This is a genomic window from Clostridioides sp. ES-S-0190-01, from assembly GCF_020658275.1.
Lineage (GTDB): Bacteria > Bacillota > Clostridia > Peptostreptococcales > Peptostreptococcaceae > Clostridioides.
This window is the reverse complement of record NZ_JACVWA010000024.1, coordinates 1-57,671: the sequence shown is the minus strand read 5'-3', so window position 1 is coordinate 57,671 and position 57,671 is coordinate 1. Positions and strand designations below refer to the sequence as shown.

Annotated in this window: 59 protein-coding genes; 28 read left to right on the top strand and 31 right to left on the bottom strand. The window is 26.5% G+C overall.

From position 1 onward, the window contains the following. Nucleotides 1–33: 33 nt before the first annotated feature. The 23 genes from nrdD to IC214_RS09415 all read left to right on the top strand — a co-directional run bounded on the left by nrdD (nucleotide 34) and on the right by IC214_RS09415 (nucleotide 18,878). Entirely contained in the window at nucleotides 34–2,154 is a 2,121-nt protein-coding gene (nrdD, locus tag IC214_RS09520; RefSeq protein ID WP_227866555.1) for an anaerobic ribonucleoside-triphosphate reductase, read from the top strand. Between the two features lie 15 nt (nucleotides 2,155–2,169). Beyond that, nucleotides 2,170–2,667 (top strand): anaerobic ribonucleoside-triphosphate reductase activating protein, encoded by a 498-nt coding sequence (gene nrdG, locus IC214_RS09515; protein WP_227825332.1) that lies wholly within the window; start codon nucleotides 2,170–2,172, stop codon nucleotides 2,665–2,667. A 34-nt stretch (nucleotides 2,668–2,701) separates the two neighbouring features. Further along, nucleotides 2,702–2,833 (top strand): hypothetical protein, encoded by a 132-nt coding sequence (locus tag IC214_RS20860; protein ID WP_021383042.1) that lies wholly within the window; start codon nucleotides 2,702–2,704, stop codon nucleotides 2,831–2,833. A 56-nt stretch (nucleotides 2,834–2,889) separates the two neighbouring features. After that, a complete protein-coding gene (locus tag IC214_RS09510) occupies nucleotides 2,890–5,961 on the top strand; it encodes a PHP domain-containing protein (protein WP_227825331.1) in 3,072 nt (1,023 codons plus the stop codon). A 102-nt stretch (nucleotides 5,962–6,063) separates the two neighbouring features. Beyond that, the gene (locus IC214_RS09505) at nucleotides 6,064–6,315 is read left to right on the top strand and encodes a hypothetical protein (RefSeq protein ID WP_227825330.1); all 252 of its coding nucleotides are present in this window, start codon (nucleotides 6,064–6,066) and stop codon (nucleotides 6,313–6,315) included. Beyond that, a complete protein-coding gene (locus IC214_RS09500) occupies nucleotides 6,315–6,623 on the top strand; it encodes a hypothetical protein (protein WP_227825329.1) in 309 nt (102 codons plus the stop codon). The genes IC214_RS09505 and IC214_RS09500 overlap by 1 nt, the downstream gene beginning before the upstream one ends. 79 nt (nucleotides 6,624–6,702) lie before the next feature. Further along, nucleotides 6,703–7,266 (top strand): hypothetical protein, encoded by a 564-nt coding sequence (locus IC214_RS09495; RefSeq protein WP_227866554.1) that lies wholly within the window; start codon nucleotides 6,703–6,705, stop codon nucleotides 7,264–7,266. Between the two features lie 11 nt (nucleotides 7,267–7,277). Beyond that, nucleotides 7,278–7,946 carry a hypothetical protein gene (locus tag IC214_RS09490; RefSeq protein WP_227825327.1) on the top strand — a complete coding sequence of 223 codons (669 nt, stop codon included), beginning with the start codon at nucleotides 7,278–7,280 and terminating at the stop codon, nucleotides 7,944–7,946. 46 nt (nucleotides 7,947–7,992) lie between these two features. Further along, nucleotides 7,993–8,886 carry a hypothetical protein gene (locus IC214_RS09485; RefSeq protein WP_227825326.1) on the top strand — a complete coding sequence of 298 codons (894 nt, stop codon included), beginning with the start codon at nucleotides 7,993–7,995 and terminating at the stop codon, nucleotides 8,884–8,886. Between the two features lie 58 nt (nucleotides 8,887–8,944). Next, entirely contained in the window at nucleotides 8,945–9,502 is a 558-nt protein-coding gene (locus IC214_RS09480) for an ERF family protein (protein ID WP_227866553.1), read from the top strand. 61 nt (nucleotides 9,503–9,563) lie between these two features. Beyond that, nucleotides 9,564–10,097, top strand: coding sequence for a hypothetical protein (locus IC214_RS09475; protein WP_227825324.1), 534 nt, complete (start codon nucleotides 9,564–9,566; stop codon nucleotides 10,095–10,097). Beyond that, on the top strand, nucleotides 10,097–11,671 hold the full coding sequence (locus tag IC214_RS09470; RefSeq protein ID WP_227825323.1) for a DnaB-like helicase C-terminal domain-containing protein: 1,575 nt from the start codon (nucleotides 10,097–10,099) through the stop codon (nucleotides 11,669–11,671). Before IC214_RS09475 ends, IC214_RS09470 begins: the two co-directional genes overlap by 1 nt. A gap of 9 nt (nucleotides 11,672–11,680) precedes the next feature. Next, nucleotides 11,681–12,742 carry a CHC2 zinc finger domain-containing protein gene (locus tag IC214_RS09465; RefSeq protein WP_227866552.1) on the top strand — a complete coding sequence of 354 codons (1,062 nt, stop codon included), beginning with the start codon at nucleotides 11,681–11,683 and terminating at the stop codon, nucleotides 12,740–12,742. Between the two features lie 33 nt (nucleotides 12,743–12,775). Then, the gene (locus IC214_RS09460; protein ID WP_227825321.1) at nucleotides 12,776–13,021 is read left to right on the top strand and encodes a hypothetical protein; all 246 of its coding nucleotides are present in this window, start codon (nucleotides 12,776–12,778) and stop codon (nucleotides 13,019–13,021) included. A gap of 136 nt (nucleotides 13,022–13,157) precedes the next feature. Further along, nucleotides 13,158–13,349: a hypothetical protein gene (locus IC214_RS09455; RefSeq protein ID WP_227866551.1), complete on the top strand. Its 192-nt coding sequence runs from the start codon at nucleotides 13,158–13,160 to the stop codon at nucleotides 13,347–13,349. Next, complete coding sequence (locus IC214_RS09450) at nucleotides 13,350–14,192, top strand: PD-(D/E)XK nuclease family protein (protein WP_227825319.1); 843 nt, start codon at nucleotides 13,350–13,352, stop codon at nucleotides 14,190–14,192. A gap of 33 nt (nucleotides 14,193–14,225) precedes the next feature. Beyond that, on the top strand, nucleotides 14,226–14,540 hold the full coding sequence (locus tag IC214_RS09445; RefSeq protein ID WP_021383081.1) for a hypothetical protein: 315 nt from the start codon (nucleotides 14,226–14,228) through the stop codon (nucleotides 14,538–14,540). A gap of 2 nt (nucleotides 14,541–14,542) precedes the next feature. Continuing rightward, nucleotides 14,543–15,124, top strand: a complete 582-nt coding sequence (locus IC214_RS09440; protein ID WP_227825318.1) for a guanylate kinase — start codon at nucleotides 14,543–14,545, stop codon at nucleotides 15,122–15,124. Further along, nucleotides 15,115–15,606 (top strand): crossover junction endodeoxyribonuclease RuvC, encoded by a 492-nt coding sequence (locus tag IC214_RS09435; protein ID WP_227866550.1) that lies wholly within the window; start codon nucleotides 15,115–15,117, stop codon nucleotides 15,604–15,606. The genes IC214_RS09440 and IC214_RS09435 overlap by 10 nt, the downstream gene beginning before the upstream one ends. 15 nt (nucleotides 15,607–15,621) lie before the next feature. Beyond that, nucleotides 15,622–16,155: a deoxyuridine 5'-triphosphate nucleotidohydrolase gene (locus IC214_RS09430; protein WP_227866549.1), complete on the top strand. Its 534-nt coding sequence runs from the start codon at nucleotides 15,622–15,624 to the stop codon at nucleotides 16,153–16,155. Nucleotides 16,156–16,311: 156 nt separating this feature from the next. Next, complete coding sequence (locus IC214_RS09425) at nucleotides 16,312–16,485, top strand: hypothetical protein (RefSeq protein ID WP_021369998.1); 174 nt, start codon at nucleotides 16,312–16,314, stop codon at nucleotides 16,483–16,485. A 95-nt stretch (nucleotides 16,486–16,580) separates the two neighbouring features. Next, nucleotides 16,581–17,996, top strand: a complete 1,416-nt coding sequence (locus IC214_RS09420; RefSeq protein WP_285894658.1) for a cell wall-binding repeat-containing protein — start codon at nucleotides 16,581–16,583, stop codon at nucleotides 17,994–17,996. A 132-nt stretch (nucleotides 17,997–18,128) separates the two neighbouring features. Continuing rightward, the gene (locus IC214_RS09415; RefSeq protein WP_227866548.1) at nucleotides 18,129–18,878 is read left to right on the top strand and encodes an NERD domain-containing protein; all 750 of its coding nucleotides are present in this window, start codon (nucleotides 18,129–18,131) and stop codon (nucleotides 18,876–18,878) included. 60 nt (nucleotides 18,879–18,938) lie between these two features. On the opposite strand, the gene IC214_RS09410 is transcribed toward IC214_RS09415, so the two are convergent. Both IC214_RS09410 and IC214_RS09405 read right to left on the bottom strand, forming a co-directional pair. Continuing rightward, nucleotides 18,939–19,496: a hypothetical protein gene (locus IC214_RS09410; protein WP_227866547.1), complete on the bottom strand. Its 558-nt coding sequence runs from the start codon at nucleotides 19,494–19,496 to the stop codon at nucleotides 18,939–18,941. 6 nt (nucleotides 19,497–19,502) lie between these two features. Next, complete coding sequence (locus IC214_RS09405; protein WP_227825314.1) at nucleotides 19,503–20,513, bottom strand: hypothetical protein; 1,011 nt, start codon at nucleotides 20,511–20,513, stop codon at nucleotides 19,503–19,505. Nucleotides 20,514–21,088: 575 nt separating this feature from the next. Between IC214_RS09405 and IC214_RS09400 the strand changes: the two genes are divergently transcribed. Further along, nucleotides 21,089–22,201: a tyrosine-type recombinase/integrase gene (locus IC214_RS09400; protein ID WP_227825313.1), complete on the top strand. Its 1,113-nt coding sequence runs from the start codon at nucleotides 21,089–21,091 to the stop codon at nucleotides 22,199–22,201. Between the two features lie 238 nt (nucleotides 22,202–22,439). Beyond that, nucleotides 22,440–22,586 (top strand): hypothetical protein, encoded by a 147-nt coding sequence (locus tag IC214_RS09395; protein ID WP_227825312.1) that lies wholly within the window; start codon nucleotides 22,440–22,442, stop codon nucleotides 22,584–22,586. A gap of 188 nt (nucleotides 22,587–22,774) precedes the next feature. Here the strand turns inward: IC214_RS09395 and IC214_RS09390 are convergent, their stop codons facing one another. Next, on the bottom strand, nucleotides 22,775–23,146 hold the full coding sequence (locus IC214_RS09390) for a hypothetical protein (protein WP_227825311.1): 372 nt from the start codon (nucleotides 23,144–23,146) through the stop codon (nucleotides 22,775–22,777). 325 nt (nucleotides 23,147–23,471) lie between these two features. Here IC214_RS09390 and IC214_RS09385 point away from each other — a divergent pair, with 325 nt between their 5' ends. Both IC214_RS09385 and IC214_RS09380 read left to right on the top strand, forming a co-directional pair. Then, nucleotides 23,472–23,894 (top strand): hypothetical protein, encoded by a 423-nt coding sequence (locus IC214_RS09385; RefSeq protein WP_227825310.1) that lies wholly within the window; start codon nucleotides 23,472–23,474, stop codon nucleotides 23,892–23,894. 350 nt (nucleotides 23,895–24,244) lie between these two features. Further along, nucleotides 24,245–24,385, top strand: coding sequence for a hypothetical protein (locus IC214_RS09380; RefSeq protein WP_021383152.1), 141 nt, complete (start codon nucleotides 24,245–24,247; stop codon nucleotides 24,383–24,385). A 104-nt stretch (nucleotides 24,386–24,489) separates the two neighbouring features. On the opposite strand, the gene IC214_RS09375 is transcribed toward IC214_RS09380, so the two are convergent. From IC214_RS09375 to IC214_RS09245, 27 genes are all read right to left on the bottom strand, one after another. Further along, nucleotides 24,490–24,705: a hypothetical protein gene (locus IC214_RS09375; protein ID WP_227825309.1), complete on the bottom strand. Its 216-nt coding sequence runs from the start codon at nucleotides 24,703–24,705 to the stop codon at nucleotides 24,490–24,492. A gap of 262 nt (nucleotides 24,706–24,967) precedes the next feature. Beyond that, on the bottom strand, nucleotides 24,968–25,129 hold the full coding sequence (locus tag IC214_RS09370) for a hypothetical protein (RefSeq protein ID WP_227866546.1): 162 nt from the start codon (nucleotides 25,127–25,129) through the stop codon (nucleotides 24,968–24,970). A gap of 256 nt (nucleotides 25,130–25,385) precedes the next feature. Beyond that, on the bottom strand, nucleotides 25,386–26,033 hold the full coding sequence (locus IC214_RS09365) for a hypothetical protein (protein ID WP_227866545.1): 648 nt from the start codon (nucleotides 26,031–26,033) through the stop codon (nucleotides 25,386–25,388). 353 nt (nucleotides 26,034–26,386) lie between these two features. Next, nucleotides 26,387–26,608 carry a hypothetical protein gene (locus IC214_RS09360; RefSeq protein ID WP_227866544.1) on the bottom strand — a complete coding sequence of 74 codons (222 nt, stop codon included), beginning with the start codon at nucleotides 26,606–26,608 and terminating at the stop codon, nucleotides 26,387–26,389. Between the two features lie 727 nt (nucleotides 26,609–27,335). Next, a complete protein-coding gene (locus IC214_RS09355) occupies nucleotides 27,336–28,271 on the bottom strand; it encodes a site-specific integrase (protein WP_227866543.1) in 936 nt (311 codons plus the stop codon). Nucleotides 28,272–28,303: 32 nt separating this feature from the next. Further along, the gene (locus IC214_RS09350; protein ID WP_227832034.1) at nucleotides 28,304–28,615 is read right to left on the bottom strand and encodes a hypothetical protein; all 312 of its coding nucleotides are present in this window, start codon (nucleotides 28,613–28,615) and stop codon (nucleotides 28,304–28,306) included. Next, nucleotides 28,616–28,867, bottom strand: coding sequence for a phage holin family protein (locus IC214_RS09345; protein WP_227866542.1), 252 nt, complete (start codon nucleotides 28,865–28,867; stop codon nucleotides 28,616–28,618). Between the two features lie 11 nt (nucleotides 28,868–28,878). Further along, complete coding sequence (locus tag IC214_RS09340) at nucleotides 28,879–29,496, bottom strand: glucosaminidase domain-containing protein (RefSeq protein WP_227866541.1); 618 nt, start codon at nucleotides 29,494–29,496, stop codon at nucleotides 28,879–28,881. An 11-nt stretch (nucleotides 29,497–29,507) separates the two neighbouring features. Then, nucleotides 29,508–30,329 (bottom strand): N-acetylmuramoyl-L-alanine amidase, encoded by an 822-nt coding sequence (locus IC214_RS09335; protein WP_227866540.1) that lies wholly within the window; start codon nucleotides 30,327–30,329, stop codon nucleotides 29,508–29,510. A gap of 68 nt (nucleotides 30,330–30,397) precedes the next feature. Further along, on the bottom strand, nucleotides 30,398–30,574 hold the full coding sequence (locus IC214_RS09330) for a hypothetical protein (RefSeq protein ID WP_227866539.1): 177 nt from the start codon (nucleotides 30,572–30,574) through the stop codon (nucleotides 30,398–30,400). A gap of 13 nt (nucleotides 30,575–30,587) precedes the next feature. Beyond that, nucleotides 30,588–30,917, bottom strand: coding sequence for a hypothetical protein (locus tag IC214_RS09325; RefSeq protein ID WP_227866538.1), 330 nt, complete (start codon nucleotides 30,915–30,917; stop codon nucleotides 30,588–30,590). A gap of 17 nt (nucleotides 30,918–30,934) precedes the next feature. Further along, on the bottom strand, nucleotides 30,935–32,887 hold the full coding sequence (locus IC214_RS09320; protein WP_227866537.1) for a hypothetical protein: 1,953 nt from the start codon (nucleotides 32,885–32,887) through the stop codon (nucleotides 30,935–30,937). A gap of 51 nt (nucleotides 32,888–32,938) precedes the next feature. Further along, nucleotides 32,939–35,146, bottom strand: a complete 2,208-nt coding sequence (locus IC214_RS09315) for a hypothetical protein (RefSeq protein WP_227866536.1) — start codon at nucleotides 35,144–35,146, stop codon at nucleotides 32,939–32,941. Between the two features lie 72 nt (nucleotides 35,147–35,218). After that, nucleotides 35,219–35,356 (bottom strand): XkdX family protein, encoded by a 138-nt coding sequence (locus IC214_RS09310; protein WP_227866535.1) that lies wholly within the window; start codon nucleotides 35,354–35,356, stop codon nucleotides 35,219–35,221. Then, the gene (locus IC214_RS09305) at nucleotides 35,356–35,688 is read right to left on the bottom strand and encodes a hypothetical protein (protein WP_227866534.1); all 333 of its coding nucleotides are present in this window, start codon (nucleotides 35,686–35,688) and stop codon (nucleotides 35,356–35,358) included. The genes IC214_RS09310 and IC214_RS09305 overlap by 1 nt, the downstream gene beginning before the upstream one ends. 17 nt (nucleotides 35,689–35,705) lie before the next feature. Then, entirely contained in the window at nucleotides 35,706–37,892 is a 2,187-nt protein-coding gene (locus IC214_RS09300) for a hypothetical protein (RefSeq protein WP_227866533.1), read from the bottom strand. 468 nt (nucleotides 37,893–38,360) lie between these two features. Further along, nucleotides 38,361–40,136 carry a hypothetical protein gene (locus tag IC214_RS09295; RefSeq protein WP_227866532.1) on the bottom strand — a complete coding sequence of 592 codons (1,776 nt, stop codon included), beginning with the start codon at nucleotides 40,134–40,136 and terminating at the stop codon, nucleotides 38,361–38,363. A 79-nt stretch (nucleotides 40,137–40,215) separates the two neighbouring features. Beyond that, nucleotides 40,216–40,554 (bottom strand): CD1375 family protein, encoded by a 339-nt coding sequence (locus tag IC214_RS09290; RefSeq protein ID WP_227866531.1) that lies wholly within the window; start codon nucleotides 40,552–40,554, stop codon nucleotides 40,216–40,218. A gap of 19 nt (nucleotides 40,555–40,573) precedes the next feature. Beyond that, nucleotides 40,574–45,754: a chromosome condensation regulator gene (locus tag IC214_RS09285; protein WP_227866530.1), complete on the bottom strand. Its 5,181-nt coding sequence runs from the start codon at nucleotides 45,752–45,754 to the stop codon at nucleotides 40,574–40,576. Between the two features lie 13 nt (nucleotides 45,755–45,767). Then, nucleotides 45,768–46,904, bottom strand: a complete 1,137-nt coding sequence (locus tag IC214_RS21170; RefSeq protein WP_413926657.1) for a hypothetical protein — start codon at nucleotides 46,902–46,904, stop codon at nucleotides 45,768–45,770. Beyond that, the gene (locus IC214_RS09275) at nucleotides 46,897–47,061 is read right to left on the bottom strand and encodes a hypothetical protein (protein ID WP_021383122.1); all 165 of its coding nucleotides are present in this window, start codon (nucleotides 47,059–47,061) and stop codon (nucleotides 46,897–46,899) included. Before IC214_RS09275 ends, IC214_RS21170 begins: the two co-directional genes overlap by 8 nt. Before the next feature lie 19 nt (nucleotides 47,062–47,080). Further along, on the bottom strand, nucleotides 47,081–47,392 hold the full coding sequence (locus tag IC214_RS09270; RefSeq protein ID WP_227866529.1) for a hypothetical protein: 312 nt from the start codon (nucleotides 47,390–47,392) through the stop codon (nucleotides 47,081–47,083). Nucleotides 47,393–47,420: 28 nt separating this feature from the next. Then, on the bottom strand, nucleotides 47,421–51,734 hold the full coding sequence (locus IC214_RS09265; RefSeq protein WP_227866528.1) for a BppU family phage baseplate upper protein: 4,314 nt from the start codon (nucleotides 51,732–51,734) through the stop codon (nucleotides 47,421–47,423). A gap of 11 nt (nucleotides 51,735–51,745) precedes the next feature. Then, a complete protein-coding gene (locus IC214_RS09260) occupies nucleotides 51,746–51,913 on the bottom strand; it encodes a hypothetical protein (protein WP_227866527.1) in 168 nt (55 codons plus the stop codon). Between the two features lie 13 nt (nucleotides 51,914–51,926). After that, nucleotides 51,927–52,232 carry a hypothetical protein gene (locus tag IC214_RS09255; protein ID WP_227866526.1) on the bottom strand — a complete coding sequence of 102 codons (306 nt, stop codon included), beginning with the start codon at nucleotides 52,230–52,232 and terminating at the stop codon, nucleotides 51,927–51,929. Beyond that, nucleotides 52,213–54,150, bottom strand: a complete 1,938-nt coding sequence (locus tag IC214_RS09250; RefSeq protein ID WP_227866525.1) for a tail fiber domain-containing protein — start codon at nucleotides 54,148–54,150, stop codon at nucleotides 52,213–52,215. The genes IC214_RS09255 and IC214_RS09250 overlap by 20 nt, the downstream gene beginning before the upstream one ends. After that, nucleotides 54,150–55,823, bottom strand: coding sequence for a phage tail protein (locus IC214_RS09245; protein ID WP_227866524.1), 1,674 nt, complete (start codon nucleotides 55,821–55,823; stop codon nucleotides 54,150–54,152). The genes IC214_RS09250 and IC214_RS09245 overlap by 1 nt, the downstream gene beginning before the upstream one ends. An 879-nt stretch (nucleotides 55,824–56,702) precedes the next feature. On the opposite strand from IC214_RS09245, the gene IC214_RS09240 reads away from it, so the two are divergent. Beyond that, complete coding sequence (locus IC214_RS09240) at nucleotides 56,703–56,864, top strand: hypothetical protein (protein WP_018112694.1); 162 nt, start codon at nucleotides 56,703–56,705, stop codon at nucleotides 56,862–56,864. 189 nt (nucleotides 56,865–57,053) lie between these two features. Here IC214_RS09240 and IC214_RS09235 read toward each other — a convergent pair. Further along, nucleotides 57,054–57,671: hypothetical protein (locus IC214_RS09235; RefSeq protein WP_227866523.1), on the bottom strand; the 618-nt coding region annotated here is incomplete at its 5' end.

Genomic DNA, 57,671 nt, shown 5'->3' with positions numbered 1-57,671 from the left:
GTTGAAAATAAATATTAGAAAGAGAGTGATTTAATGGAAATAATTAAAAGGGATGGGAGCAAGGTACCTTTTGATAATACAAAGATACAGATTGCGATAGAAAAGGCAATGAAAAATGGAAGTGGAATTTACATAGAGGATATCTCAAAATTAATAGCAAATGATGCTGAATTTGAATTTAATAATAAGAAAAATATTCCTACGATTCATCAAATAGAAGATTTTGTATATGATAGACTTATACATTATGGTCAAAAAGATACAGCTAAAGCATATGAAGGTTATAGAGCTGTTCAATCGTTCAAAAAACAGATTAATACAACAGATGAAAGCATATTAGGTTTAATAAGCAAGACGAATGAGGATATTTTAAGAGAAAATTCAAATAAAAATTCAATAATCGCATCAACTCAAAGAGATTTAATTGCTGGAGAGGTTTCTAAAGATATAACTAGAAGAAAATTGATACCACCTCATATAGTTCAAGCTCATGATGAAGGAGTTATACACTGGCATGACATGGATTATACATTACAATCAATATTTAATTGTTGCTTAATAAATATTCAAGATATGTTAGATAATGGAACAGTAATAAATGAAAAATTAGTAGAATCTCCAAAGTCATTTAGTACTGCTTGTACTGTAACTACTCAAATAATGGCTCAAGTGGCTAGTAATCAATATGGTGGGCAGAGTATCACAGTAAAGCATTTAGCACCCTATCTAAGAAAAACATATGATAAATACTATAAGAAATATTTAGATAAATATAAAGACGAAAATTTAGCTAAAGAATTGGCTGATGATAGAAAATTAGATGATTTAAAAGCAGGAGTTCAAACGATTAGATATCAGCTTTCAACTTTGATGACAACGAATGGCCAAGCACCATTTGCAACAATTTATCTTGAAGTAGAAAGTGGAAATGAATACGAAGAAGAGATGGCTCTTATTTGTGAGGAAATGATAAAACAAAGATTAGAAGGAATGAAAAATTACAAAGGACAAGAAATAGGGGAGGCTTTCCCTAAACTAGTTTATCTTCTTGATGAGGATAATTGTTTAGAAGGTGGCAAATATGACTACATCACAAAATTAGCTGCTGAATGCACAACCAAAAGGTTAGTGCCAGACTATCAATCAGCTAAAATTATGCGTACTAATTATGAAGGAAATATATTCCCACCTATGGGTTGTAGAAGTCATCTTAGCACATATAAAGATAAAAATGAAAATTATAAATGGTATGGAAGATTCAATCAAGGTGTAATATCTTTAAATTTACCTCAAATTGCAATAGTAGCTGATAAGAATATGGATTTATTTTGGAAGATATTAGACCAAAGATTAGAATTGTGCAAAGAAGCTCTTTTAACTAGACATAACATGCTAAAAGGAACACTCTCAGATGTATCACCTATACATTGGCAACACGGAGCTATAGCTAGACTTGAAAAAGGAGAGAAGATAGATAGACTTTTAGAAAATGGATACTCAACTTTAAGCCTTGGATATGTAGGAATATATGAAATGGTTCAAGCTATGCTAGGTATAAGTCATACAGAAGAAGAAGGAGAAAAATTTGCATTAGATGTTATGAAATACATGAAAAATAAATGTGAGGAATGGAAAGAGGAAACTAAATTAGGATTTGGTTTATATGGGTCTCCCGCAGAAAATTTAGTATATAGATTTTGTAGGATAGATAAACAAAAGTTTGGTGAGATAAAAAATGTAACAGATAAATTATATTATACAAATAGTTATCATGTTCATGTTTGTGAAGAAATAGATGCTTTTAGTAAATTAAAATTTGAATCTCAGTTTCATAGTATAAGTTCAGGGGGATGTATTTCATATGTGGAAGTTCCTGATATGAGCAGAAATCTTGAAGCAGTTGAACAAATCATAAATTACATATATCATAATATTCAATATGCAGAGATAAATACAAAGCCAGACATATGTTATAAGTGTGGATACACTGGAGAAATAAAACTAGATGAAAATTTAACTTGGTATTGTCCATCATGTGGAAATAGAGATGAGACTGAAATGCAGGTTATGAGAAGGACTTGTGGTTATATAGGAACTAACTTTTGGAATAAAGGTCGTACTCAAGAAATAGGAGACAGAGTACTTCATTTATAAGAAAGGGTTATGAATATGAAATATGCTGAAATAAGAAAGTTTGATGTATCAAATGCACCAGGAGTAAGAACAACACTCTTTGTATCTGGATGTACCCATAATTGTAAGGGATGTTTTAATAAAGATTTACAAGATTTTAATTACGGAGATGTATGGTCTAATAAAGTGGAAGATAAGATTATTTCATATCTAAAAAATGATAATATAGTAGGTTTAAATATATTAGGTGGAGAACCATTGCAACAAATAAAGGATAATGATTTAATTGATTTTTTAAAAAGAGTTAAAATAGAGACGAATAAAAATATCTGGCTTTGGTCAGGTTACTTGTTTGAAGAAATATTAAGAGATCTATCAAGAAAAATATTTTTAGATTATATTGATGTTTTAATAGATGGTAAATTTGACATTTCAAAAAGAGACATTTCATTAAAATATAGAGGCTCATCAAATCAAAGAGTTATAGAGGTTCAAAAATCATTAAAAGAAAATCAGATAGTATTATATAAGTAAGAGGGATATCTTTCCCTCTTTGGAGGTGATTGATTTGACTAAAAAAGAATTCACAAATAAATTTCTAAAGGAGCAATTCAAAAAAAAGAAATTTTTAGATTATGAATTTGAAAATTTCAAAATGAATAGAAGATTTAGTGAATGGAAAAAGAATAAAAAACATTAAAATATTTAAGTGGAGATAGAATTTGTTAAAAGAGACTTTGAGGTAGAGGTGATTAATTGAGATATAATAATTATCATAGCCATAAAATATACTCAAATATTAGAACCCTAGATGTAATTACCAAGCCACAACAATATATAGATAGGACAATAGAGCTTGGTCATACTACATATTTTACAACAGAACATGGATATCAGGGAAATGTACATGAAGCAAAAACTTTATGTGATAAAAGCAATTTAAAAATGATTGTTGGAGCAGAATTTTACTATGTAAATAATATAAATGAGAAAGATAGAGGAAATTATCATCTAATAATAATTGCTAAAAATAATAATGGCTATAAGCAAATAAATAAAGCTTTAAGTTTAGCTAATACAAATGGGTATTACTATAAACCTAGAATAGATGAAAAGATACTATTTGAGATATTTAAACCAGAAGATGTGGTTATTACTACTGCATGTGTAGCTGGAGTATTAAAACTTGAAAATAGAGAAGAACTAATAATAAAACTAAAGAATCATTTCAAAGATAATTTCTTTCTTGAAGTGCAATCTCATCCTCATAAAACTCAAGTTTTACATAATGTGGATGTCTTAGAATTAAGTAAAAAATACAATATAGACATAATACATGCCAATGATAGCCATTATATTTATCCAGAAGAATCAAAATATAGAACTAAATTTCTTAAAGCTAAAGGTATAAATTATCCTGAAGAAGATGGATTTATTTTAGATTATCCAAATTCAGATGATATATTTAAAAGATATGAAAAACAAAATGTATTAACAAAGCAAGAAATTGAAATAGCATTAAAAAATACTCTAATATTTGATGAGTGTGAAGAAGTTACACTGATAAATGAAGATATAAAGTTACCATCAATATCTAAAAATCCAAATAAAGAACTGAAAGAGATATTAAATAAAGAATGGTTAGAGAAAAGAAAAAATATACCTGAAAATAGATGGAATGAATACTTAGATGCTATAAGATATGAATTTGATATTATAGAGAAAACCCATATGGAGGATTACTTTATTATAGATTATAAAATAGTTCAAAGAGCCAAACAAGAATATAATGGTCTTCTTACTAAAACGGGGAGAGGTTCAGCACCTTCATTTATAATAACTAACCTTTTAGGGCTTACTGAAATAGACAGATTAAATGCTCCAGTACCATTATTCCCTACTAGATTTATGAGTGTTGAAAGAATACTATCAGCGAAATCTTTACCAGATATAGATTTAAATGCTGAAGACGCAGAGCCATTTATACAAGCAACTAGAGACTTGCTGGGAGAAGAAAATTGTGCTTGGATGATAAGTTATAAGCCGTTACAAGATGCATCCGCATTTAGATTATGGTGTAAAGCAAATGATATGAAATTATCAGAGTATGATGAAGTGGCTAAAAACCTAGATAAATATATAAATGATGATTCTTGGAGAGATATAATAAAGGAATCAAAGGTATTTGTAGGAGTAGTAGAAAGTGTTTCTTTCTCACCATGCTCTATGCTTATATACGACAAACCAATTGATGAAGAAGTAGGACTATTAAAAACTAAGGATGGGATATGTTGTAATATAGATGGATATTATTGTGATAAGTATAAGTATTTAAAAAATGATTATTTAACAGTGAAAGTATGGTCACTAATCAGAAAAACTTGTGAATTAGCAAATATTAATATTCCTACAATTGAAGAATTGAATAGTTTATTAAATAGTAAAACCTATGAGATATACAAGAATAAATTAACTTGTACTATAAATCAAGTAGACTCAGACTATGCGACAAACCTAGCATCTAAATACAAAATATCAAGTGTGGCTGAAACAAGTGCGTTTGTAGCGAGCATTAGACCAGGTTTCACATCTTTATTAGACAATTTCATTAAAAGAAAGCCATATACAACTAATGTTAAAGAACTAGATATATTATTAGAGGATAGTTACCATTACCTTATGTATCAAGAGTCTATAATGAAGTATCTAATATGGTTAGGGATAGAGGAATCTGAGAGCTATGATATTATAAAGAAAGTAGCAAAAAAGAAATTTAAAGAAAAAGAGTTAAAAGAATTGCATACTAAACTAAAAAATAACTGGATTAAAAAAGTCGGAACTGAAAATAATTTCGAGGACACATGGCAAGTTGTAAATGATGCCACCTCGTATTCCTTTAATGCTTCACATAGTCTTTCATATGCATATGACAGCTTATATTGTGCATACCTTAAGTCACATTATCCATTAGAATATTATACTGTAGCATTCAACTTATATAATGAAGATACAGAAAGAACAAGAAAATTAACAGATGAAATAAAGTATTTTGATATTAAGTTAGAAAATCCTAAATTTAGATTCTCAAAATCTGAATACTTTTTTAATAGAGATAAAAATAGTATTTACAAGGGAATTGAATCCATTAAATTTTTAAATTCTGATATAGGAGAGTACCTATATTCTCTTAAAGATAATAAATATGATTCATTTTTAGAACTATTAATAGATTTACAAGGGCATATAAACTCTAAACAATTATCTATACTAATTAAACTAGATTTCTTTGAGGAGTTTGGAAAGTCTAACAAACTTTTAGAGACTTATGATATCTATAATTCAATCTATAGTAAAAAACAATTTAAAAAAGATAGTTTACCATGCAATATGGAAATTATGAGAAGATATTCTAATAAAGAAACAGAAAAAATATTTAAAGAAGTTGATACAAAAAAATTATGTTCATATCTCGAAAGCCAAATCGAAAATACTGATATACCAATCAGTGAAAAAATACAAGCTCATTTTGAATTTGTAGGATCATGTAATATAAAAGATGACAATTCAAATCCAAGGTATTGTTTAGTAATAGATATAGATACTAAATATTCTCCTAAAATTACACTATACAATCTAAAATCAAGCAATATAAAGATTTTTAAGGTAAGTAAATCTATTTTTGATGATAATAAAATTGATATTTATGACTTAGTTTATTTAAAATCAACTAAGGAAAAAGCTAAAAGTAAAAAAATAGATGGAAAGTGGATTAAGAGCAATTCCGAGTCTGAATGGTGGATACAAGAATATTGGAAACTAGAAAATTAAAAATATGACCTCATGTATGCCTTTCTAAGACCTCATATAAAATATTGCTTAGTTTTATACATTACAATCTTAAAACAACATATATAAGATCAGTGAAAGGTAGTGATTTCAATACTTATAGATGAACAAAGACATTATGATTTATTAGAGAAAAATAGAGAATTAAACACTAAAATTGATGAATTAAATGAAGAAATACTCTTTTTACAAGAAGAAAATAAAGAGTATAAAGAAGTTTTGGAGAAGTGGCAAAATGTAAAAGAAGAAATTAAATCTGCATATGAAATTAGAAGAAGATTAAATAGAAAACATGGAAAGTTAGAAATGATATGGCATAAAATTGAGGATTTGTAATGAAAACAAATAAAATATATGAAAAAAATGAATACATTATTATTAAAGTCCGAAATGGATATATTGTCTATAATACTAATAAGATATTTGGAGAAGGTCATACACATCTTAAGTGTTATAATGCTGCTAAAACTGCAATTGATTTAGCTATTAAAAAAAAGATACCACGAAGTTATTCAATGTATTTTCTTGAAAGTCTGATAAGAATATCAGATGATATATCTTACAGGGAATCTATAAAAGATATAATGAATACAAGAAATTCTAAGGGATATAAAGATAAGTATATAAATTTTAGAAATCTATAAAAATATTTGATAATGCAAAGCTTTCAAAGAATCTAATTAAGTCAATTGAAGATGGTTTAAATATAACTTGGAGGAGTTTATGAGATGGATAAGTACGATAGTAATAAGTATTTTAATAGTGGCTAGTGGTGTTCAAGTCTTTTATAGTCATGAAGAAGTGTTCAATACTAGTAATATGGAAAGAAGTCTTATAACCTATGTAACAAAAAATATAAATTTAATGTATGAATATGAATGGGATAAATATAGAAATAGCAAAGAATATAAGTTGGAAATAAAAAAAATGAACTTAGAAAAAGAACTTAATATCAAAATAGAAAAATTGATTCCTATAACATGGGAAGTAAGTTACTATACTTCTTTGAATTGTGAAAATAGTAAACATGGAGCTGTGACAGCTACAGGAGAAAATTTACAATATGGGTTTGTGGCCAATAATCATCTTAAATTTGGAACTAAAATATTAGTTGATGGAAATTTAAAGGTGGTTAAAGATAGAGGTTCTAATAGATATTTTGGTACTTCTAATGCTATAGATGTATTTGTACCAAGATTAGATAGGGAGAGTGATTATAAATATTATAAGAGAGTAAATAATATGGGAAGACACTATCAAGAAGGTTATATTATAATTGAAGAATAGGAGTTGGTAAGTTGAAAGTAAATGGAATAAAAGTGACAGAAATTATTAATGTATCAAATGTATATGTATATGGAATTGAAGAAAGTATAATAGCAAGTGGATACCCAATGTATGAACAACAAGTAATAGATATGAAAGAAATAAACATTTCAGAAAAAGATTTAAAACGAGCAAATCAATTAGGCAAGTCAAAGCAAGGTTCAGGTCATGATTGCTTCTCTAAAGGAATTATTGTACAGATGGATTTGCAATGGTCAGAATATATGTGGAGACAATGGGACAGATACCATCATAACGATTATGTCTCAAGTCAAAGTAAAATGCATAGATTAACTAAATTTAACCTTGATAATATGTGTAACAAATATGTTGATAAAAATACAATAAATTTCTTAAATGAATTAATTTATGATTACAATAATTTTGATGAATTAAAATTATCCGCATCTGATAAAGTGACACTTAGGAATGGGGAAAATATCGAGGCCACGAAAGAAAATCTCTGGAAAATAATAATATCGAATTGTCCATCAGGATTAATGTTAACTGCAAGAGTTACATTAAATTATCTACAAATCAAATCTATGATAAATCAAAGAGAGAATCATAAAATGGAAGAATGGAGATTCTTATGTGATTTTTTTAAAACATTACCAAAATATAAAGAATTAATGATGTAGCAAGTTTTGTTAGCAATTAAGTTTTAAATATAAAGGAGAAGGGTAAATGGCAGAAAAAAGAATAAATTATAATCAAGTATTTGTATCAGGAGAAGTTTTAGACATTTTAAATATAGCTAGAATGAATCAAGGAACTAGCCAAGAAGCAATAAGATTTACCTTAAAAGTTGAAACGGCACCAAATGAATCAGTGAATGTAGACTATTTTACATCAATGTTTAAGTCAGATGGTTCACCAAATCAAATGTTTTTAGGGATAGAGACAATAGCTAATGAAATAAAAACTAGAGCAGAAGATGGAAAAGGAGATATTGTTAGATGTGTTTGTTCATTAGACAATAGCTTATATTATAAAGATGGTGAAAAGAAAGAGCGATTCCAGATATCAGGAACTTTTTGCAATAGAGAAAAATATGATGACAAAGGTAATCCAATTGATGACAAGGGCGAAGTAGTAAAACCAATAAAGGCAAGTCAAGTTTGGAGAGCATATACATTAATTGAAAATATAGAAGAAAAAGAAGATGACTTAGGTAAATATTTAGAGATTAAGGGTCTAATTAATAAATATGGTAAGCAAGGTTGTAATATGATATTTAGAATACATAATGAATATATGATAGAAGGATTTAAAAGTTTATATAAAATAGGAGATGTTGGTCTTCTTGAAGGTACAGTAAAATCTATGGTTACTAGTAAATCAGCAGGGTTTGGTTCAAGAATTAAAAAAAGCGCATTTATATTTTTAGAAATAGAAGGTGGGGATGAGCCTTTGAAAGATGGCGATGAAATATTAAGTGATAAAAACTATCCTTTCACGGATAAAAATATAGAGGCAATGAGAGAAAAAATAAAAGAAAAAGATGAAAAAGAAAAACAAAGAGATATTGATAAAAATGGTAAGACAGTTGAAATAAGTGATGATGATGTACCTTTTTAATATTTAATAAATATAATTGTGATAAATATTAAATAATTTATTTAAAAGGAGAGATTAAATGGAAAATAAAGAAACTATAATTATGGATGATATTAAAAAAGTAGTGAATGAGGAAATAAAAAAGAATATATCAAATTTATATTCAGATAAGATTGAAGGATTAAGAGAAAGTGATAGCCAAATTGAAATAACAAAAGCATTAATAGCTTTCCATTTAGAGATAGAGTCAATTCAAAAAGACAATACAAATCCATTTTTTAGGTCTAAATATGCAAATCTGGATACAATTCTTAAAGTAGTAAATCCATTATTAGCAAAACATGATTTAATACTAATGCAATCAGCAGAAGATGCAGGTAATGATAAAGTATATATAAAAACTAAACTTAAGCATTCATCAGGCGAATACATAGAGTCAAATTCTGCACCATTTAAACCAGCTAAAACTAATGATATACAAGCTAGAGGAGCATTGGAAACTTACTTAAGAAGATACGCAGTTCAATCAGTATTAGCATTATCATTCGAGGAAGACGATGATGGAAATTCTTTAACAAACAAATCAAAGGGCAAATCAGAGGAAGAAAATTCAACTGTTAAGAAAAGTAGAGTGTAAGTAAAAAAATGCTACCTCTTAATGGGGTAGCAATAAATACATAGCATAAGGAGGGGAAAGTTTGAACTGTAAATGTAATGTTTGTAAAAAGAAATTAAATACAAAAGATGCTTATAAAGTAGAACATATTACATCTGGAGGAAAAAAACGAAATATATATTATTGTAATGAACAGGAATATAGAAAAGAGCAACAGGGTATATATTTCTGGAAACAATGTCAACTTGGCATAGATTCTATTATGGGATATACGGTTATAAATAATCAAAAAAATAAGATGTTACAAGAGATAATAAAAAGTGGTTATACAAGAGAAGAATTATATGACTGTATGCTTGAAAAAAAAGATGAAATCATAGAATTACTTAATTACAGAAAAGATGTAGAAGGAGAATATCCTAAATTATGCTATGTATTTACTATATTAAAAGGAAGTATTAGAGATATAACAATCAGAAATAAAAGTGTTAAAGAAAAAATAGACAACAAAAATAATTATGAGGAATTGGATGAGGGTTACACATTAGTTACTCTTAATAAAGTAAAAACAAATAAAAGAAAAAGTTTATTTGAAAAAATTAAAGAGGTGAATTAATGAGTGCATATGAAAAAATAACAAAAGATAGAGGCATTATAGAGACTTTAGTTTTAGGAACAATGTTAAAATCATTAACTCTTTTTAGTGAATATAAAATTAGTGAAAGTGATTTTATAATAGATAAAGTAAAATTCTTTTTCTCATTAGGAAGAACAATGTCTAAAACTCATAGTGAGCTTGATGAAGCAAGTATCGCTAAATTTGTATCTTCAAATAAACTCAAATCTGAATATGAAAAATATGGCGGTTGGAATAGTTTATCATCTGCTATGGAGTATGGAAAAGAAACTAATATATCAGCATATATTGATGATTTGGCTAAGAACAATCTACTAATAGCTTTAGATAAAAGGGGTTTTAGTATAACAAAAGAGATGGATCATAAGGGAGAAAAGTTTACTCCATTTGAATTATTCCAATCTATAAGCTGTAGAGAAGTGGAAGAATTCTATGAGGGATTAATATCTTCCTGTAGTGTAAATTCTATAAAGAATAATATGAAAGTCGAAAATCTTTTACTTACTAAAGATGATAGAGAAAAGTTAAAACAAAAAACTGAAGCAGGAACACCTTATAATATTATCTTTGAATATAATGAAAATGAAATAGGATTAAATGAGAATGAAGAATCTAAGTATATATATGGTTTACCAGTATTGTCAAATCGAACTAATGGCCTTGGTAAAGGTGGGGGTATAAATATAATATCTGGATTTTCAGGAATAGGAAAAACTACATTATTGTTCTTTAATTATATATTAGCTATGATATATCAAGGTGAAAAAGTAGTTATATTTGCGAATGAACAAAAATCTCAATATTTTAAAAGTATGTTAGTGTCATTTATAGCATACAACATATTTAATTATCATGATTTAGATAGAAATAAAATTGACAATGGAGACTTCACAGAGTTCGAAGAAGAGCTTATGGAAAAGATAGAAATGTTCTTAAAAGACAGAGGATTTGAAGAAAGTCTAAAATTTATATATATGGAAGAATTTGAGATATCTGAAATATTAAGAAAAAGTAAAGAGCTTGTGGCACATGAAGGATTTACTGTAATAGCAGTTGATACATTCAAGTCAGAGAATTCATCAGATGCAAATTATACAGGAAGGTTAATAGAAAACTCTAAGTTACTAGACAACTTTGGAAATAAATACAATGTAATAACACTTCTATCTATGCAATTAGTAACAGCTCAAGAAAATAAAAGTTCCTATCTATCAGCTTCGGATTTAGCAGAAGCTAAAGCTGTTAAAAATGTTTGTGGTCTATTGATGCTTATGAGAAAAGTGGTTAATGATTTAGAGTTAGATTCAACCAATAAAAAATTCTTTTTAAAACCATATAGGCTAAAATATAATAAGCTAAAAAAGACTACTGAAAGAGAGTATATCCAGTTTGATATAAAAGATTTACAAAAAGAATACAGATTACTATTTTTAAATAAGTCAAGAAGAGGTCAAGATGGAGATGTGATTCTACTAAGATTTTATGGTAAGACTGGTAGATTTGAAGAAATAGGAAGGTGTGAAAAAGTCTATAGAGGACAATTGTCATACTAGGTGATGACTATGGAAATAAAGGATTTGACTAATGAAGAGGTGATAAATTTTATGGAATATTTAGATTCGGACTTATCTCCTAAAAGCAATGATAGACAGTTAATATTTAATACTTGTTTATGTCATAATGGTGATTCATATAAATTATTTTATTATACAGAAAGCAAAACATTTCATTGCTATAGTTCTTGTGGTCATATAGGGAGCTTAATAGATTTATTAATACACATAAATAAATATGAGTTTAAAGATGCTGTTAGCGAAATAAAAGATTTCTTTGGTATTTCAAATCAACCAATGCTAAGAAAAGGATTTAGAATAAGGAAAAAAGTAAAACAAATAGATAATATTAGAGATATACAAATAGAATTACTTCCTACCCCTAAAAAGCCATATATATATAAAACTTTTCAACAAGTCCCAATCGAAGAGTGGGAAAATGAAAACATATCTTTTGAAGTTCTTAAAACATATCAAATACATTATAATCCATATGAAAATCAAATAGTAATTCCACATTTCTGTTGGCATGACAAAGATAGACCAATTGGTATTAGAGTTAGAAATTTAGATGAAGATAAAGCTAAAAGTTTTGGTAAATACATCCCATTGTGGTATGACAATAAGTGTTATAATCATAAATTAAGTCTTAATTTATATGGACTAGGTGTAAATAAAGAATCTATCAAAAATTCCAAAAAAGTAATAGTATTTGAAGGTGAAAAATCAGTATTGCAGATGGCAACTATTTATAAAAATAATCCTTCTGTAGCTATATGTGGAAGTAATTTTAGTAGAGAGCAAAAAAAGATGTTAATAGATTTAGGTATTGAAGAATTAATCATAGCTTTTGATAGGCAATTTAAAATTAAAGGAGATGAAGAATATATTGCATGGAGAGCTAAGATATATAAGTTAGTTCAAGATATTAGGGATGTGATGAAAATAAGTGTAATTTGGGATGAAGATAATCTATTGGAGTATAAAGATAGTCCTAGTGATTTGGGAAAACATATATTTGAAAAATTATTAAAGAGTAGGATTGATATAGATAACTTTATTAGTAAATGAAAATAGCAAATTATATTAATAGGAGATGATTATATGATACAAGAAGTTAGGCAAGAAATATTATTAAAAAATGGGGAGATATTATATACAGGTGATTTAGTAGAAATAGAGTATAAGTTGGATGAAGATGAAAAAATGAAATGTTGTACAGGAAAAATTAAGGATGTAGAAGAACTATTCATTAAATTAGATACAAGTAAGAGATATAAAGCATCTGAAATAATGATATATTCTTGGGAGTTAAAGTCAATTGGAAGGATAAGTGATAAAAATGAATAGTATGATTAATAATAAGTATAGGGCATTGTATTTATTAACTCTTTTTTTAATTCTTAATTTTATTTGTAATGTATATTTTGCAAAAAATGTAAATGTTGAATATTACTTAAGTTCATATTGTATATTTGAAAATGTAATGAAAATAATAATTTCTGTGGGGATTTTCTTTTCTATGATGTTGGCAGGATTTGATATAACTAATAAATTTATAAATAAGTTCAAAGAAGCTATAAAAGAAGAAAGTATAGATATAAATGCTAGCATATCTGAGGAATTATATAAAGAAATTAAAAGTCAGATAGAAAAGGAAACTAGAAAGGTAAAATAGATGTCTAGAGAATTATATAGTTTTAGTAAATTAAATACATTCTATACATGTCCATTTCAATATTATCTTACATATATTAAAAATTTAGATCGAGAACAAAATTGCTATGGTTATTATGGTAATGAATTACATAGATTACTAGAAGAATTACAACAAAGAAAAATGACAAATCAAGAAGCTATTCAAAAATATAATGAAGTTATAGAATATGCAAATCTAATGGATTACAACTTTCCTACACCAAATTCAAGAATTAATTATTTAGAATGTATCTTACATTATCTAGAATATTTTGTACCAATTGAGTGTGATAAATACTGTATAGAAGAATACTTTGAGTATTATATTAATGGAATTACAATGAGGGGATACATAGATTTATATTATATAATAGGTAATAAAGTTTATGTTATAGATTACAAATCGAGTAGTAAATTTTCTAAAAAAGACTTACCTAAAAAATCAAAGCAGCTTATCTTATACGCAATGTATCTTAAAGAAAAATATCCAGATAAAATGATTGAATATGTAGCTTTTGATATGTGCAAGTACATTAAAAATGAAAAAGGAGTATTAATTGAAAGAAATAAGATTGATAATATAAGAAATTACGAAAGAGCTATAGTGAAAATTAAATACACTAAAGCATTAGAACAACAATTAATTGCCTTTGTTACTGATACAGTTAAACAGATAAAACAGCTAGATTTCAACGATGAGAGTGTTTGGTGCAAAAACGATGACAAAAGTAATCAGTTTTTTTGTAAAACCCTATGTTCTCATTATGGAAAAGGTTGCAAATATAATGTAAATAAAGGTTTTAGAAAATCTAAATCACAATAAAATATGAATTTTAATAAGATTGGAGAGTACTCAATGAATATACCAAAAGAAGTAAAAGTAGGGGGATTGTTTTACAAAATAGAGGAGACTGAAGAGCCTATTCTAGTAAACAATCAATTATGTTATGGATTAGCAGATTATGGAACTGAAACAATAAAGTTATCTAATAATCTACAATCACAAAGAGTAAAAGAAGCTACATTTTTACATGAGCTATTTCATTGTATATTTAGAGATAGATGTATAGAGAGTGAAGATGAGGAATATTTAGTAGATGTATTAAGTAAAGGGCTTCATCAAGTGATTATTGATAATCCTAATGTGTTTGAATGTAAGGTAGAACTATAAATATGAAAAAATTAAAAAATATGTTTGTATTTTTAGGATATTCAGGTTCAGGCAAAGACAGCATAGTAAGTGAAATCTCAAAGCAATTCAATATTCCAATTCTAATATCACATACAACAAGACCTCCTCGTAATTACTTAGAAATCATCAATAAAGCATATCATTTTGTAGATAATAATTTCTTTAAGGAAGAAAAAAGTAACTTTATTGAAATGAGAAAATATATAGTTCATGATGGCAGCACTTGGTTATATGGTATACATAAGTCTGAATTAAAGAATAAAAAATATGCTTTGACTATAGTAGATGCAAGTGGATATAAGGCACTAGAAAAATATTTTATGGGAACAAAAACTAAGTTAGTACCATTTTTTATAAATACAGATGAAATTGTATTAAGAAAAAGGCTTATTAGTAGAGGTGATAATTTTAAGGAAATTGAGAGAAGATTAAAAGATGATAAGTTTAAATTTAAAGATTTTCTAAATAATGAAAATTATATTGCAATACCAAACAATACTAACCTAATTAATGCAGTAGAGCAAGTTAAAATACATATGAAAGAGGGAATCGAATGGTTTTAGCCTTAGATGTATCCATGTCCTCAACTGGATGGGCAGTTATAAATAGAAATAAAAAAGTATTAGAATATGGAAAAATAACAACCAAAAAAGATAAATTCAAGTCTGAAGATGAGCGAATGTGCTATATATGTAATACTATTCAAGAGTTAATTATAACTTATAATATTCAAATAGTCTTAGTTGAAGACCAATTCACTTCCAGAAATTCTAAAACAATTCTTAGTTTAAGAAAACTCTTAGGAGCAATAATGAGAACTGTTAAATTAAATAATATAGAGATTGAATATATGTATCCAGTTTCTATTAGAAAATATCTTATGAATAATGGTAAGGCTAAAAAAGAAGAAGTGGCTACATATATAAGAAAAAATATAATTGATGTTGGAGAATACATTGATAGGAATTGTAAGGTAAAGACAAGCGATATATATGATGCTATAGCTCTTGGAATAGCTTATTTAAATAAAATAAATTTTAAATAAAAGGAGAAGTAATTGATGAGTATAAATATCAAAATAAAAAAATTAAGTCAAAATTCAATAGTCCCATCTTATGCAAAAAATGGTGATAGTGGTATTGATTTATATACGATAGAAGATACAATAATTCATGCTAAATCAGTAGTAGCAATTTCTACAGGTATAGCACTAGAAATTCCATATGGATATGAAATGCAAGTTAGACCAAGAAGTGGCATAAGTTTAAATGGTATAGAATATATAAAAGATGAGAAAGTATCTTGTACTGGAAATAAAATAAAAAACGATATTATTATTTTCAATGAAGAAGAAAATAATAGAGTATACCCAACTATAAGATTTGGCACAGTGGATTCAGGCTATAGAGGTGAAATTAAAATAATTACATACAATGAAGAAAAATTTAACATTTTAATTCCTAAACATACTAAGTTGGCTCAAGGTGTATTTCAACAAGTACCAAGAGCTGTTTTAAAAGTTGTAGATGAATTGAATATTTCTGAAAGAGGAAATGATGGATTTGGAAGTACTGGTATAAAGAAAGGTGAATAAATATATAATACTAGAAAAATATAATTATTACTATGATGACAAGTGTCACACTTTATATCATTTAGAAAATATCTATACAGGATTAAGATTTTCTATTGAAAAAATGAAGTTAGAGTACTATAATATATGCTAGACTAACTTTGGGAGGAATATTAAATGTACAGATATGATGATTATGTAAATTTAATAAATGACTTAGAATTACCAAAAGAAATTAGGAATAAATGTGTTAGAGTTATAATGACACTAGAAAACATGCAGGATATTATGGTAGTACATAAGTTTAAAACTTATGTTGTTAATGAAAAATATATTGAAAAAGTAGCATAAAATGATTAAGTCATCTATTAATGTAGGTGACTTTTTTGTATTTATGTACTACTATTTAAGTAAAGGTTATTTTAAATGAATGAGGGGGATATACAATGAAGTTACCAAAAAAAATATTATCACTAGGATTAGTTATAACAATGTTAATAGTTAGTTTTCTAAAACAATCTTATGCACTTAATTCAGTAGATGAGATTGAAGTATCTACAATATACGAAACAGCAGGTCTTATAGCAGATAAACAAAGCTATGACACTGCGATACTAGTTAATTTAAGTGATTCCATAGCAGATGGGTTGAGTGCTAGTGGATTATCAGGAACATTAAATGCACCATTGCTTTTATCTGAAAATAGTAGCATACCAAATGAGACAATTAAGAGATTAAGTAAAGTAAAAACAGTTTATTTGATAGGTGGGATAAAATCAATAAATAAATCTGTAGAGAATACATTAATGTCAAAAGGATTTAATGTAAAAAGAATTGATGGAGATGATAGAATAAAAACTAGTTATAATGTTGCAAAAGAAATAAACTCTAAACAAAAAATTAATACTGTAATGCTAACAAATGCATATAAAGGAGAGGCAGACGCAATAAGTATAGCTTCTGTAGCCGCAAGAGATAAGGCAGCAATAATATTAACAGATGGAAAAAGTATACCATTTTCAACTAATGAAGTAAAATCATATGCAATTGGAGGTACAGCTACAATGGATGATACATTAGTTAAAAATACAAACTCAACAAGATTGGGAGGTTCTGACAGATTTGATACAAATAAAAAAATAATAAATCAATTTTATAATGGTATAAAAGAGTTTTACATAGCTGGTTCTAGGAACTTAACTAATGCACTTCTAGCATCTTCTTTAAAGAGTCCAGTTGTTTTAGTTGATAATAATAGTAATAAATCAATATTAAAAAATGCCACTAAAATTACAACAGTTGGAGACATAACAGAGGCGTTACTAGAAGAATGTTTGAATGTCACTAATGGAATAGGAGACTCTAACACTGGAGTAATTAAAAAAACTAGACTTGAAGAAGCTAAAGAATTAGCTAAAGATTGGTATAATTGTTATGAAGTAGGAGATATAAACAATATACCATATGATGGAGTATACTTAGTTGATGATAATTATAAAAATGGAAGTAATTATTATTATGTTTTTAGTTATGTGTCTGCTGGGCAAGAGTATTCTGAACGTTTGTGTATAAATAAAAATGACATATCAGATTATAAACTTTTATATGAAGATTTACATATGGAAAAAGTGATTTCATTCAAAAATGCTGAGGATTTAGTTAGAGACTTATTTATGAAAGAGCATGGATTTTTACCAAATCATATAGAAGCTCAAAATATGGAAGATGATATGTATATATATGTTCGTCCATTTAATACATATGTAGATATGAATGGTATAGAGCATAATGCAGGTGGATATACGCCATATTTAGTAAATATTTATACAGGTGAAATATCAAAATATACATATACTGAATAAAGCAATTAATCAACTACTTTAATAGGTAGTTGATTTTATTTTAAATAGTAAATTTATTATAGTAAGGTTTAATCACTTAAGGCATATATAGCTGTTATAATTAAAGTATATGTCGAAAGGTAGATGGTGAGGATGTTTAAGGAAATATTTGAAAAAGTATTTATGTCAGAAGAAATTAGTCAAACTGTAAAGGAAGTTAGTAATATTGTGAAGGATACTGAGATACAAGTAAAGGGTGGATTTGGAGAACTTAGATTAGATTTTATACTTAGCAAATTAGACAAGGATTACATAATAATTAAAGATATTATTATACCAGGCTCAAATAAAACCACACAAATTGATAGTATTGCAATTTCTGTATATGGAATATTTGTTATAGAATGTAAGAATTTTAGTGGATATATTTATGGAAATGATAAAGATAAAATATGGACTCAAATTGTAGGAAAGGCTAAAAATACATTCTATAATCCAGTAAGACAAAACTATGCTCATATCAAAGCAATAGAAAACATAATAGGAGATGAATATAATATATATTCAATAATTGTTTTTTCAGACAAAGCTACTTTAAAAAATGTAACTATAAATGGCAATAATGTTATAGTCATAAATGAAAGTGAAATATTAAGTACAATAAGTAAATACAAAGATATGACTATTAATAGAGAGGAAATAAAAATAATCAGAGATAAAATTTTTGATTGTATGAAAGCTATTAATCAAAATACTGGAGAGCATGTTAGAAATTTAAAAAATATTACTGAGGAAGATAAATGTCCAAGATGTCAAAAAGGGAACCTGACAAAAAGGAAAGGACAGTATGGTGAATTTTGGGGCTGTAGTGAATTTCCAAAATGCAAATACACTAGAAAATAATACATTTATATATTGAAATAAAATAAGACTTTACTCTAATTAGAATAAAGCCTTATTTTATTATTTGTTGGGATTTTCTTTTTTATTAATATGGGCTAAATAATAACTATCATCAAAAATAATTAATATACATTCTAAAATTATTATAAAATTTCCGATTCCATATATAGTCCAATACTCTTTAAATAAATAATTTCCATTAAAAATTCTATTTACAAGAGGTGCTGAAAAATAGAGAGTTCCAAATATAGATATTAATATCATAATTGATATAAATAATATATTGTTCAAGAGCTTGTGTCTTTTTTCTCCTCTCTTTAGAGAAAGAACTAAAACTAATACGGATATCGCAGAAGGAGAATATTTAATATAAATATCATAATAATCCTCAATATGGATTTGAATAAAAAGCTCTACAAGTACATGAATTGCTACTGTTGAAAGAATTATGGTTGATAATATGTTGCCTTGTTTAATTTTTTTCTTTAATTTAAATTCATTAACTTTATTTTCAAAACTTTTCTGACATATATTTTCATTAGACTTTAAGACTGATTTACATTTAGGACATATAGTTGTATTATCATCAAATTCTAAATCACAGTTTTCACAATACATAAGTATTTATACCTTTTTTTCCATATACATTCCATTCTCTTCCATCCATAAGTTAAATCTTTCTGCTTTTCTTGCACTTCTAGAGTATTGTAATGCAGCATAATTAGCTTTATCAAATATATCTTTAATAACCATGCTATATAAGTTCACTTCTGCCAACATTGTCATAACTGGAGGAGTAAATGTTAATGCTGAGAATACTAATCCAAGTACCATGTATCCTATTTGTTCATTATAATCCTTATATTTAATTTTCATACTACCTTGTACATCTTCAATTATAGCCTCAGGAGTATCATGTTTAGAATATGCATCTTTAAAAAATATAAACATATCATTTTCTACCATAGCCTTTACAGATTGTAAATCTATTTCAAATGATTTTATATCAGTAATTGTTTTAACTACTGAAGCTTTTTCTTTAGTAAGCGTTGTATATAGTGAAGGTAAATCACCTTTTAATGCTATTAAATTTGTTATAACTGAACGCATAGAATTAGCACTTCTAAAAGCAGAGCCTCTACTTAAATATCTGTCATAAGCTTCTCTGTCATATTTAGTTATATATGTACATAAACCTTCTTCATAATTATTTCCTTCAAAATCTACAAAGTGAGATAAATACATGTATACTACCTCATCATTATACTTTGGTGCTCCTACTTCTTGATTTTTTCTAGCTGCTGACATTGCATATGATAATTGACTTGCATTAGTCGTATGTTTAATGGGTTCTTCACTATAAGTCTTAGGGACATCCATATTTTTTTCTAAATATGAATTACATTTTTGTATGAAATTACTTCCTTTAGGTGTCAAATCTTTTAATTCACCAACTGAGATACCAATATCTTTTAATGCATTACTGTATTCCTCTGATGCAGTAAGTACATCTGCAACAGTGTTCATATCCATATCTGAAGATTTTGCAGATACAGCATATGAATTTACTGTTGTTGATACAAGAAAAGTAGTTGCTAGTGTTAAACTTAATACCTTTAATTTAGTTTTTTTCATTTGTTTTCCCCCTCAATGTATATTTAATTAAAGTTAGAATATTCTTGAAATTCTAACTAAAATTCAAAAGGATTTTATGAATGATATTGTAGTGATAATATGATTTATATAAAAGGACTAGCCATAGATTTAAGAGTGATAATTTAAGAAATGTATTCTATACAAGTAGTATAACATAAAAAGTTAAAGCAAGAAACATATAAAAAAAATAATATATAAATATAAATTAATGTAATGATTTATATTTATCAAATTAAAATAATCAATATAATATTTTAAATCTGATAATATTGAGCTTCTATATTCGTTTTTAAGCCATTGTAAAAATTAGTGCTTATAATTTAACATATTCAAAAAATGAGACCCTTACAATTGATATTTAAAAAAAGTATCAAACTAATAGTATAAGGCATAGAATGATGCATTCTATGCCTTATTTCTTTATAGTTAAGCAATTTCAATAATTATATAAATAAAATAATTTAAAAAGTCAGTTGAAAGTCAGCTAAAATGGCTATTTTTTTCCTTGTCTATATGGTATTATAAATATATAAACTTAGATAGGAGGGATGGCCATGAACGCTTTTATAAGAAAAAGAAATAAAAACTATGTAGTGTACCTAGAATTTAGAGATGATGAATCAGGGAAGAGAAAGCAGAAGAATATGGGAGCATTTGATAAAAAAAGAGATGCTAACAAAAGATTGGCTGAAGTTAAAGATAGTATATACAAAGACAGCTTTCTTATTCCAAATGAAATAACATTAGGTGATTTTTTATTAGACTTCCTTGACAAGTATAAAGATAATATTTCAGCATCTACATATAAAAGCTATACTGCTATTTGTAAGAATCATATTAATCCTTCTATTGGAAGATATCATCTTCAAGAATTGAGAAATATTCATATTCAAAATTATATAGATGACTTAGCTGGTAACTTAAATCCTCAAACAGTTAAAGTACATATAAATGTGTTGAGACTTGCTATAAAGAGAGCGTATAGAATTAAGTTAATAAAAGAAAATATTATAGATGGTATAGAAAGTCCTAGAGTTAAAAAATTTAAAAATGATATTTATGATAAAGAGCAGATGTTAAAATTATTAGAATTGGCGAAAGGTACTAATATGGAACTGCCTATTAACCTAGCTACAGGTCTAGGCTTGAGACTTTCAGAAGTATTAGGATTGACTTGGGAGAATATAGATTTTGAAGAAAATACAATAACTATAAATAAGATAACTAGTAGATTAGATTGCTCAGTTATACTTAAAGAACCTAAGACAGAAAGTTCAATTAGAAAAATATTTGCACCAATAGAGCTTATTGACTTGCTAAAAGAATATAAATTAGAGCAGAATAAAAAATTATTAAGAAGTATTATTAGAAATGAATATAACTTACTATTTTTCGATAGAAAAGGAAATCCTATTGCTGAAGATGTAATGAGTAAGAAATTTAGAAAATTTTTAGAGAACAATAATTTACCACATATCAGATTCCATGACTTAAGACATTCACATGTCACTTTACTTATAAATTCTAAAGTACCAATTAAGGTTATATCTGAAAGGGTAGGACATTCAAATATTAATACTACTCTTAATGTATATTCTCATGTACTTAAAGAAATGGATAAAGAAGCCTCTGATAGAATATCTGAAAACTTATTTAAAGCTAATTAATAATTATTATCAGTAAATGTATATATTTTTATTTTATATAAATTTAATTATAAAATGTAAAGGTATAAACATAAATGGAACTTTTTATGAAGCCTTAAAATGGCGTATAGAGCGTCGTGTTTTAGATAATATTAGGATTATAACTTTATAAAAATAAGTTATAATCCTAACAGTGTATACTCTATCTTAACCTTTGTACTAAGATTTTTTATTTGCAAAATATGATGCTATAAATAGTATGATAGAAAGAAGAAATCCTATTAATACAATACCAGATATAATGTTATTGTGCATCTTATTTATGTTTAAAATTGATAAGACTACATTTGAAAGCAACATGACTATATTAGCAGCTAAAAAAGTAGTTCCTTTTTTATTTGTATAACATATAATGTTCATTATACATATAATATACAAAACGATGCTTGTAATCAAGTATTATCAGCTCCTAATTTATATTTTATAAGACAAATGCTAGGAATGCTTTAGTAACCCACCATGCAACGTCATTACTCATATCAAGACTTTTACAACCTTTATATAATACATATTCTACTGTACCAGTAAATGTATTTAAACACTAAGTATTTTGCTATAAGTTGCATACCCCCCTATAGCAACTTTAACTTTTGTGGGAATTTTAGTCCAAACATCTCTTAATATTTTTACAGCCCAACTTAATTTTCCTCTTGTAGTAGGTGCAGATTGTGCTTCTAACTTTACTTCTTTAATAGCATTGATATAATCTGCTTTCTCTTGCTCAGTAAAACCAAAATATGCTGAAATCTCATCAATATCTTTTAGTCTTTGTTCATCTAATATGTATGATTCTATTTCTTTCTGATGTGAACTGCTATCAGCAAAAGATACTGATGGCAACAAAGTAGTAAATAATGTTGTACCAATTAGAGAAGTAGCTATAACTTTCTTGCACTTTTTGTTCATATATCAAACCTCCAAAGTATTTTAATTAGATATCTATCTCAATTCTATTGTAATAGTATAAAACATGCAACAAATTATTCATTAATAATTATTAAGTATTCATTAATAAAGATTAATTATTTATAAGTATTTCTTAATTATTAATATAAATTTATAACTGTTTTTTTATTTTAACGGATGTTCATGAAAATAAAATTAATATTTTTGGATAGAAGAGTAAGCTTTATACTTAATTAGTTATAATATAATCCATTTAATTTATAAAATTTAGTTTCAAAGAAAATTAAATGGGTTTCTAATTAATATAGAAGGGAAGTGTAGAAAAATGAGAATTGACAATCCTAATCTTTTTGCAAATATTACAGAATATCATGTTGCATATTGTGCAATTGCATTATTATTTATCTCTAAATTTGTTATTTACTTTTTTATGTTTAAGAGTAATAAGGATAAATCAGCAAACCGTTCTGACAAAGGCACATTCTGGTTAATTATCTTCGGTTGGTGGTTCAGTAGAATGCCTAGTGTGTATTTTAGAGATAATAGTATTCCAGAAACATTGAGAAATTTATTATTCCCACATTTCATTTTTTATATTGGAATAACATTTATTATTTTAGGGATAGTTATTCGTTACAGGGTAGTTTTAACTTTAAAATCAGCTTTTACACTATCAGTACAGACAACAGATGTAAAACTGGACTATATCATATTGTCAGAAACCATGCATATACAGGAAGCATTATGAGTTTACTTGGAGTAGGTTTTACATATTGACATGTTTTAAGTTTCATTACTGTATTAATTATATGCCTAATATGTTATAGTATTAGAATACATGTTGAAGAAAAAGCATTAAAAAAACAATTTGAAGAGGAATTTCAACAATATTGTATGCAGACAAAGTATAGATTGATACCATGATTATATTAAACTTTTATCTAAATATATATGGTCGGATTTTAGATGATATTTGAAATTCTATATTTCTAATATTTATGATATAATAAACATAGCAAGGAATACATATTTGAAAATCTAAGAGTGGTATTTCCATAAAGTCGCCTTAACTTTCTTTTAGAGAGGAGGTGAAAACTTATGGTGAATCTAATGATGAATGTTATAGCAGGTTTAATAGCTTGTTGGATTTATGATAGATTAAAAAACCACTCAAAGTCGGCAGCTAAGAGTGGTTGGGAACTTAATATAAAGTTCCAGAAAAATAAATCTTCAAAATAATTTGTTGAAGGAAACATCACTCAAAGTTAAGTAAAATATGTTTCCTTGTTTTTATTATACCACAAATTAAAAATATTAAAACAAAATTTAATGTAAATAATATTTTAATCTATAGATTTTCTATTTTTGAAGAAACTAACTAAAAGCTGGAACATAACAAATCCAACTGTCGAACCTAAAGCATTTATAGGTATAGATGATATATTAGTAAAATTATTCAAAGATGACATACCTAGCATTACTATAGAGACTATAGCTAAATAAAGAATAACTAGAGAAATTGGTATTGAGATATTTATCTCTAATTCATGTTCTTTCATAATATCATTCCTTTCAACATTGGCATACTTAATCTTATTATATCATTAAATATAACAAATCGTAATGCACAAAATAACTTATTTCTAATTACATAATATGAGAAAGAGTAGTTATAATAGATTTCTATATACTATTCCTTAAAAGTTTATTTTCAGAATAGTATAAAATAGTAAAATGTTTTAGTTTTATTTCATTTACATCTTCCTCTACATTTAAATGTAAATTGTTTTTTGATATATTCAACTTTTTCTCCATATTCTTTTACACACTCATAAATTCCATCTTCTTCAACCCCAAAAAATCACATATTTTCTTTATATCATACCCATTTAAACATACTAAAAAAGATGTAGGTATATTTTTGTAAAAAAATTTACCTACATCCTCCAAAATTCTAATTTTTAAAACTCTTATTTCTTTCATATAAAATATATATACCAGTGATAAGTAGTAAAATAAAGTAATTGTATGTAACTTTATCCATACCGTTAAAATATACCATAGTAAATAAATTTAAACTTATTAAAATAAATGAAAAGCAAAATTTTGTTTTTGTCAATAATCGCTTACTTTTAAAAATAATTGGTAAAATTATAAGTGTTGAAATATAAGCTATAAAATGAAAAAACAATTCATTATTATTCATTAAATATTTCATCTATGTATATTCCCTTCGAGATTAATATCTTTTACCTTGATCATTAAATTTTGTAATGTATTTACCATCTCCATAAAATGTTGTTTCTCTCTGATAGTAATTGTATTTACCATCTGAACCATATCTTATTTTATAATATATTTTAATTTGATCATACTTACCTGCAACTGTGGCAGCAACTGTAGCTGCAACCTGAACAGGAGCCCATGGTGCTTTTAATGCAATCAAAGCACTTATAATAGCTGTCTTTAATCCACCTGTATTTATATACATTGTATTAGATTGCCATTTTCCCCATTTAACTGTAGCTTTGAAAGTATCAATTTCAGATTTTTCTAAACTATTATCATTACTTTTGTAATTCTCACTACTAGTAACAGAAATCTTTTTTCCATCTAGATATACTTCATTATCTATATCTTCTAGTGTATTTAGAACCTTTCCATCTAATGATTTAATTGTTATTGTAGTTTTATCACCATCTACAACTTTATCATATATAACTCCTAGATTTTTATCAGTATACGACTCTGTTGATTTTTCACTTGTATGATATTTATCAATATTATTAGTTTGTGCGTTTACAGTTGTTGTTAATAATGTGAGACTAGCAATAATCCCTATTAATGCGAGTGAAATAATTTTAGTAACTCTCTTTTTTAAACTCATAAGCATTCCTCCAATATACTATTTTTTAAAAATATTATACAATGCTAAACAGAAATCCTTTTAATATTCTGATTATAGGGGGAGGACATGCGTGTCATTTTAGGCAACTTGATAAAACTATAAAATATATTAATATTTATTATTTTGGTTATAGCCATGCTTAAAGCATTGAAATTACTAATACATAATACAATAATCGAATCTTATATGTTATGATTATTAAGTGCCTAATTTAATTAAATATTTGATATCCCCTCTAAAATAACTTATATATAAAAGTGATTAGATGCTAAAATATACTTAGAACATCAGGTCTGGGCTATAAAACAAGCAATTAGTAGTTAAATTTGCATTTAAGGAATACTATCATAGAAACATATCTTATTAGATTTTGAGTTAAAAGCTACAGTATTTGATTCATTTCCTATCTGAAATTCTATTGTATGTAAATCCCCTGAAAATTTATGGATAAATACATATCCTTGATTATCAATAGTAACTATTTCTGTAAAATCTTTTTTAGAACCATTATAAGTATTGTTTTCAGCTAGATAAGAATTGTTTGTCTTTGTCAAATTAACACTCCTATTTGTGAATGATAATTCAACCTAACTTAATCCTATTGTTGTCACACAACCTAATACAATTAATCTACTCTGTATTTTTTTATCTTGTTATACCCTCTACTTTAATTCTATTTTAATAGAATTTTATCATGTATAGTAACAATTGGCAATATAAATTTTTAATTAGTTTATAAAATAAAAATTTAAAATATCTAATGTTTAAAATATCTAATGTTTAAAATAAAATATAAATATTTATTTTTATTTATTTTATTATTAATTTTTTGTTTATTTAATCATAAATATTATAATATTAATGATTTTTTGATAAATATTTATTTAAATCGACTTTTAGATTGTTTTTTAATGCTTTCAATATAGTTATATATTCATATATATAATTAAGAAATATTCATAAATAATTAAGATTAGTTTATGAATGATTAAGAATTATTAATGAATGATTTCTTACACATTCTATACTATCAGAGTAGAATTGAGATAAATACCTAATTAAAATAAGTTTAATATATTGAATGAAAACGCAAAAATTTTATAGATACATAGATAAAAAAATAAAGCCCTCTAAAGAAAACTCAATTAAGAGTAATCCCTAGAGGGCTTATTATCTATTTCTTTTTCTTACCTTTTTTACGACCGTTACATGCCATAGTATCACTTCCTTTCAATTTTATAATCCTATTAAATCTTTTTTGATATATCTCAAATATATTCCTTACATAAACTTATCATACTCTTCAGCTAATTTATTTTTATTTTCTATTGTGTAGTGGTTTATAGTTACATCAACCCCACTGTGTCCTAGCAATTTTGAAACTGTAGTTATTGGAACTCCTCTATCTTTTAAAAGATTAGACATGCTGTGTCTGAGGTCATGGTTATATCCTCCATTTATATCAATTAACTTGAAAGCTTTTTTAACCCATGAACTCAAGACATTTGAATTGACTTGATTGTATTTGCCTCCATATTTTGTAAAAAATATATATGGATAATCTATACCATGTTGAGATAAATAATCTTTCCATTTTATTAGTAGTTGTTGTACTTCTTCTGAAAATCTAAAATCTCTTGATACTCCACCTTTAGCTGTAATCCCATGAATCCATCTATTATCTAAGCCTATATTATCCCATCTAAATTGGCTTATTTCATTACTTCTGGCCATTGTAGCTAATCCTAAATTTATATAAACTTCTAATTGTAAGTTGTCTTGTTTTGAAAGCTTTTCTTTTAATTTACTTAATTGTTCCTCAGTCAAGAAAGTTCTTTTTTGAACCTCTTCACCTGTCCCTGGTCTTTCTATCATTTCACACCAATTGTCAGTAATTTTTCTTTTCTTCTTTAAAAATGATAGTAATGATGAAATAGAACTTATTCTACGTCTAATTCTTTTTTCATTATTCCCCTGTTCCATACAATAACCTATATAAGCTTCTATTTCTTCCTCATTTATATCTGTTAATAATGCATCAAAACATTCTATATTTAAAAACTTAAAAAATTGCATTATATCACATTCATAATTATAGATTGTTTTTTCACTTTTACCAGCTATTTGTTTAGCCCTTTTATATTGTTTCCATAATTTAATATTTTCTGGATTTGGTTCTCCAATTATACTTATTCTTTTACTACGTTGCTTTGCCAATATATCACTTCCTTATGAAAAGACTAGAGAAATTAATCTCTAGCCTCTAATTTGTCTTTTATTTCTGTTATATCTGTTTCTACTCTTTCAAGTCTACTATTATTAGTGTTCAATGCTTCTGCAAACTTATCTAATTTATCATCGAATTTATCTATTGTATCTCCGAAAAGCTTTCTTTGTTCTCTAATTTCTCTAGAAAAATAGGCTCTTTCTTTTATTCTATCTTCTTGTTCTAGTTGTCTATTTCTTTCTAAATATCTACCAAACCACAACATTACTACTGTTAGTAGTATAGCTGTATATCCATACTGGCTCAGTAATTCAATCATTTCTTTAGATAACATCTATTTTTCCTTTCTGTTTTGAACTTGTATTTGATTTATCCCTATAGACGCTCCCCAACATAAGATACCTTCAAAAATAGCTTCTATTGATAACTCTTTCATAAATAAACAACTACTTATCATTGCTATAACTAATAATATAAAAGGTATATATTTATTTTTAATATCTGATTCTTTTATAAAAGTTCCTAATATGTAAAGACCACCTATTAACATTATTAAATTTTCAGGTATAAATTGCATTATATCCATATAATTTCCTCCTATCCAAGAATTTCATTTAATTCTTTTACTTTAGTTTTTATTTGTTCTAATTTTATATCATTGTTTGATATCTTCATTGAACTTATCTTATTGCATATATTTATTATGTTTTGACCATAGCCCATATCTGGACACCATTTACCAGATAAACTTTCAACTGTTTTAGCCTCTCCATGCAAATATGGAAAATGTCTAGGGTCTAATGTAGTTCCATTGACTTTATATTCAACCTTACCAACTAATTCGCTATATTTTGGATAACATTTAGCTCCAGCATATAAAGCTAGATGGTCTATAAATGCCGATACTCCATCTTCCCAACAACTAAATCTTGTATGAGCTGATGGGTCTAAATCTCCTCCACCTTTATTTCCTTTAAGTCCACATACATTGCAATATGAGGGATTTAAAACTCTACCAAAATTAAAATATCCAGTTTCTACAAATGCTTGAGCAATTGCAATAACTGGATTGACACCTTTTTTCTCTGCTTCTTTATATATTATTGGTACTATAGCCTTACATAAATAATGTGGTGGATTAGAATTATTCTTTAGTGTATCTAAATATGCAAAGACCTGTTCTAATGTTGCGGTTGGTTTATCTAATATATTCAATTCATTACCTCCTACTTCCCTATAAAATCTAATACTTTATGAAGTGTAGCCCATCTATCATCGCCTTGTAGTTTAGTAAATCTTTCACTAGTCTTAATTTTTTCACTTGCTGACCCTATTACATAAAGCTTTTCACAATGGCCAGCTACATAATTTTTCAACTCACATACATAAACTTCGTTAACTTTATAATTCATGGCCATTAATTGACCTATAACCTTATCTACTTCACCTTCATAAACTATTGTATATTTATTTTTTTTATCTTGTGAACTACCACTTACAGACTTATTAAATATTCCTTCAAAAATATCTATGGCCATATCTTTAGCATTATAGTTTTTAGTATCATCGGTATCCACAAAGCAACATTCAACTAAAAGTGATTTTGCCTTTGTTCTTCTTAAAAATGCTAGAGTTTTCTTTTCTTTAACACCTCTGTTTTTAAAAGTTTTATCTCCTTTAGCATGATAAGTCTTTGTTATCTGCTCACAAATTCTTGAAGCTACTTCAACTGTTTCTTTATCATTTAAGTTATATACTAAAACTTCTACACCTCGACCACCACCACTGTTGAAGTGTATACTTACATTTAGATTACTATTATATGAATTACATTTATCTATAATTTTATTTAATATGTCACTTTGAGAAGCTCCATTGTTACAAGTAGTATCATATACTGTACATTCCTTTTTTACTAAAGGTATTAACTCTTTTAGCACATTTCTTGCCTCTGTAGATTCTTTTATGTACTTTACTGCTCCAGAACCCACCTTACCATCTGGATTATGTCCCGCATGGACTGTTAATGTTTTTATGTTCAAAATCACCACTCCTTTCAATTTTAAAAGAGGGTTAAATTAATAAACCCTCTAAATTTAGACATAAAAAAAAGAACCTATGCTATTTCACTTGGTTCTACTACTGTATCCTCTTCATTTAGTAAATTTGTTAACTCTGTGTATTCGCTTTCTTTAATTCTATTTAGTGCATAGAATACATCTAGCTTAGTTTGTAACTCTTCTTTGGTCTCAAAGTTTTTTTGTTCAATCATTCTCTTTAAAATATTATACATCTTCTTACCTCCTCTATAACATATTATTTGTGTTAAGTTCTAACATAGTTATTCTATAAGTATTATCTATCAATAAATTATCTTGCTGCTTTTGATTTTCTATTAAAACTGTAATTTTATCTGTATTTATTTCTTCTATATTTGGTTGAACGCTAGGTGAATTCTTTTGTAGTTCTAGCCACTCATCATAAACTTGTTTCCCTGTCTTGCTTATCCACCCATTTTCTAGTTTTGGTGTAAATAATTGTTTATCTTCTGAAATAAAGTAATTATCCATATTACTCAAATCATTTTCAAATCCATACTCTATTAAAATTTCCTTCTTATCTATTAAATCTAACATATTATCTCCTTTCACTATTAATTTAAATAGTAATGTCCCATTATAATAATATCTTTATTGCTAGATAAAGTTTCCCCTATTTTAATACATCTATTAACTATATCTATATACATATTTCCTACCAATGGACTTCCTGCACTATCAAATACTTTAAAAACTACAAAATGTTTAGGTAACAGTATTTCAGGCACATTTAAAACGATAGTATTCTTATCAACTGAGCCATTGTAAACTCTCATGTTTACATAAACAATTTCTCCTATTTTATTAAATATACATCCAAATTCTTGTGGATTTAAAGAACTTCTAGGAGTCCAACCATTTAGTAATTTATTAGATAAATCCATTGTTTTAGTATTTATTTGTATGTTTGAAATTTTTTTTATATTATCTTTGATAACTTTTATATGGCTTCCTAAGTTTTGTGTACTTTCAAAGCTTATGTTTGGAATTATAACATTAGAATTACAAATAAATTTAGTTTGATTGTCATATTGTTCTAAATTTAGAGAATCCAGTTCTATTTCTTTTGGTATTTCTAATTCGTAAATTATTTTTAATGGATTTTTACTTAATTTTTCTTTAAAGTTAGCAATATTAAAAGGAGATATTGAAGTATCTACTATATCTATTACACCTATTCCGTTTTCTGTTGATATAGATAATGCTGATTCAGTTTGAACATTGTAGATATAATCCACATGAGATTGCTTGTATAAGTTAGTTAGAAACTTAGACATATCTAATCTTAACACAGATATATCTAGATTTAATCTAAACTCATACATTCCATGTACTTCTATCCAATTTTCACTGCCATTAAAAACTATTTCTTCACATCTTTGTATTAGTTTATAACAACTATTTTTAAAAACTATTTCATCTTTTGTACCATTTGGCAAATTTCTAAGTGTATATGGAATTGTCTTTTTATCATATTTATTTCCTTTAGTTATAAATGTTTTATTCCCATCATCATGTAAATCTTTTATTATAGTAACTCTTAAATACTTTGCATTTTTAGTGCTTCTAGCAACATAAAAAATATCTTTATCTCCTATTATTCTTTCATTCAGTTGTGTAGGTATAAATGTTTTATTCTCATCATACCAACATATATTTCTACTGCAATTATAAAAGGTATATTCTGTGTTTGGTTCTATTTCTATATAGTCTAATGTGTATTTATGATTACTAGCCTCAGAAATAAGTTCCTCTCCATTAAGATATTGTAAAATATAATTATCTTTAAAATTAGCATTCTTATTAAATATATTAATTCCACTAGATTGATAACTTAAAAGTTCTATTTTATCTCTTTGTCCAACACTTAACAGTTCATTAGAGTAATCTATATTAATATCTGTATAATTTCCTTCCAATATGGTAATTTTTAAACTTACTTCATAACCTGATGCAAGTGTATCATTATCTAGAACACTTCTTAAGACAATATTACAATCACTTAAGTCTGATATTGTTGTAAATGTATATCTGAATTTACCAATTACTCCTCCTAGTATAGCTATATTTGCCAGGTTAGGAATAAATACGGAATTTTCTTCACCTAAACTATGAATATATATTCCACTTGTGTTAGGTAAGGTGTTTTTATCAACATCAACTATTATTGTATATACAGTGTCTGGTTTATACAAAGTATAATTGATTGTAAAAAAATTAGAATATCTTATATCATTTTCTGTTAGTATATTTATTTTTCCATCTAAAAAAGTTGCTTTCCATAAAGAAAAATCTGAACTAGTTTTTCCCCATAAATCAATTAGTGTCTTACCTTCTATATTAAAATTAGTTAAATAACCTTTTTTACTATTTTCTATAGTACATTCTCCACTATCTGTCACATAGGGAATATTAGGTATTTCTTTTAAATTTTCTATATCTTCAAACCTTTTATTTGTATTAACTGGTAAATTTAATATCTTTTGTCTAGCTTCTTCATTTAACAAATTATATTCTCCTTTCTTATTAAATAAAAAAAGATTCTTCAAATCTCACTTTTAATCCAATATATAGCTTCCATTAAAAATTATCCTAGTACTATTTTTCTTAACTATTGCTATTTTTATATATCCCTCTGGTCTTATTTCCAAAGAGCCTAAACTCTCCCCATTATCAAATATTTGTATTGGTGCAATCTTACTTGGTGTAAACTCTTTAGGTAAATAAACAATTATTGTACCTGCTGTAAATAGACCATCTTTAATTACAGAAGAAATTTGAACAACATTACCTATCTTGCTTAATATTAATCCTTGGTGTATATCATACGCTTTTTCCCATCCATTTAGCAACTTATCAGATAAATCTATGGTTTTACTATAAGTATATATGTTTTCTAAAGTATTAATTTTTCTTTTTAGAATTTCTATATTATTACCAAAATTTTGAGTCAAATCAAAACTTACTTTTGGTATTATACTTCCTGTAGATAACAAAAATTTTGTTTTATCTTCAAATGTTTGCATACTTAAATCCACAAGTTCAATCTCTTGTGGTCTTTCTAATGGATATACAAATGTAATATTATTACTCTCTAACCAAGCTTTAAATGTTTCCAAACTGTTAGCTTTTGTCTTAGATATTCTTACCATTGTTTGATAGTTATTATTTGCACCACTTGCTATACACTCATAATCTGAGTTAGATAATTGAAGGGCTGACACTTCTTTAAATTTATCTGATTTTAAGATACATGTATTCTCATTAGAATTAATTACACCTAAATTTGTTGTGAAAACGATAGTGTTGTCTTTTTCTATACTTGTATGGATTCCCCAAGTTTCCTGTCCATCAAGAATTGTTTCTTTGCACTTTTGTACTAATTTATAGCTATTATTTTTATAAACTATTCTATCCTTAATTTCATCAGATAAACTTCTTAATGTATATGGTATTATTTTTATATTGCCCTTTTTATAAATATTCAATGGGAAATAAAACTGGTCTGTTCGTGCATAATACACTCTAAAATGAGTACAATCAGTAGGTGTTTCAAAGTTATTTGAATTTAATATAACTGATTTAAATATGTTATTCTCATTCTTAAATTGAATTTGTTTTCTATTACCACCTAAGAAATAATATTCTACATTTGGATTACAATCAATCCAATTTGTAGTTATGCAAGGCATCCCTTGTATAAACTCCTCTTCTAATGAATTTCCATTAAAATATCCATCTTGATAAGTTCCATCAAATAAATTTTCACCTTGATAACTCAGAAGCTCTATATTGTCCCCTTGACCAACACTTTGTAACCCTTCAAAATAAGGAACATATTTATTTGTATAATCACCTTCTAATAACAACATTTGTATATTTAAAGCATCGCTTGAATCTGTTATATATACTCTTAATTTGTCTATATTATTATCCATATTTAATTTTAAAACTTGGTTTCCACTTTTAGTAAATACTTCTTTATTACCGCCTCCACTAAGAATTGTATGTATAGTATAAGATACATTTATATCTGTTACATTTACAATCAAAGTGTATATGCCTGTATTTAATCTATTTAACAATTTTACATATGTAGCACTATTATTCAATTTTATAAAAGCTCCTTCTTTAGTACTATTTCCTTCTAATGTAAACATGTTTGTAGACGCCAAATTGACTAATGTCTTTCCTTCTATATTAAAATTAGTTAGATAACCTTTCTTACTATTTTCTATTATATATTCGGCTGTATCAGTAGTACATTTTATATTTTCAGTTTCTTTTAGATTTTCTACATCATTAATTTTATTCTTTAAAGCTTTTAGTAATGATTCTATTTTTGTGGAAGAATAAGTTGTTGTTTCAGTGCTTCTATTATCATCAATAGTTGCTGAAACCATATTTATAGCTGAGTTTCCATTTACAACTATACATTCAAGTTCATTGTTTGATTCATTAAAAATTTTTATCCTATTATCATCTAAAATTTGATATGAACAAAATATGTTATTATTAGTAGTTTTTTCCATTAAACTTATAAGTACTTTTCTAGTTACAAGATTATGTTCAATTATAGTTGTATATGTATTTTCTTCTAGCATCCAATCACTTGTTGAAATATCTTTAGATACAGCTACATTAGTGCCATTTTGTATTACTTTTTCTAAATCTTCTTTACTTGCTTTCTTACTAAGTTCTAGATTAATGTTATCTTGCTCTTTATCCAATTTATTAATATTTTTTACTACATCTTCATTTAACAATCCATCACCTACTTTTTTATTTAGAGGACTACATTTATATGTAGCCCTCAGTTTTTTTCAATAAAAAAAGAACTATGCCATATAGTTCTCACCTATTATTTCTTTATATTCTTTCGCTGTTATCTTTTCTTTAAGTACTGCATTTTTAACCATTTCTTTAGTCCACATGTTATTATTATAATAGTATTTTATTTTTTCAAATCCTAACATTATATTAATCCTCCCATCATTAGTGCATAGTTTATATTAGCATTTTCTAATTCTAATTCTTTGACTTTCTTTAGAGCTTCTTGTTCTGGTGTCAATGGTATTTCTACATACTCATATGTAATCTCTTTTGTTGTCTTATCTACATACATAATAGATGCAAACCCTTCCTTATGTTCAGCTTCAATTAATGTATCAATTAGAACACCATTCAATTCCAATTCTTGAGCTGATTTTCCTAAGCCATTAACTTTATCAAATGGCATATTATGTATTAAATTCACTTTATAAATGTTACCTTCCTTATATTCCAATCCTGTTAAGTATTTTTGCATTCTATTTCCTCCTAAAATTAGTTATAATAAGCTACTTTTTGTAATACATGTGTATTTTTCAATTTACTTATAGTATTAAGATTATAAGTTATAACAATATTATTAGATGAATCTAATAATATTGATTTAATTGACTTAGTAAAAGATGTTGATTTCCATATCTCAACACCATTATGGGCTATTTTTCTTATTGTACTATCAGATCCGCCACTATAAATATTAAACTCTGAATCTACACATACAGAGTTTACAGAATCAGTGTGACCTGAAAACTTCCATATCTCAACACCATTAGAAGATATTTTTCTTATTGTTTTATCATTACTAGCACTATATACATTATATTTAGAATCTACACACACTGAATTTACAGAATCAGTATGCCCTATAAATTTCCATATTTCAACACCATCAGAAGATATTTTTCTTACTGTTTTATCATTGCTAGCACTATACACATTATCATGTAAATCAACTGTAACTACAGTAATATGGTCAGTATGTCCTGTAAATGTCCAGAGTGACTTCATGAATGTATCGTCTCTTTCTAATGATGTTTTTATAATAGTATTATCATAACTACCACTTATTAAATTATTACTATTATCAATTGCTAGACTAATAATGATATCTGAATGTAAAGGCAATTCATTAGAAACAACATCAGGATCAGATAAAAACATTAGATTGCTGATGCCTCCACAGTACACTAAACCGTCATTATTAGTACATACTGAATATATACCTAAACTAAATAAAAAATTATATTTCCAGATAAGATCACCTGAAGGCGATGTTTTAATTACTGATCTATCAAATCCATCACAATTTATTATATTATCATTGAAATCTATATATGTTGACATGATTATGTCAACATCAAGATTAGTTGTCCATATATTATCAGGATAAGGATATACTTCTTCTACAAGAGTTCCTAATTTAGTTACCTTATGTATTTCGCTTTGGTTATCTTTTGTAACTAGAATACCTAAATTTTGTTGAAATTTTTTTAAGGTATTGTCACTACTACCACTTAGTATGTTATTTTTACTATCTAAAGTTACAGTTTTTACTCGATTAGTGTGTACCATAAATTCATATATTTTTAATCCATCATGAGATATCTTTTTTATAGTTTTATCATCACATCCACAATATATTTCATTTTCATTATTAACTGTTAAAGAAAATATAGTAGAAAGGCTTATAGATTTCCAGATTATCTCGCCATTAGAATTAAACTTTCTTATAATCTTATCGTTTCCACCACTTATTAGATTATTGTTAGAATCAATACACACTGAATGAACTGAACCCATGTTGTCCATATAACTCCATATTAATAATCCGTTTTTAGATAACTTTTTTATACTCTCATCAGCACTTCCAATATAATAATTATTAGCGGAATCTACATCTACTGATAATATACTGTTAGTGTTTCCTGTGTATTCCCATATTTTTGTCGCTTCATATGATACTTTAACCAGACTACTATCTGCAATTCCAACTATTATATGATTATCTAAATCAATACATATAGATGTTATATTGTTTTTAAAACCTGAAAAAGACCATATTTCATCTCCAGAAGAAGATATTTTTCTTAAGATTCTGTCAACCCCACCACTATAAACATTAAGATCAGAATCTACTGTTACTGAATTCACAAAATGTGTATGCTTTGTAAATCTCCATATTTCTTTTCCTAATGAAGATATTTTCTTAACTGACATATCACTACTAGCATTATAAATATTATCTTTAGAATCTACGCATACTGAATTTACACTTGAATCATTGTAAAAACACCAAACTTCTTCAACATCATCAGGCATATCTGGCATTTGTTTTATACTACTAATATTACTTGCCATAGTTTGAAATGTATCACTACTATTAGTTGGTACTTTTTTGTCAGTAATAGCAGTAGCGATTAATTCTTTCCCATTACTGACAGATTGAAAAAGCTCATTTAATGCTTCCTCTACATTGTCACTTGTAAAATTATTAGCTAAATCCTCTATAGTTACTTTATTAGCTGTATTTTCTATGGTATTTACTAAGCTTTTTATTTTTTTAGATGAATATGTTGTAGTCTCAGATTCTTCTGCATCATTAATAGTTGTTTTTTTATTAAGTTGTGAATTAGTATCGCTAGGTACATTTTTTAATTTCTTTACCACATCTTCATTTAACAAAATTTATCACCTTCTTTTTTTATTTAAAAGACTACATTTATGTATAGTCCTTAGTTTCTTTTAATAAAAAAAGAACTATATAATATAGTTCTTACTAAGTCTTTCTTGATCACGACAATATTATCTTAGCTTTCTATATAATTTCTGTTCTTATAAACTTTCCCATTTAGATTCAACAATCAAATCTAAATAATCCTTAAATTTATTTTGTATTAACTTTATAGGATTACTAACAGAGGATTGATGTTTTTTATGTATTTTAAAAAGTATCAATAAATTCATTTATATTACATCCATATTTTTCAAACATATAAACAATGTAAAATGTTTTTTGATCATAATATTCTTAAAATAAATTTTTATCTTGCATAGTATTTTTAAATATACATAATAACCATATGTTTTATATTATCAACGAGATAAATTTATTATTTAGAATTATATATTCATGCTAAAATAACTAATTTTTTACATGTACACTAACCTAGAAGTAAATTTATTATCAGAGTATGAAGAGGAATAACTAACCATGAAAAGAAAAATTCCTGCAACTGACCCAATCCCCTTAAATCCTCCTGTTATTGGTACAGAATTGGAAAATAAGGCACCAGCATCACAATAATATTTATCACTTGCTCCATTATCAGATGATTTTATTATAAATCCACCATGATTAGTAGCTTGAACTCTCCTTATAGAACCATTAAATTCTTGATTTGCACCCTGTCCCCGATTTATATATCCAGTTCCCTTATCATTAAATATTGAATTATCACTTATCATCATGTTTAAATCATTATCACTATAAAACCCATCTACCCATTGATTATAATTCCCCCACAAATCCTCTATTCCTAAAAATTTAATTTGTTTCTTGCCATTAGACCCATAAATCATTCCATTAGAATTTGTTCCTCCTGTAGTCATATATTCCTCTGCTTCATCAGTATATCCAAACCCAAGTTGCAACTGGCTATTAAGAGATTTGTACATTATTAAATATAATATTTGTAACATTAACATACAGTAATAATTATATTGTTGATACCCAGATCCATTAGCTTGGGCATGTAATCTAAATTCTCCAATAGTTTTTGACACAGTAGGTGTATAGCCAGAAACACTTCTTAATTTGCCATCAATATTATACCCTAAATATGCACCAATATATATATTTTCTTTTTCAGTAGAACCAACAGTATGAGCCATGCATATGTAATTGTTATCAATTCTAGCTTCTGATATTCTTATTTCATAGCCATTAGTTGTTGTGGTAAACTTCCAATATATCTTTGGAAACTCAATCATTACGTCAACATCTCCACTGACATCACTTCCATCTAAATATTTAGAAAAATTTTGTGGATTAATATATTTGTATAACTTTCCAGACTTAAAACCACAAGGTTTTATATCTTTAAAAGGGTATATATTTGACCATCCTCCATAACCAGTTGAATTGGCAGGTATTACTCCTTGAGCACTTTCAATGTAAGTCACACAAGTTAATGGATTACTGTTGCTTTCATCAATTTTAACTCCATATACCTCTGCTTTTGGTATAGTTATTGTGAATGGATTAGATAATACTATTTTATCACCATCACTTACTTCTATGTAACAAGTATAGCTGGTATTATGACTTAGTCCATTTCCTATATAAGTAAAATTATTGTCATTATTACTAGGATTAATAGAAATAAAATCATTATCTCCTATTTTAAGTTTATGAATTAATGTATCTTTATCTTCATCTGTACAAGTATAATTCAGTGTATAAGAGCCTCTTACTTTAATATTTGATACAGTTATATTACTTAATATAGGCGGATGGTTAAGTTTTACTAATTTATTTATATTTTCAGCTATTTTTTGAAAAGTATCATCTTTGCTAGTATTAATACCCTTGTCGGTAATGGCACTAGCAATTAGGTTTTTCCCATTATCGACATTTTGAAAAAGTTCTTTTAATGCTCCCTCTACATCCTCACTTGAAAAAAAATTATCTGTATCTTTTATGCTTATTTTCTCTGCTATAGTTTCTATATTATTTAAATTTATTTTTACCTCATTTACTGCATTTACAAGACTTGTTTTATCTGTTGTTTTAAGTAGAGTTGTATCTCCTATTTTATCATTCAACTCTCCTTTAGTATTATCTATATTTGTATTAACTTTTATAATTTCATCATTAGTGCTATTAGGTACATTCTTTAACTTTTTTATTATTTCTTCATTTAACAATTCATCACCTTCTTCTTTAAGTTAGAGAGTCACATTAGTAACTCTCTATTTTAAGCATAAAAAAAGAACTCTTAAAGTTCTATGATAATGGAATTTCTAGTGCTTCACACATTTTTCTTACTTCTTCTCTGTATTTTACAGGTACTTGGTCAATTGTTTTTAAACCTCTTTCTATTAATCCTACATAAATTGCTGCCATACTATTTCCTCCTTCATTTAATTTTATATTTTTTAATGACATAGTAGATGGTTTTGATTGGCTATCCAATACCATTTCACATATTTCAGCAGTTGCCAACATTAAATCTGTAATGTCATTGTTTTGAGCTATTTGACTTGTATCTATAATATTAAGCTTAATGTCATTTTCTTTTCTATTTTTAATATCATGTATTTTTCTTTTGTCTATTTTTAACATTTTTACCTCCTATTATTATTTAGTTTTGTTGGAATTGTGATGGATCATAGCTTAGTAATATTGAAGGTCTTTTTATAGACGTCCATTTATCACCTTTTTCAACTATTATCTTTGGTTGTACCATAGACATATTTGATTCTTCGAATTCATAGATTTCTTGGTATCCAGAATCAACTTTTTTGATTTCTTTTAATAAGATATCTTTAAAAAGTCCAGTTTTATTTGTTCTTACTTGAACTTTTATGTTATTCAATAATATAGATATGGTATCTTCAGATTGTAATTCATCTTCTAAACCTCTATCTAATATGATTATGATGTCATCTATATCTTGATCTATAACATCTGATATTTTATAAATTTTATTGTTTATTAAAATTGAACTTCCAATAATATTCTCATTACCTGTTGATTCTTTATATATAAACATAGTATCATATAGGTTTTCATATTTAGAATAGGCTTTAAACATTATTCTATTGCTACCTATTTTTAATTTATCTTTTGGTATATTGAATATAATTGAATCAACACTTGTTTTAGATAGTGTTTCTATGGATTCTCCATTTATAATCATTTCTACTTTTGTTATATCATTGTTTACGTCTTGTATATTTACCCTAACAGAATTTAATGTTTTACCTACTAATTCTATATTAGTATCTTCTGATGAAATTCTTGATATTATATATAAAGTATCATCAGTTGATAACATATCAACTATATTATCTATTTCATCTAATGGAATTGGTGAAAAACTAGATATGTAATATAATGCATCATCTATATGAAAAGCTGGGGTGTTTTTACCTGCAACTTGTAAATTGTTATTATTATCTATATAAAATATATTATTATCATCTATTTGTGTTAATTCTTTTATATTATCTGCTATTTTTATAAATAATTTGTATACTACATCTTTTGTATCTAATCCTAATCCAAAACAGCAATTAATGTTTAATCCTTGTGCAAATAAAATATTATTTTCTGTTAGAGCAAGAATGTAATTATTTGTTATCTTTATGTCTTTTAAATTAGTAACAGAAGATATAGTTTGAACTGTGTTTACAGTTTCATTATGTCCTAATCCTAATTCATAATTAGTATTTTTTCCTATACATTTTAAACTATTATCTATTGAATCTATATAATATGTAAAGTTATTTCCACATGCTATATGTTTAATGTGAGTTATATTTAATTTAGTAAAGTTGTCATACCTTTTTACTGTTAATTCTTTAAATAATTCTCCATATTCATTAGAACCACATCCATAGACTTCTCCATTTTCTAATAGAACTATTACATGTGTTCTAGATATGGCTACTTCTTTTATATTATCAAATGGTAATGATATGTATTCATATTCTATATATGTATCACCAAATATATTTGAATAATTTATATCTGTATCTGTAGGGACTATTACTTTATTATTAATTAATAGATAATTATATTCTTTTTTAATATCTATTATATCTCCCATTACAAAAGGTAAAGGGACAGGTTCTGTACAATAATTATAATTGTTATATCTGCTTTCATAGGTATTTTCTATTCCTAATTGTCCTTTGGTGTTAGAACCACAAACTTCAAAATCATTTGTATTTTTTTGAATATAAATAGAATACGCATTAGTATATAACATTTTAACATTACTTCTTATTTTAATATATGAAGCTATTACACCAGTACTACATTGTCCTAATTGCCCAAATGAATTAGTACCACTACCAAATAAATTGTTATTCATATCTATATAATAACAGCATTCACTATCATTAAAAATATCTTTTACATTTTCTTTTATTAAAGTATAAGTAGAATTAGCATGAGTTGAACCATAATTTTTATGACCAGCAGAATATAATTTATTATCTAGTGTTAAAAATAAAGTTGTGTTGCTATTACAAACTATTTTTTTTACATTTTGCAATGATAATTCATTAAAAGTTGTAATAGTAGAATTCATATCTAATCCTAAACATTTATTACTATTTTTACCAGTAACACTACAAGTATTTTGATATGAAATTATAAAAGTATTTAATCCTGCAATTATCACTTCTTTTATATTTTGCCCTTTTTTAATAAGTGTAAGTTGTCTAGTTTGAGTACCCATTCCAATTTGTCCATATGTATTATCACCACACATATACAATTCATTATTATTGTTTATAACTGCTAAGATACTAGAACTACAATAAAGATCTCTTATATCATTAATATTAATTAAATCAAATTTCAATTTATTTTCGTTATTTCCAAAAGTACCAATTCCTAATTGACCATGAGTATTATCTCCACAGCAGTATACTAATCCATTTTCAAATAATAAGAAACTATTACTAGGTGCACATGATATTTTTTTTATGGGAGAAGTATTAAAACTAGTATCAATTTCAGTAAATATATTTCTATTGTTAGTATCATTTAACCCTAACTGACCTTTATCATTTTTACCACATGAATATATAGTATTATCATTTTTTATTACAAAAGAAGTAGCACTACTAATAATTATATCTTTTACATCATCTATCGGAACTTGTGTAAATTCATTTTTATTAATTGTATCTCCTAAACCTAATTGACCATATTCATTATCGCCACATGAAAATAGAGAACCATCTTTTTTTAATATAAATGTTGCATAGTCAGATGTTTCTATTTTTTTTATCTCATCCATAGTAATATAAGAATTATATTGGTCTGTTATATTAACTAATCTGTTTGTATAAGCATGATGTCCTGTGTTTCCTATTCCAAATTTATTATAATAATTTATTCCAATACAATATATGTTGTTATTGCTATCTATTATTATAGAACTAGTTTGTGTACTTATAATATCTTTTACATTTTTTATAGGATATGATTCTATATAACCATAATTGAGTTTATTATATTGATTAGGACGAATTTTAAGACCACTACTATCTGAATACAATATGAAATAGTTTAAAACAGCTATATTGTCAGCATTAAACTGAGGGTCATAGTAATCCGCTTCAAAAAAACATCCCCAATAACTATTTGAATCTTTTGCTTTTATTAATCCTATTGCATTATTAGATAAAAATTTTGAATCGTATTGTTGGTTTAATCTATTATAGTCTTCAAAGAATCTTGTTGAAAAATCAACAACAGCATTGTAAGCTCTTTTAGTTCCAAAACGGTAACATTTTACAGAAGAAGTATTATCAGAATTTGATGCTGTGTAATCCATATAACTGTAACCAGTTGTAAACATTCTATCATTCATATTAATTACTACACAGCCTTTATATACTGGAATAACATCTTTTATTACACAAGGCAGGCTACTATTACTATAATATAAATTAGATACTTTAACAAAAGATGAATAAGTACTTGTATTATCAAGTCCTAGTTCATAATAATTATTTAAACCTTTAACATATAAATAATTAGTAGAATCTTCAATTAAATAAAAATTATTATCATAAGATGCGATTTTTTTTATTTTTATACTTAAATTATCCATTTGATTTGTAAAAATAGAAACATTATTATTCTTTAAAACATATGAATTATTACCACTACCTAAAAGAGTTCCTTCAGTTGTTAAAATCATTGTATAATTAGATTCGATGCATATTTGTTGTATATTACTAACATTAACAAATTGAAATAAGCTTTTATTAAGTTTATCTCCTACCCCTAATTGACCACTAGTATTTAATCCACAAGACCATATAGAACCATCATTTTTCATTATAAATGTAGTATATCCAAGCCTATCAGAGTAAACTTCTTTTACATTATCAACAGGAACTTTACAGAATATTGACCTATTTTTTGTATCTCCTAATCCAAGTTGTCCATTAATATTATATCCACATGCGTATAAATTTCCGTTATTTAATAATATAAACATAGTATAATCTGTTAAAAGAATCTGTTTATAGTCATGAAAATTATCATATAGTTTTACATTTTGTATTTCACAGCTATCTTTTGTTAACATTATTTTATCTTTATATTTAAATATATTTTTTATATTATCTGTATTATGAAAATTAAACTTAGTAGGAGAATATATAATCATTTCATTAAAAAAGCATCCTAATTGATTAAAGTTATTTAACCCACCAACTAGAATATTATTATCTTTATCTATTAGAAATGAATGTTGTTTACTACTATAGATACTTTTTATATTATCTGTTACTTTAGTGTATGTTATTGTATTTATAATATCGTATTTATTATCTATTAAAGATTCTCCATATTTATTGTAACCAGCACTATATAAACTTCCATCATTTTTTAGAATAAAAGTATGATTATATGAACAATTTACATCTAGTATATTTTTTTCGTTAGATAGAGTAAATATATTTTTACTTATAATAGTATTATCTCCATATTCTCCATTAGAATTATATCCAGTAAAATATAGTTCATTATTATCTTTTAATAAAGCTGTATGATTTGAACCAACACTTATTTTTTTTACATTGTCTATATTAATTTTTGTAAATATATCTCTATTATTATTATCACCTAAACCAAGTTGTCCAGATCCATTAAATCCACAAGAATAGCATGTATTATCATTTTTAATTATATACGCACTATATAAAGATGTATAAATCGATTTAACATTATCTATATTAATTTTTGTAAATGTATCTCTATTAAGTGTATCTTTTATATCAGCATTTGTTCCTAAACCTAATTGACCATAATTATTATTGCCACATGAATATGCCAAATTATCATTATCTATATAATAAGAAGAACCTTCTCCGCAAGCTATATATTTTACATTTTGTAGAGATAATTTAGTAAACTCATAATATATTGTATCTGGAAGTTTACCAATTCCGAATTGGTTTTTGTCATTTCTACCTGCTGCATAGACAAACCCATCATTAGTTAATAATAAGGCATGATTTGTACCAACAGCTATCATTTTGACATTACTTACTGGGAGTTTTGTAAATGTTTTAACAGTTTTAGTATCTTTACCTAAACCTAACATGTACTCAGTATTGTTTCCACAAGCATAAGCATTATTATTTTTGTCTAATGCAAAACTAACATCTGCATATCCAGTAAAAAAACCTACAAAATTAAATGAATCATAAGTTCTATCAAACTTATTTAAATTTATGCTATCATTATTAAAGTATTTTCCTCTTTGAAATAATTTTGTTTTTTTTATCAATAAAAACACCTCTTTATCTTATTTTATATTTATATTTTCCTAAATTAATTTGGGTAGAATCTTTAGGATAAGTTTGACTTACAGTATTATCAATTGAGTTATTATTTAATTCATGAATATATCTAAGTTTATTGGATATAAAAGGAATCTCAGTATTTCGAAATGTTACACTTCCATAAATACCCCTTATACATTTTCCTATTGTATCTAATTTTAAATCATTCATAGCTATTATATTTTTATTATCTTTTAATGTATCATACCAGTATCCAGCTTCATCTATTGTAGCATTTTGTTCTAAATCCATTTCTATTGAAAAATCTAACATTTTATTTAGAAGTATAGCATAGTTATTTTTTAATATAGCTAATTCAACAGCTATATCTCCAGTTATATCTCCATTAGAATCTACAGCTTTTTTATTAATTTCATTTATGGCTTCAAGAATTTTTTTACTTTCAGTTTCTAGTTCGCTAAAGCTTGTGTCAATATTTAAATCTCCAATTTCTCCCCTAGATGGTTTACCAGTATCATTTTCACCTATAAACCAATTGCCATTTTCTCCGATTGAAGGTGTTACCCCAGTATCGCCTTTACTCCCTTTTAGACTCTCTATAAATTCTTGGACAGTTTTATCTTTATTTTGAGATATACCTCTCCATGTTTCATATGCAGATTTTCCTTCATTGCCAATATCACCTTTATTTCCTTTAGATGACTTACCAGTATCTTCTCCATTTATAAACCAGTTACCATTTTCACCTATACTTGGAATAGGTGTTATATCTGTGTTGATACCTACTATATTTATAGTTGCATTAATAGCAATTTCATTAAATATTTCAATTGTGTCATTGTCAACTATTTTATATGAACACAATAAACTATTTTGTGTGTTTTTTTCTATTATGCTTACCAATAAACATTTAGAATCTAAGTTATGCTTTATAGATTTATAATAAAAATCATCTTTTAATTTCCAGTCATTTAAATCAATGTCTAATGTTGCACTATAGATAGAATCAGGTTGCCTTATTAAATTCCTTAATTCATCTATTGCTTCTTTAGTATTAGTGGAATTTAATCCACTAATAACATTATTATATTTTATATCTTCAGCCTGTAACTTTAAAATTTTATTACTATCCAATATTATCTACTCCTTTACATTTTATTTTAGATGTAGAGATTATCATATCTCTTTCCTCTGATGTGATAATTTTATTAGATGACATAGTGTTTATATATTTTTCATCTATATTACCAATTTTCCACATATTAAGTAGAAAGTTATATAATGAGTTCATTTAACTCACCTCCAGTCAATTATTTTAATAATATGGCTAATATTGCTTGTTCAATTGCAGAAATTCTATCTTCTAAGGCTATGTTATTTTCAGAATAAGAATCTGGAATAATTTTTTCAAACTCATCTTTTTCTTGAACAGTATATAAATCTTTTTTTCTTTTATAATCTCCTATAAATTTAAAATCACCTAGTTCTAATAAATAACTCCAAAGATCTTCTGCAATATTTATATAAGACTTAGGTATATTATTTTTATGGATGTTTTCTATATAAAATCCATTGAATGATTTTAAATCTTTTTTCAGACCCATCTTAAATATCTTTCTCATTTTTACCTCCTTCTAGAAGTTATAGATTCTAATACCCAATTGCAAGTATATATAAAGTAAGTGATCCTTCTATATCAGCGACTGAACCTGCTGCTTTAACATGATAACCAAACTTTGTAGATGTTAGGCCACTTTCTTTTGCAACTCCATGAGAAAAGCATGCATTATCTCCAGCTGAAGATATAGCACTGTATAAACCAATACATGCATTAGGAAATGCTATAGGTAAATTTCCACCACCTCTTTTGGTATCAGCACCTGTGAATGATAATTTAATTTGAGTCCATTCTATTATTAATCCTCCTAAATCTGAACCTAATGAAATATAACCGCTAGTGGGAGACTTGTTAGAAGTACATCCATGATTATGAGAAGAGGGATTAAAAGAACTAGGTTTTCCACTAATATCATTCCAATTTGATACTCCAGAATCACCTTTGTCTCCTTTATTACCTTTTAAAGAACTTAGCCATTCTGTAATATTACCTAAAAATCCATTTTCAGATGCAATCTCATAGGCAGATTTACCAGTTACACCAATATCGCCCTTATCACCTTTTAGTGAAATTAACCATTCTTCAGAATTACCTGAAAATCCATTTTTTAATGCAATTTCATATGCTGAATCTCCATTTGTACCAGTTATACCAATATCACCTTTATTTCCTTTTAATGAGTTGAGCCAATCTTCTTTTGTTCCAACAAATCCCTCCTCAAGTGCAACATCATACGCTGTTTTTCCTTCATTGCCAACATCACCCTTGTCTCCTTTATTGCCTTTTAAGGATAATAACCAATCTTCTTTAGAACCAACAAATCCATCTTCAAGTGCAATTTCATAGGCTGATTTACCAGTGTCACCCTTAGAACCAGTTTTCCCTATTGAACTTTTACCAGTATCAGTATCACCAAGAAACCAATTACCATTATTTCCAATCGTTGGAGTTATACCAGATTTGCCAGTAGCACCAGTTAAACCTATGTCTCCCTTATCACCTTTTAGACCTGATTTACCAATTGAGCTTTTTCCTGTATCAATATTATTGATATGCCAGTTACCATTCTCACCTATAGTTGGCAAATAATTTATGTTTATATTGTCTGATATTACTAAAACATTTGCATTAACAGGTGTATCATTATATATATTAATGGTATTATCGTTGATAATTTTATATGAAGTTATTAGATTTATATTGGTATCAATATTTAAGATACTAATAAATAAGTTCTTAGAAGAGAGATTATGATTTATTTCTATATAATATAAATCATCTTTTTCTAACCAATTATCTAATGTTATATTTTGAGTATGAATCATTAACTCAGATTTAGTATCTATTTCACTTTTTAATTCATCTATAGCTTTTTGTAAATTTACAGCTTTTAAATTACTTGTTTCATTATTATATGTAACAGTATCTGCACTTAACTTTAGTCCTTCTATATCATCCATAGCATGAATATGCTTGCTTGGATTAAATTTGTCTGGTTTATTTAATATATTTTCCCAGTTAGATGTTCCATTTTCACCTTTTTCACCTTTTTCACCTTGAATTACGCCACAATCTACCCATTTTTTTATGTTATCCCAGATATATAGATGTCTTTGAATTAAGTAAGCATCACCAGTATTGCCTTCTTGAGGAAGCTCTTCTACAGTATCAAATGCTCCTTTTATTTGTAATCCAGTTCCAACATCACCTTTTTCACCCTTTGATACTTTTCCTGTATCAATATTTCCAAGAAACCAGTTACCATTATCACCAATCATCGGTGTTATACCTTCATCACCTTTTAAAGATAGTAACCATTCATCTTTAGAACCAACAAATCCATCTTCAAGTGCAATTTCATAGGCTGATTTACCATTATCACCTGTTAATCCTATATTTCCTTGTTCCCCTTTATCTCCAGTAATTCCAATAGAACTTTTTTTTGTATCAACATTGTTTATAAACCAATTTCCATTGTCTCCAATTACTGGTATATATGATACATTAGAGCTATTTCCTAAAACAACAACAGTGGCATTAATTGCTTCGTCATTGTATATCTCAATTGTATCTATATCAATTATCTTATAAGAAGAAATCAAATTTATATTAGTATCATTGTTTAATATACTAATAAATAAGTTTTTAGAAGATAAGTTATGTGGAATTTCTATTGAGTACAAATCATTTGTCAATTTCCATTCATTTTGCTCAACATTTTTGGTATACATAATTGAATCAGATTTACTATCTACAATCCCTTTTAATTCATCAATTGCTTTTTGAACATTTATGGAATTTAAATTACTAATTTTATTATTATACGTAACAGTATCTGCATCCAATTTTAATCCTGATATATCACTCATTAAGTGTGTATGATTTGTAGGATTAAATGTTTCTGGTTTGTCTAATATGTCATCCCAAGTAGAAGCTCCATCTTTACCAGGTGGCCCTTGAATTATTCCACAATCTATCCATTTCTTTATATTGTCCCAAACATATAAGTGCTGCTGCACTAAATAAGCATCCCCAATTGTTCCTTCTGATGGGAGTTCATTTACAGTGTCAAAAGATCCTTTTATTTCTAAGCCACTTCCTATATCTCCCTTATCACCTTTTGATTGTTTACCAGTATCTTCTCCATTTATAAACCAATTTCCATTTTCACCTATTAATGGAGTATCTCCTTCTTCACCTTTTAAGGATAATAGCCATTCATCTTTTGTTCCCTCAAATCCATTTTCTATAGCAACGTCATAAGCTGATTTTCCTATGATACCAATATCACCTTTATCTCCCTGCTCACCTTTTAACCCAATTGAGGATTGTCCTGTATCAACATTATTAATAAACCAATTACCATTTTCCCCAATTGTTGGTGTAAATCCATCTAATCCTTTTAATGAATTTAACCATTCTAATTCTGTACCTTCAAATCCATTTAATTTTGCTAAATCATATGGAGATAATCCTTGTTCTCCAGTATCTCCTTTTAAATTTACATATATATATTCAGTTGATCCTTCTTGACGAATACCTAATTGAGTATTATCCCATATAAACTCTATACTTTTTCCTGTTAAACCAGTATCACCCTTGTCCCCTTTAACTCTTAAATCTTTTATTATTTTCCATTCAGCACCATCATATATATATAGATCATAACCAACGAAATAAGTATCACTTATAGTTGGGTCTGTTGGTAACTGATCTACAGTATCTACACTACCTTTTATCTCTAATCCAAGTCCATCTTTACCCTTCAATTCGTCTTTTGATGGAATCGCATCTATGGCTTCTTGTACTTTATTTTCCATAGTATCTTTAGATGTATTTACAGAATTAATTAAGTCAGTTTTGGCTGTTGTCACTTCTGTAGTTAAAGTTTCTTTAGTAGAATTAATTGAGTTTATTAAATCAGTTTTAGTTGTTGAAATATCAGCAATTACATTATCTCTGGTTTCATTAAATGAGTTTGTTAAGTCAGTTTTGACTGTTGTTACTTCTGTAACTAGAGTTTCTTTGGTAGAATTAACTGATTTAATTAAATCAGTTTTAGTTGTCAATATGTCTTGATTTATATTATCTTTAGTATTTGTTATATCTTCAATTAAATTTTCTTTAGTTTCATTGATATCATCAGTTATTTGTTGGGCTTTTTCATCAAATTGATATTGAATGTCAGTAATTTTATCATCAATTTCTGATTCCATTTCTTGTATAGAGTTTTGTCTATCTATCTCTTGATTTTGACGAGTAATTTCTTGATCTTTTCTAATAATTTCTGAGGCTATTCTTTCTTGTTCTGCTGAGTCTCTTAATTCTTCATTTTTAAGTATAGTAATTTCAATATTTTCTATTTTTACCTTTAAATCTTTTAGTTCTTTTAAATTATCTTTATATTGAGATATAAGAATCATCAAAACTGAGTATTCATCTGAACTTACTATATCACTATCATTTAAAACTCCTTCTTCTACTCTATAGAAAACTTTTGGAGAGAACATTTGACTTTCTTCATTTATTAGTGCTATTTGAAATGAGTTTAGACCTGAACATAATAGTGCTTGTTTTGAAAATATTATTTCTACTATTCCTTTAGATTCATCTATGATCTTACATTGTTGATCAATTGTTGTTCCATCATTTTTTTTTATGTTTAGAGTTATGTAATCATAAACTGATAAATCAATTGATTTATCATTATTTTTAAGTTCTACTGTTATTACTGCTGTGTTTGTATCATTTTCATCATAAATAAATGAATCTACGAGACTTTTATTTATTTTATAGTTACTAAAATCTAATACTAAAGGATAATTTTTTATTTCATAATTTCTCAAAGTATCACATCCTATTGATTTTTATTTTTTTCTTGCTTAAACTTTTCTAATTTTGTTTTTAAGTTATTTATGTCCTCTTGATGTTGTACATTTAAAGCTTTATATAATATAAGCTCACTATGTAAACTCTTTATTTCTTCTATAGCTATTGTGTATGCATTTTGTATATTTACTTCCATTTTATTCTCCTCCTTATATATCCAAAGACTCTTTAAATTTATCTATATTTTCTTTTAAGTAATTGTACCCAGACTCAAGTGGATTTTTACCTATTTCATCCAATATATTAATTCCAAAATAAGTATCAAAATTATCATCCATAACAGATATGTTTTCATACTCAACCGCATCTAAACCATTTCTTCTTGCATCTTCTGAAATATATCCTGCTATTTTAATTTGAGCCATTTTGTTACTATAAGAGATATTTACAGTTGATATTCTCCAATAATAAACTTGTTGACCTGTTGCTAATAACTTACTCTTTCCAATTGCCATGTTGCTCTTCACCACCCATTATTTTATAATATGTATGTTCATATCCTATTCTTTTTCCTATTATTCTAAAATCACATTTACCTGTATAGCCTTGAACTTTAAAATAGTCACTGCCTTTTTCAATGATTTTACAATTGCTATTAGAACTAAATATTGCAAAATTTAATATACTCTGAGAAAAGATACTATTTAATTTTATTATTGTACCAGTTTCTTCGACCTCTATATCAAATAAAACATCTTCAATTAAAAGTTTAGGACTGTCAACTGGAGACATACCAAATGTTGTACCATTTATTTCTATTGCTCCAGATTTAGAACCATTTCTAGCAAAGTGTTGTCTTTCTTCTCCATTTATCATAAAAGAAATAGCACCTCTTTTCCAGATTACTATTCCATTGTCATCATCCCAGTCTTCAGAAGTATAAAGACGAAAATTTCCTCCTGTTAAATCCATTCTTGTATATCCATCATCTCCAACGTCTATTTTATTTGCTCCAAATTTAGCATCATTTGAACCAAATTTATAATTCTCATAAGCATTTATATATATAGCGGCACTTCCACTTCCAACAAAAAAATAATTATTGCTATCATATTTTAATCTTATAGCTGATGCTTGACTAGCACCATCAGATTTTCTTGCATCTATTGCAAATCCAGACTTGCTACTTCCAAATAATCGGATTATTGGTTCATGTCCAGATGGAGTAGTTAATATATCGCATGCTATAGCTCCTTGATTTACTGTTAAACCACTAGAATTTATAACAACAGAATCGGCTATCTTATTAAATCCAATTCTTATATCTGTAGGTGATTGCCTTATAATTGAAGAAATGTCACCTTCTGAAACCTTTGAAGCAATTTCTCCTGCCATTAACCTGATTTCAGAACTCATTTCTCCAACATTAGTATCAAGTTTTTTCACACTCAAAGCTATTTCGTTGGCTTTTACATTTATTTGTGCAAATTCTTCTGAAACACTTCCACCCATACCTTTAAGAAATACTCCATCAAGAGTATTTTTTAGTTCATTAACCTTTAAATTATACTTTGCAAATCCATTTGTAACTAGAATTACATCTGAAGGTGTGATTATATTATCAGATATAACTGAATTGATTATTGTTTTAAGATTATTATGTGCATTATCTAAAGCTGTTTTAGAGCTATTAATTGCAGCAATACTTGTACTATCACTATTTGATTGACATCTATCAATTATTTTTTGTATTTGAGTGTATAAATTAGATTTATCTGTATCTAATAAACTTATTTGTGTAGATATTTGAGTCTTTTCAATATCTGTAATTTCATCATCTCTAAAATATTCATTAATATTAGAATTAAATAATCCTAAATCAGAATTAAGCTTAATTATAAGATTATTTGTATCTTCTCTTAATTTACTAAGCTCTTTAGAGTCATTAAAATTTTTAGTTGCTTCCTTTACAAATATATTTATGTTATCTGCCTTTTGATCTATAACTGAAATATTCTCTTTAATATAACTAGTATATTCTTTTACATCTCCAACTGTTTGTCGTATTCCATCTAAATCTTTTTCAACAGAAATAAATCTATCTCCAAGTTTTTTATCTGTTTCATATAGAGCATAGATCTCTTTCTCTATGTTTTTTTGAGAATCTCCATCATAATTTATACTAAATATATCACTGTCATTAGGTACCTCAGTATGAATTCCATTATCATTTATAACTATTAAAAACCTTGTATTACTTCTATCTAACATTAAATTAGAAGTTTCAAGCTTATAAGGGTTGTTTGCGTTCCAATATATATACTTTCTATTTGTTGATTCATCTTGTACAGTATAAACTTCTTCATTATAAGTCACTATACATCCTGTTATTCTTATATAACTTAATGTATAACTATTATCATATATTGCCATTAAGACACCACACTTTCTGGAACATTCATTCTATTGAATTTTTGTCTATTGAGTAAGTACTTTTTCTTATTGACTGAATCCATAGTATGTTTTGATTTAGTTAAGTAATCAGAAATAGTTCTTGTATTATCTTCCTTTAATTTTTTATTAGATAAATCTAAATTTAAACTTCCATCTTTAAAGTTTTGTGTATATCCAACAAAATATATTATATCTTCAGTATTTTCATTTCTATCATAAAATATAATTATGTCTCCTACACTTAATGATCCATTCCAATGCTGTCTAAACTCCATATTAATAATTCTATTTAAAAAGTTTACAGAGTCTATTGTCCAATCCACTGTTGGTCTACACTTAAACTCTAGCTCTCTTTTTCCTGTTTCAATTAAGTCTTCAACCTCCAAAAATGAATCATTTGTATAAGTATCACAATAAATAAATTCTTTTAATTCTTCTAGTAATATTTCATTAAAAATTAATTGTCCATTTTCATTAGTTGCGGTTTCTCTCTTACACAATATGTTTATTTGCTTTATACTATCTTCTAATTCTAATACTTGTTGTTCTAAATTTTTTATAGTTACTTCAAGTATTACTTTTTTATCATTATTCTTAGTTATATCTGCTGCTACTTTGGCAGCATTAATAGTATCTTTATTTGTCTCATATGTCTTTTTAATACTATATAGTGCATTGATGGTAGAGTAGATTACTTGGAGTTTATTTTTATTGTCCCTTAATTCTTTTTTCTTTTTATTCTTTTCATCTATTAATTTTAACCACTCAACTTCTCTTAACTTAATCATCTCATTATACTTAAGTATTGCATTCACTAAGCCTGTACTCATCTCACCATTTTCTAAAAAATAAGAGTAGTTTTCAATATATTTATATCCTGTTACAGTAGCTCCAATGATGTCCATCTCCTCATTTCCAACTAAAGTCATTCTAGTGACTATTTCATCTGAATTTCTAGTCTTTTCATGTGATTTTATATAGTTATCATAAGATAATACTAATTCTATATTGTCTCCAAAACTATCTACATCATATAAATGAACTCTCTTATTATATGTATCAAATTGAACAACACATCCAAATTCTTCTTTAATATCATTAATTAAAAAGTCATGCCAATTACTATCTACACTTTCTTGCCACCTTACCTTTTCTCTTTTTTCTCCAGTATCAGTAGTTTCATAACCTATTGAGTCATCTACATTGCCTAAAATCCATCCAGTTTCTTCTTTCATATAATTATTAAGACTAATTATTCCAGCATCCTTATCTTCTGTAAATAATTGTAGTCCTATGTCTTCAATATTTAAATTTATCTTACCCAGTTTAACTTCTGCTGATGTTGCTCTAATAACTTTATTCTTATATCCATCTTCTTTTATTTCTTTTATTACAAAATACTCTTTATTGTCTACACATATAAACCTTTCATTACTTACTTCATAATACAATGGATTTATTATTTTTTGGAATGAAAAGCGATTTGTTATAAATTTTGGTATGGTAAATTGAATTTCATCTGTACCATCAATGCTACGAGTTAAACTATCTATAAATTCAATTGGAATTTCACCTAGAATTTCTTTGTTAACTTTATGGAGGGTTATATTATACTCTCTTTGGATTTGTTTGAGATTCACATTAAAATGCATATTTTATCACCTTCTTTACATTAAAAAAGCCCATCATTAATAATGGGCTAAAATATTTTATTAATTGTTAAATTATGGTATAATTTGTTATAGTAAGGAATTATAAATCGAAAGTGCTAAGAGTGGTTGTTTCTATATTTAGCCTACTTCTTCAAAGGAAGGAGGTGAGCCTCACTTTATTTTTTTATGGGGAGGTGAATTTATGGAAACAGTAGTGTTTAATGTTTGCCTAAATATTGTATCAAGTTTAATAGCTTGTTACATATATGATAAAGCAAAAAACCACTCAGACGCCAATAAGAGTGGTTTCAAAAGATAAATTGATTTTTAATTAACTTTAAGGAAACAATCACTCTTTGTATTAAGTAGATTAAATTCCTTACTTTTTATTATACCACAAATACGTTTTTTGTAAAACAGATTCGTTTACAGTCAATAAATAAAAAATCACCAGATAAAGACGATTATTGATTCCAATTAATACATACTCAAAATAGATATATTATAAATCATTTCATTATTCAAAGTTCACTTCAATATCTTCAAGGTCTTTTTCATCTATATATTTCATTCTTATTTCTGTCTCAATAAGAAGTTCACAATCTACTATATTATTTATAATTTGTAACACCTCCTTAAATATATACCAGAGTATGAAAAGAGCCACTTGTTTAAGGTGGCATAGATAAGTAGAAATTCTTTATGTAAAATATTTTAATTTTCTGTTATCTGTATTATATCTTTATTCTACTCCTGTCGTCAATATAATATTAAATTTAACATATTGGTAATTTATGGTATAATATTTTTAGAGACTACAGTTTAGACTATTAGGGTGATGGCTCTTTAGTTAAAATCCCCAGGAAAGGGGGTGAGACTATGGAGTACTTAGTTTTATTTTTAATAATGATAATTATGATTACGAGAATAATAAATCATTTGACGAAGCTGATAGATGCAATCTTAAATTTGAAAGCATCTATTAGAAAACTAAAGAATCACCAGACTGGAGGGTCTAGTGATTCTGAAAGTAATACATAAATCTATTATTTTTTTTATTGTTAACTTCAAGAACTACACCCTACTGCAAATAGTTTGTAGTCTCTTTTTGTCTTTATGATATAAATTTTATATCATTTATATCATAATTATACTCCAATATTGTCACAACTGTCAATGTTGTCATTATTCTAATTAAATAACTTTTTTAAAATAAAAAGCCATAATATTTTAATATTTAGTTTTTCTTACTATTTCTTTGGCAAGTTCATCTTGAGACTTTTTAATCATTTTTTCTACTTCTTTTAATATATCCCTATTCATAGTACCTTGTACACTAACTAATGGAGCATTGTAATTAAATTGATTTTGATTAGATTGTTGAGGTTGATAACTACGACCTCTAGGTACTGAATAATTGCTATATTCACCAACACCTAATTTATCTTGAATATCTAACATATCCTCCATTACTTTTTTAGCAATTTCAAGATTACCAACTAATTCACTTTTTATAATAGCCCCTGTAGCCCCTAATCCATCACCATACTTATCAGCAAAATCAAGCAATGTTTGTTGTAAATCATGAACCTCACCATTTATATCTGTGAATAATCCTGTGTTTAATGCTTCTTTGATTAATCTAGCTAATTCTTCTTTAGTATACTTATTATCCAAATCTTCTTTAGCCTTATCTGCTTCATCTTGGAGTCTATCACTTTCATCATCGTACATATCGTTTACATCTTTATCAATTTGGTCTTGAACTAAATCTTCTAATGCTCTCTTAGCCTCTTCTAATTCTTTTCTTAATTCCTGTACCTTCTTTTGTCCTGATAGTGAACTATC

Bases quoted from the DNA above. Each gene is read 5' to 3' on its own strand.
- IC214_RS09390 (WP_227825311.1), bottom strand. From the start codon at position 23,146: ATGAACAAAAAGTGCAAGAAAGTTATAGCTACTTCTCTAATTGGTACA.
- IC214_RS09405 (WP_227825314.1), bottom strand. From the start codon at position 20,513: ATGAAAAAAACTAAATTAAAGGTATTAAGTTTAACACTAGCAACTACT.
- IC214_RS09410 (WP_227866547.1), bottom strand. From the start codon at position 19,496: ATGTATTGTGAAAACTGTGATTTAGAATTTGATGATAATACAACTATA.
- IC214_RS09465 (WP_227866552.1), top strand. From the start codon at position 11,681: ATGGAAATAAAGGATTTGACTAATGAAGAGGTGATAAATTTTATGGAA.
- IC214_RS09450 (WP_227825319.1), top strand. From the start codon at position 13,350: ATGTCTAGAGAATTATATAGTTTTAGTAAATTAAATACATTCTATACA.
- IC214_RS09345 (WP_227866542.1), bottom strand. From the start codon at position 28,867: ATGGATATAATGCAATTTATACCTGAAAATTTAATAATGTTAATAGGT.
- IC214_RS09460 (WP_227825321.1), top strand. From the start codon at position 12,776: ATGATACAAGAAGTTAGGCAAGAAATATTATTAAAAAATGGGGAGATA.
- IC214_RS09365 (WP_227866545.1), bottom strand. From the start codon at position 26,033: ATGAGTTTAAAAAAGAGAGTTACTAAAATTATTTCACTCGCATTAATA.
- IC214_RS09380 (WP_021383152.1), top strand. From the start codon at position 24,245: ATGGTGAATCTAATGATGAATGTTATAGCAGGTTTAATAGCTTGTTGG.
- IC214_RS09330 (WP_227866539.1), bottom strand. From the start codon at position 30,574: ATGTATAATATTTTAAAGAGAATGATTGAACAAAAAAACTTTGAGACC.
- IC214_RS09500 (WP_227825329.1), top strand. From the start codon at position 6,315: ATGAAAACAAATAAAATATATGAAAAAAATGAATACATTATTATTAAA.
- IC214_RS09325 (WP_227866538.1), bottom strand. From the start codon at position 30,917: ATGTTAGATTTAATAGATAAGAAGGAAATTTTAATAGAGTATGGATTT.
- IC214_RS09260 (WP_227866527.1), bottom strand. From the start codon at position 51,913: ATGGAAGTAAATATACAAAATGCATACACAATAGCTATAGAAGAAATA.
- IC214_RS09395 (WP_227825312.1), top strand. From the start codon at position 22,440: ATGATAGAAAGAAGAAATCCTATTAATACAATACCAGATATAATGTTA.
- IC214_RS09305 (WP_227866534.1), bottom strand. From the start codon at position 35,688: ATGCAAAAATACTTAACAGGATTGGAATATAAGGAAGGTAACATTTAT.
- IC214_RS09350 (WP_227832034.1), bottom strand. From the start codon at position 28,615: ATGTTATCTAAAGAAATGATTGAATTACTGAGCCAGTATGGATATACA.
- IC214_RS09425 (WP_021369998.1), top strand. From the start codon at position 16,312: ATGTACAGATATGATGATTATGTAAATTTAATAAATGACTTAGAATTA.
- IC214_RS09310 (WP_227866535.1), bottom strand. From the start codon at position 35,356: ATGTTAGGATTTGAAAAAATAAAATACTATTATAATAATAACATGTGG.
- nrdD (WP_227866555.1), top strand. From the start codon at position 34: ATGGAAATAATTAAAAGGGATGGGAGCAAGGTACCTTTTGATAATACA.
- IC214_RS09250 (WP_227866525.1), bottom strand. From the start codon at position 54,150: ATGGCAATATATGATAATAGTTATACATTAAGTTATATAAGAATAACA.
- IC214_RS09440 (WP_227825318.1), top strand. From the start codon at position 14,543: ATGAAAAAATTAAAAAATATGTTTGTATTTTTAGGATATTCAGGTTCA.
- IC214_RS09480 (WP_227866553.1), top strand. From the start codon at position 8,945: ATGGAAAATAAAGAAACTATAATTATGGATGATATTAAAAAAGTAGTG.
- IC214_RS09485 (WP_227825326.1), top strand. From the start codon at position 7,993: ATGGCAGAAAAAAGAATAAATTATAATCAAGTATTTGTATCAGGAGAA.
- IC214_RS09455 (WP_227866551.1), top strand. From the start codon at position 13,158: ATGAAAATAATAATTTCTGTGGGGATTTTCTTTTCTATGATGTTGGCA.
- IC214_RS09245 (WP_227866524.1), bottom strand. From the start codon at position 55,823: ATGCATTTTAATGTGAATCTCAAACAAATCCAAAGAGAGTATAATATA.
- IC214_RS09435 (WP_227866550.1), top strand. From the start codon at position 15,115: ATGGTTTTAGCCTTAGATGTATCCATGTCCTCAACTGGATGGGCAGTT.
- IC214_RS09385 (WP_227825310.1), top strand. From the start codon at position 23,472: ATGAGAATTGACAATCCTAATCTTTTTGCAAATATTACAGAATATCAT.
- IC214_RS09255 (WP_227866526.1), bottom strand. From the start codon at position 52,232: ATGGCAATTGGAAAGAGTAAGTTATTAGCAACAGGTCAACAAGTTTAT.
- IC214_RS09495 (WP_227866554.1), top strand. From the start codon at position 6,703: ATGAGATGGATAAGTACGATAGTAATAAGTATTTTAATAGTGGCTAGT.
- IC214_RS09270 (WP_227866529.1), bottom strand. From the start codon at position 47,392: ATGAGAAAGATATTTAAGATGGGTCTGAAAAAAGATTTAAAATCATTC.
- IC214_RS09430 (WP_227866549.1), top strand. From the start codon at position 15,622: ATGAGTATAAATATCAAAATAAAAAAATTAAGTCAAAATTCAATAGTC.
- IC214_RS09375 (WP_227825309.1), bottom strand. From the start codon at position 24,705: ATGAAAGAACATGAATTAGAGATAAATATCTCAATACCAATTTCTCTA.
- IC214_RS09370 (WP_227866546.1), bottom strand. From the start codon at position 25,129: ATGAAAGAAATAAGAGTTTTAAAAATTAGAATTTTGGAGGATGTAGGT.
- IC214_RS09290 (WP_227866531.1), bottom strand. From the start codon at position 40,554: ATGTTAAAAATAGACAAAAGAAAAATACATGATATTAAAAATAGAAAA.
- IC214_RS09415 (WP_227866548.1), top strand. From the start codon at position 18,129: ATGTTTAAGGAAATATTTGAAAAAGTATTTATGTCAGAAGAAATTAGT.
- IC214_RS09445 (WP_021383081.1), top strand. From the start codon at position 14,226: ATGAATATACCAAAAGAAGTAAAAGTAGGGGGATTGTTTTACAAAATA.
- IC214_RS09400 (WP_227825313.1), top strand. From the start codon at position 21,089: ATGAACGCTTTTATAAGAAAAAGAAATAAAAACTATGTAGTGTACCTA.
- IC214_RS09240 (WP_018112694.1), top strand. From the start codon at position 56,703: ATGGAGTACTTAGTTTTATTTTTAATAATGATAATTATGATTACGAGA.
- IC214_RS09420 (WP_285894658.1), top strand. From the start codon at position 16,581: ATGAAGTTACCAAAAAAAATATTATCACTAGGATTAGTTATAACAATG.
- nrdG (WP_227825332.1), top strand. From the start codon at position 2,170: ATGAAATATGCTGAAATAAGAAAGTTTGATGTATCAAATGCACCAGGA.
- IC214_RS09275 (WP_021383122.1), bottom strand. From the start codon at position 47,061: ATGAACTCATTATATAACTTTCTACTTAATATGTGGAAAATTGGTAAT.
- IC214_RS09470 (WP_227825323.1), top strand. From the start codon at position 10,097: ATGAGTGCATATGAAAAAATAACAAAAGATAGAGGCATTATAGAGACT.